Genomic DNA, 56,573 nt, shown 5'->3' on the forward strand with positions numbered 1-56,573 from the left:
GAACACGGAAGTTAAGCTCTCTAGCGCCGATGGTAGTTGGGACCTTGTCCCTGTGAGAGTAGGACGTCGCCAAGCAACTAAACACGAGTCAAATGACTCGTGTTTTTTCGTGTTTTCTTTTATAATCCATAGTAATAAAAAATGTATTTAAATAATTATTATTTTGATTAAATACAGGGGAATGTGGCTAGGATAGTAAATAAGCAAAACAGTTGCAAATTTTATTAATACGTATATAATTAAAGTCAAAGATAGTCAAAGTCAATAAAGGTGGCGGATAAATGAGAAATATATCTGATATCATTGAGCAATATCTAAAGCAAGTTATTGACTTAAGTAATAATAATGTGATTGAAATCAAGAGAAATGAGATTGCGGATCGATTCGAGTGCGTACCATCTCAAATCAATTATGTAATCAATACCCGTTTTACGTTAGAAAGAGGATTTGTAGTAGAAAGTAAACGTGGTGGAGGAGGTTACATTCGCATTATAAAAGTCAAACTGCATGACGATATAGACATTATTGATCAAATGCTTCATATGATTGATCATAGCGTTGCGCAAGGAAATGCAGAGAGTATGATTATACGTTTAATAGAAGAGGGAATCATAACGAATCGTGAAGCTAAACTTATGTTAAGCGTACTAGATCGTTCTGTATTATCAATGGATGTTCCTTCTCGAGATGAACTTAGGGCTCGAATATTATGCGCAATGTTAAGAACACTGAAATATAAATAAATACAGCTTTTGTAAAAGAATAATAACTAAAAGATAAGGCAGTTAAATATTGTAGAAGTTTTGAAAAAAGAACACGCACTTTTGTAAACGAATAAAGGAAAGTGAACAGTCTAGTAATGTATGAAAAGTACTATGAGATAGATCGTTCCTGTTGTAAAGGTGGGGATAGTGATGACTTGTCAAAACTGTAATATAAGACCAGCAACTTTACATTATACAAAAGTAATTAACGAAAAGAAGGCGGAAGTTCATCTTTGTGAGCAATGTGCAGAACAAAGTGGCTATACGTCTTTCTTTCAATCATCGCAGTCTAACTTTTCATTCCATGATTTATTTGCTGGGTTATTACACGGTGAATCAACAATGTTTGAAGAAGGAAAAAGCGGATTTTCGAACACAAATATATTGAGGTGTCCAGATTGTAAAATGACATATGAGCAACTTACAAAGGTAGGACGCTTTGGATGTGCTTCTTGTTACGATACATTTAAGGAACATTTAAAGCCATTATTAAAACGTCTTCACGGCGGGCATACAGATCATTGTGGAAAAATTCCGGAGCGTATAGAAGGAAATATTCACTTAAAGAAAGAATTAGATGAACTAAAACTCATTCTGAAACAATACGTACAGAAAGAGGAATTTGAGAAAGCTGCTGAAGTAAGGGATAAAATTAGAAACCTTGAAAATCAGCTTAGTGAGCATAGAGAGGGGGAATAGTTCTATGTCACTGGACAAAATTATGAATGAAGCGATTAGTCCATGGATGAAGGGGGATGGCCCTGATTCTGATATTGTTTTAAGTAGTCGAATTCGTTTGGCTCGTAATTTTAAAAAATATCAATTCTCTACTATGCAAAACGAAGAAGAAGCTAAACAGATTCAAGAATTATTTAAAAAGGAATTTATAAATAAAACAGTAGAACCTTTTGGAGAGTTTGAACTATTAAAAATGAATGAATTAACGCCTCTTCAAAGGAGAGTATTAGTTGAAAAGCATTTAATTAGTCCCAACCTTGCAGGAACAGAATATGGAGCGTGTCTATTGTCAGAAAACGAACATATTAGTGTTATGCTGAATGAAGAAGACCATATTCGGATTCAGTGCTTATTTTCAGGATTGCAGTTATCAGAGGCCCTTCAAAGTGCCAATCAAATAGATAATTGGATTGAGAAAGAGGTTGAATATGCTTTTGATGAATCACTTGGATATATTACGAGCTGCCCTACTAACGTTGGTACAGGACTTAGGGCTTCCGTAATGATCCATTTACCGGGGCTCGTTTTAACGAAAAGAATTAGCCGTATTATACAAGTAATTCAAAAATTAGGGTTAGTAGTAAGAGGAATATACGGTGAAGGTAGCGAAGCGTTAGGTAATATATTTCAAGTGTCAAACCAAATGACGCTAGGAAAATCTGAAGAAGATATTATTGCAGATTTAAAGAGTGTTATTCAACAAATCATACAGCAAGAAAAGATGGCTAGAGAATTAATTGTACAAAATTCAAGTATTGAGCTTGAAGATAAAGTTTATCGCTCTTATGGCATACTAGCTAACAGTCGTTTAATTCAATCTGCGGAAGCAGCCAATTGCTTATCAGATTTACGACTTGGTATTGATTTAGGATATATAAAAGGTATATCGAGGAATATTTTGACTGAGCTAATGGTTCTTACACAACCAGGCATTTTACAACAATATGCGGGAGGACCTTTAGGGCCAGAAGAAAGAGATTATCGAAGAGCAACCTTAATCCGTGAGCGATTACGTATTGAAAAAAACTAAGCGCAAGTAGGAGGCGATTTCTATGATGTTTGGAAGATTTACAGAAAGAGCACAGAAAGTATTAGCTTTATCTCAAGAGGAAGCGATTCGTATTGGGCATAACAATATTGGAACAGAACATATTTTACTTGGGCTTGTACGCGAAGGTGAAGGAATTGCAGCAAAAGCGTTGATTGCTCTTGGATTAAGCCCGGAGAAAGTTCAAAAAGAGGTAGAAGCGTTAATTGGACGCGGAACAGAAGCTTCTCAAACCGTACATTATACACCGCGTGCTAAAAAGGTTATTGAGCTGTCTATGGATGAAGCTCGTAAATTAGGTCATTCTTACGTTGGAACAGAACATATTTTACTTGGTTTAATCCGCGAGGGTGAAGGGGTAGCAGCACGTGTTTTAAATAACTTAGGTGTTAGCTTAAATAAGGCAAGACAACAAGTATTGCAACTTCTTGGAAGTAATGAAGCAAGTTCAGGTCATCAAGGTGGTTCTTCAACAAATGCAAATACACCAACACTTGATAGCTTAGCACGTGATTTAACAGTTGTTGCACGTGAAAATCGTTTAGATCCTGTTATTGGACGTGGTAAAGAAATTCAACGTGTAATTGAGGTTTTAAGCCGTAGAACAAAAAACAATCCTGTATTAATTGGGGAGCCTGGTGTAGGTAAAACGGCAATTGCAGAAGGATTAGCACAACAAATCGTAAATAATGAAGTTCCTGAAACTTTAAGAGATAAGCGTGTTATGACACTAGATATGGGTACAGTGGTAGCCGGAACGAAATACCGTGGTGAATTTGAAGACCGTTTAAAGAAAGTAATGGATGAAATCCGCCAAGCAGGAAATATCATTCTATTTATTGATGAACTTCATACATTAATTGGTGCAGGTGGAGCAGAAGGTGCTATTGACGCATCGAACATTTTAAAACCATCTTTAGCTCGTGGGGAATTACAATGTATTGGGGCGACAACGTTAGATGAATATCGCAAATATATTGAAAAAGATGCAGCTTTAGAGAGACGTTTCCAACCAATTCACGTTGATGAGCCAAGTTTAGATGAATCAACTCAAATTTTGAAAGGTTTACGCGATCGTTATGAGGCACATCACCGCGTATCTATTACAGATGATGCAATTGATGCAGCTGTAAAGCTTTCAGATCGTTATATTACAGATCGTTTCTTACCAGATAAAGCAATTGATTTAATTGATGAAGCTGCTTCAAAGGTTCGCTTACGCTCTTATACAACACCACCAAATCTAAAAGAGCTTGAAGTGAAGCTTGAGGAAATTAGAAAAGAAAAAGATGCAGCTGTACAAAGTCAAGAGTTTGAAAAAGCTGCTTCCTTACGTGATATGGAACAACGTTTACGTGAGAAGTTAGAAGATACGAAGCGTCAATGGAAAGAGCAACAAGGAAAAGAAAACTCAGAAGTGACAGTAGAAGATATTGCAAATGTTGTTTCTACGTGGACTCGTATCCCAGTTTCTAAACTTGCACAAACAGAGACTGATAAATTATTAAACTTAGAATCCATCCTTCACGATCGTGTTATTGGTCAAGATGAAGCGGTAGTAGCTGTAGCAAAAGCTGTTCGCCGTGCTAGAGCAGGGTTGAAAGATCCGAAACGTCCGATTGGCTCGTTTATTTTCTTAGGACCAACAGGTGTAGGTAAAACGGAGTTAGCAAGAGCGTTAGCAGAATCTATGTTCGGTGATGAAGATGCAATGATTCGCATCGATATGTCTGAGTACATGGAGAAACATTCTACTTCTCGTTTAGTTGGATCTCCTCCAGGGTATGTTGGATATGAAGAAGGTGGACAATTAACAGAAAAAGTTCGCCGTAAGCCATATTCAGTTGTCCTATTAGACGAGGTAGAGAAAGCTCATCCTGATGTGTTTAACATTTTACTACAAGTATTAGAAGATGGTCGCTTAACAGATTCGAAAGGGCGTACAGTTGATTTCCGCAATACAATTGTTATTATGACATCTAACGTTGGTGCAGAGGCGTTAAAACGTAATAAGCATCTTGGATTTAACGTACAAGATGAGGGCCGCGATTATTCGGATATGAAAGGTAAAGTAATGGATGAGCTGAAAAAAGCCTTCCGTCCAGAATTCTTAAACCGTATTGATGAAATTATCGTGTTCCATATGCTTGAGAAAAAACATATTCAAGAGATTGTAACACTTATGGTAAATCAGTTAGTAAATCGCTTAAAAGAGCAAGAAATTGAATTGCAATTAACAGAAGGAGCAATTTCGGCCATTGCTGATAAAGGGTTTGACCGAGAGTACGGTGCTCGTCCGCTTCGTAGAGCAATTCAGAAACATGTAGAAGATAGACTATCGGAAGAACTTTTAAAAGGTGCTATTGAGAAAGGACAAAAAGTTATCTTTGATGTTGAAGGAGAATCATTTGTCATTCATAGTGCTGAAAAGGTAAAATAAGTATAGACAAACTAAGAGGGCTACGAGATAGCCCTCTTTCTTGTACGACAAGGATAAATTGTTTATAGATGAAAGTGAAGTGAGATATAAAACGATATGGCTAAAAAGAAAACAAAATTCACATGTCAAGAGTGTGGGTATCAGTCACCAAAATATATGGGGAAATGTCCTGGATGTGGTCAATGGAATACGCTTGTTGAAGAGATGGAACCGGTTGTATCATCAAGGCGCCTTAATTATGCCAATGCAATTCAAACAGAAGTAACAAAACCAAGACGTCTAACAGAAGTGGAAACAAAGTCTGAGGCGCGTATTGAAACAAAATTTCAAGAATTTAACCGTGTACTTGGTGGCGGGATTGTAGATGGATCCTTAGTACTGATTGGTGGAGACCCCGGGATTGGAAAATCAACGTTACTATTACAAATATCATCGCAATTAGCAGATTCTTCATATGATGTCCTATATATATCGGGTGAAGAATCAGCAAAACAGATTAAACTGCGTGCGGATCGTTTACATGTAAATGGTAGTAATCTATTTGTTGTATCAGAGACGGATTTACAGCGAATTGCAACACATATTGAAGAGGTGAACCCAGCCTTTGTTGTTATTGATTCTATTCAAACAATACATCTACCTGAAGTAACATCAGCGCCGGGAAGTGTGGCACAAGTTCGTGAATGTACAGCGGAATTAATGAAACTTGCAAAAACGAAAGGAATCCCTATTTTTATCGTTGGACATGTGACAAAAGAGGGGGCGATTGCAGGACCTCGTATGTTAGAACATATGGTCGATGCAGTTCTTTATTTTGAAGGAGACCGTCATCATACATACCGTATTTTGCGAGCAGTAAAGAATCGCTTTGGTTCTACGAATGAAATGGGTATTTTTGAAATGAAAGAACTTGGTCTTGCAGAAGTATTAAACCCTTCTGAGATTTTCCTTGAGGAAAGACCAGTTGGGGTTGCGGGATCAACAGTGGTTGCCTCAATGGAAGGAACAAGACCAGTTTTAGTAGAAATACAAGCATTAATTTCCCCTACTAGTTTTGGAAACCCTCGAAGAATGGCAACGGGAATTGATCATAACCGTGTATCGCTTATTATGGCAGTGCTAGAAAAAAGAACAGGCTTATTATTGCAAAATCAGGATGCATATTTAAAAGTAGCAGGTGGTTTGAAGTTAGATGAACCAGCAATTGATTTAGCTGTCGCTTTAAGTATAGCTTCAAGTTTTAGAGATAAATCTACGGCACCAACCGATGCAGTAATAGGAGAAGTAGGATTAACTGGAGAAATAAGAAGAGTATCAAGAATTGAACAACGTGTACAAGAAGCGGCTAAATTAGGATTTCAACGCGCTATTATTCCTAGAAAAAATTTGGGAGGATGGACAATTCCAGATGGGATTGAGGTAGTTGGTGTATCTAATTTAGGAGAAGCACTTCGTTTGACATTAGGAGGCTAGGCTATGGAAGAAAACAAGCAACGTGTCAAAAGTATGATTAATATTTTACAACTTGTGGCCCCGGGAACACCACTGCGCGAAGGGATAGATAATGTACTTCGCGCACAAACAGGGGGATTAATTGTTCTTGGATATAATGAGCAGATTAAAAGTATTGTTGATGGAGGTTTTCATATTAATTGTGCATTCTCTCCAGCTAGTTTATATGAATTAGCAAAAATGGATGGGGCACTTATTTTAAATGAAACTGGAAGTAAAATTTTGATTTCGAACGCACAGTTAGTTCCAGAGTCATCTATTGACTCTATTGAGACAGGTATGCGCCACCGAACGGCGGAGCGTGTAGCAAAGCAGACAGGCAGCCTTGTTGTGGCTATTTCACAAAGACGTAACGTAATTACGCTATATCAAGGGAATTTACGTTATACACTAAAAGATATAGGCGTTATTTTAACAAAGGCGAATCAAGCTATCCAAACGTTAGAAAAATATAAGGCTGTATGGAATGATGGGATTACGAATTTGGGCATTCTAGAATTTGAAGAGGTTGTTACAATGTCCGAGGTAGTCCATGTTTTACATAGTGTTGAAATGGTACTACGTATTAAAAATGAAATATTGAGCTATATTCATGAATTGGGAACAGAAGGTAGGTTAATTCGTTTACAACTTACGGAACTATTAGCCGACTTAGAAGCAGAGGCAGCGCTATTAATTAAAGATTACTATCAAGAAAAAACACAAGACCATCATCAAATTTTGAAAAAGTTACAAGAACTTGCGAATACACAACTTCTAGAGGACAGTGATTTAGTTAAATTGCTCGGATACCCGGGACAAACGAGTTTAGAAGAAAGTGTGACGCCGAGAGGATACCGAATCACAAGCAAAATTTCGCGTGTTCCACCACTTATCATTGAAAATTTAATTAATCGATTTAAAACTTTGCAAGGTGTTTGTCGTGCAACTATTAATGAATTAGATGATGTGGAAGGAATTGGGGAAGTCAGGGCGAAGAAAATACGAGAAGGTCTAAAAAGAATTCAAGAGCATCTCTATATGAGTAGACACAATTAAGAATATTACATTGATTCTATAATATAACGACACTAGAACATTTTTGGTATATGATATGATATATTGGTAAATAAAACTATTTATAAAAAAACACGTCCGCTTTTGCATTCGGCGTTTTGATTAGCGAAACAATGGTTAATAATGAGTAGGAGGTGGTTGGATGTTAAAACGGATTGTACAGCTCTTCTTTTTAGTAATCGGGGGAGCGTTAGGGATTTACTTAATCCCAAAAGTTATTAATGTATTAGACATCGGTGCTGTTCCATTATTGGAAGGATCGTATGTTCGTGCAATTATTGGTGCAATTATTTTATTTTTAACAACATTTTGGCTTGTAGATTATATTGTTCAACTTATTAAGCATATTGAAGAGGCTCTTGTAAAAGCGCCTGTAGCAGATGTTTTGTTTGGTACATTAGGTTTAATCTCTGGGCTTATTGTTGCGTATTTAATTTTAATACCAATTCGTGAATTTACAATTCCAGTTATTAGTACAGTGTTGCAAGTGTTCTTTACTCTTTTACTAGGATATTTAGGATTCCAAGTAGGGTTTAAAAAGAGGAATGAATTGCTAGGATTATTTACATTACCACAACGTGGGAAAAAGAAAAATAATAATAGTGAGAATGAAGAACCAGAAAATGAGGTAGAAGAATCTTTAGCGCATTGGAAAATTCTCGATACAAGTGTAATTATCGATGGACGTATTGCTGATATTTGCCAAACAAAGTTTTTAGAAGGAACAATTGTCATTCCACAATTCGTGTTAGAAGAACTTCAGCACATTGCCGATTCTTCTGATGCTTTAAAACGTAATCGTGGTCGTAGAGGATTAGATATTTTAAATCGTATTCAAAAAGAGATGCCGATTCCGGTAGAAATTTATGAAGGCGATTTCGACGATATTCAAGAAGTGGATAGCAAACTTGTAAAGTTAGCGAAAATCACTGGTGGAACGGTAGTAACGAATGACTTCAACTTAAACAAAGTCTCTGAATTACAAGGGGTAACGGTGTTAAACATTAACGATTTAGCTAATGCAATTAAACCTGTTGTACTCCCAGGTGAAGAACTAAGTGTTTATGTTGTAAAAGATGGAAAAGAACAAAATCAAGGTGTAGCATATTTAGATGACGGCACGATGATTGTAGTAGAAGATGGTAGAGAATATGTAGGCTCACAACTCGATGTACTCGTTACGAGTGTGTTACAAACGTCGGCTGGGCGCATGATTTTTGCCAAACGTAAATTATTAGAAAAAGCATTATAAGTAGAGGATTATTAATATGTATACATTAATTATTCCGGCAGCTGGTCAAGGAAAGCGGATGGGTGCTGGCAAAAATAAGTTGTTCTTACTTATTAATGAAGTACCGATTATTGTGCATACGTTACGTGCTTTCGAACAGGATAAAGCATGTAAAAATATTATTATGGCAATTAACGAAGAAGAGCGTCCGTATTTTGAAGAGTTAATGCAGAAGTATCCGGTTGCAAAGCCAGTACAATTTATTCAAGGTGGAGCTGAAAGACAAGATAGTGTATATAATGCGATTCAGCATACGAGTGATGTTGAGTATGTTCTTGTACATGACGGTGCGCGCCCGTTCGTAACGAATAAAGTGATCCAAGATGTATTAACTGCAGCAGAAAAATATGGAGCTTCCATTTGTGCGGTGCCAGTGAAAGATACTGTTAAGAAAGTAGAGCAGGGTGTTGTTGTAGAAACAGTAGAAAGATCTCAGCTGACAGCTGTACAAACACCGCAAGGGTTCTCTGTTTCTCTTTTGTTAGAAGCTCATAGAAGTGCGAAGCAGAGTTGTTTCCTTGGTACAGATGATGCAAGTCTCGTAGAACGTATCGGGAAGCAAGTAGGTGTAGTAGAGGGGAGTTACTATAATATTAAAGTGACGACTCCAGAGGATTTACTAATTGCTGAAAGTTTTCTTCACGTTCAAAAGAAATGATAGCAATGATTATAGCGAAGAGAAGCTCGGCAAAGGCCGGGCTTTTCTTTATAAGGATAGCGATATAATATAGAATCATAAAGCTCAGTAGTTTAGCTCGAGGAGGATGTAAAAAATGTTTCGAATTGGACAAGGTTTTGATGTGCATGAATTCGCGGAAGGTAGACCGTTAATTATTGGCGGAATTACAATTCCACATGAGAAAGGATTAATCGGTCACTCTGATGCAGATGTATTGTTACATACAATCGCGGATGCGTGTTTAGGTGCAATTGCAGCAGGAGATATTGGAAAACATTTTCCTGATACAGACCCCGCCTTTAAAGATGCTGATTCAGCTATATTATTGCAAAAGGTTTGGGGATTTGTGCGTGAACAAGGTTATGAATTAGGGAATTTAGATTGTACAATTATTGCTCAAAAGCCAAAAATGGCACCACATATTGAAAGTATGCGTAAACGCATTAGTGAACTATTAGAAACGTCTATTGATAATATCAATGTAAAGGCAACAACAACAGAAAAACTAGGATTTACAGGTAGAGAAGAAGGAATTGCTTCTCAAGCAGTTGTTTTATTACAGAAAAAATAATGGTTTTTAATTCGTAAGATGGATAATCACATTTTTTTGGTGTACAATTATAGAATGTGTTGACATTAAGAATGGAAGGTGTACCAATTATGGAAAAGCAAGTGAGAGTGCGCTATGCGCCAAGTCCAACAGGACACTTACATATCGGAAATGCGCGTACGGCATTATTTAATTATTTATTTGCTCGTCATCAAGATGGTAAGTTTATTATTCGTATTGAAGATACTGATGTAAAACGTAATGTTGCTGGTGGAGAAGAAAGCCAATTAAAATACTTGAAATGGCTCGGTATGGACTGGGATGAAGGTGTTGATGTTGGTGGTGAATTTGGACCATATCGTCAAACAGAGCGTTTAGATATTTATAAAAAGTTATATGAAGATTTATTAGAGCGTGGTTTAGCTTACAAATGTTATATGACAGAAGAAGAGCTAGAAGCAGAACGCGAAGGGCAAATCGCTCGTGGTGAAACACCTCGTTATGCAGGTAACCATCGTGATTTAACTGAAGCGCAAGTGAAAGAATTTGAAGCTGAGGGACGTATTCCAAGTATTCGTTTCCGTGTACCAGCTGACCGTGATTACACATTTAAAGATATTGTAAAAGATGAAGTTGCATTCCATTCAAATGATTTCGGTGATTTCGTTATCGTGAAAAAAGATGGGATTCCAACTTATAACTTTGCAGTAGCAGTAGATGATCACTTAATGGAAATTACACACGTACTTCGTGGTGATGACCATATTTCAAACACGCCAAAACAAATGATGATTTATGAAGCTTTCGGTTGGGATATTCCTCAATTCGGTCATATGACTTTAATTGTAAATGAAAGCCGTAAAAAATTAAGTAAGCGTGATGAATCTATTATTCAATTTATCGAGCAATATAAAGAACTTGGATATCTTCCAGAAGCAATCTTTAACTTCATTGCACTACTAGGTTGGTCGCCAGTAGGAGAAGAAGAAATCTTCTCTCAAGAAGAGTTTATCAAAATGTTCGATGCAGCTCGTTTATCAAAATCACCTGCATTATTTGATTCTCAAAAACTGAAATGGATGAACAACCAATATATGAAAAAGCAAGATTTAGATACGGTGGTAGAATTAAGCTTACCGCATTTAGTGAAAGCTGGACGTATAGGTGAAACTTTAAGTGAACAAGAACAAGCTTGGATTCGTGATGTAATTGCGTTATATCATGAACAAATGAGCTTTGGAGCTGAAATTGTAGAGCTTTCTGAAATGTTCTTCAAAGATCATGTTGATTATGAAGAAGAAGGACAAGAAGTATTAAAAGGTGAACAAGTACCAGAAGTACTTCGTGCATTTGCTGGTCAAGTAGAAGCACTAGAAGCTATGGAACCGGCAGCAGTTAAGGCGGCTATTAAAGCAGTTCAAAAGGAAACAGGTCATAAAGGTAAAAACCTATTTATGCCAATCCGTGTTGCAACTACTGGTCAAACACACGGCCCGGAGCTTCCTAATGCTATTGCACTTCTTGGAAAAGAAAAAGTTTTAAATCGTCTTCAAAAAGTAATTGGTTAACATTTTCTAGGTTTAGAAATATAATAAGTATACTTAAAACCTAATAAGGAAAAGCGACGAGAAGGAGAAGTAGAAAATCAGGCTTTTTACAGAGAGAACCACCTTAGGCTGGAAGTGGTTTATAAGCGGGTTTTTGAAATGCCCCTTCGAGTCTTCTGCTGAACAGCAAATTGTTTTGCGAAACGTCTTAGGACGTAAAGTAAGCAGAAGCGGTGTACACCGTTATCAGAGATGAGTTTGAGGCTTTTTTTAGCCTAAACAGAGTGGAACCGCGCTTATAAGGCGTCTCTGTCAATATGACAGAGGCGTCTTTTTTTATACCGTAAAATTGGGTATGAGTATAAGTTTTATCCACGTGTATAAAGATTTAGGGGGATAAGTAGGGAGTTAGTTCACTCGAAAAAGCAGCCCATAAAGGGGAGGGAACGTCGATGTTTAAGAGGCTTCGGGAAGATATTGAAGTCGTTTTTGAACAGGATCCAGCGGCAAGAAGTTATTTCGAAGTCATTTTGACTTACTCTGGATTACATGCAGTTTGGGCCCATCGAATTGCACATGCTTTTTATAAAAAGAATTTCTTCTTTATTGCACGTTGGATCTCACAAGTTAGTCGTTTCTTTACTGGCATTGAGATTCATCCAGGAGCAACAATTGGTCGTCGTTTTTTCATTGACCATGGAATGGGAGTTGTAATTGGAGAAACGTGCGAAATTGGTGACAATGTAACGATCTATCAAGGAGTTACATTAGGTGGTACGGGTAAAGAAAAGGGAAAGAGGCACCCTACAATTCAGGATAATGTATTAATTGCAACAGGTGCTAAAGTACTAGGCTCTATTACAGTTGGAGAGAATTCTAAAATTGGAGCAGGTTCTGTCGTATTAAAAGAAGTCCCTGCACATTCTACAGTTGTAGGTATACCTGGCCGAGTCGTTATTCAAAATGGCGTAAAGATTGGTCAAGAATTGAATCATTCCGACCTTCCAGACCCAATTTTTGATAAATTAAAGGTCATGGAAGTAGAACTTGATAAATTGAAAAAACAACTTGAAGTAAAGGTAGAAAGGAAGGATAAAAATGACTATTCACATTTATAATACGTTAACACGTCAAAAGGAAGAGTTTATTCCATTAGAAGAAAATAAGGTAAAGATGTATGTATGCGGACCTACAGTTTATAACTATATTCACATCGGGAACGCAAGACCACCTATGGTATTTGATACAGTGCGCCGTTATTTAGAATATAAAGGATACGATGTGCAGTATGTATCTAACTTTACTGACGTAGATGATAAATTAATTAAAGCCGCAAATGAGTTAGGCGAAGATGTGCCGACAATTGCGGACCGTTTCGTGGAAGCGTACTTTGAAGATGTAACGGCATTAGGTTGCAAACATGCAACAGTTCATCCGCGTGTAACAGAAAATATGGATATTATTATTGAATTTATTCAAGAACTTGTGAATAAAGGATATGCATATGAATCAGAAGGGGATGTGTACTTTAGAACGAAGGAATTCGAAGGGTACGGTAAGTTATCACATCAACCGATCGCGGACTTACGTCACGGTGCGCGTATTGAAGTAGGAGAAAAGAAACAAGACCCTCTTGATTTTGCACTATGGAAAGCTGCGAAAGAAGGAGAAATCTTCTGGGAAAGCCCTTGGGGTCAAGGTCGTCCAGGCTGGCATATCGAATGCTCGGCAATGGCACGTAAATACTTAGGGGATACAATTGATATTCACGCCGGTGGTCAAGACTTGGCATTTCCTCATCATGAGAATGAAATCGCGCAGTCTGAGGCGCTAACAGGAAAAACATTTGCACGTTATTGGATGCACAATGGATATATTAATATTAATAATGAAAAAATGTCTAAGTCACTTGGGAACTTCATTTTAGTTCACGATATCATTAAGCAATATGATCCGCAGTTAATTAGATTCTTTATGCTATCAGTACATTATCGTCACCCAATTAATTTCAGTGAAGAGTTATTACGAAGCACAAATAACGGACTGGAAAGAATTAAAACAGCTTACGGTAATTTGAAACACCGTATGGAAAGTAGTACGGATTTAACAGATCATAATGAGAAATGGTTAGCTGATCTGGAAAAATTCCAAACTGCATTTGAAGAAGCGATGAATGATGATTTCAATACTGCTAATGCAATCACTGAGTTATATAATGTAGCAAATCATGCAAATCAATATTTACTGGAAGAACATACGTCTACAGTGGTAATTCAAGCATACGTAAAACAACTTGAAACATTATTTGATATTTTAGGGTTAGAATTAGCACAAGAAGAGTTACTAGATGAAGAAATTGAGGCGCTTATTCAAAAACGTATTGAAGCTCGTAAAAATCGTGATTTTGCATTATCAGATCAAATTCGCGATGATTTAAAAGACCGTAATATTATTTTAGAAGATACCGCTCAAGGTACAAGATGGAAAAGAGGATAAGAATGATTGATGCAAAGCAATTAAACAGCTTAGCGTTAGCATATATGGGTGATGCGGTATATGAACAATATATCCGCTATCACCTACTTCAAAAAGGGAAGGTTCGTCCTAATCAGTTGCATCGATTAGGGACAAGCTTTGTTTCGGCAAAAGCACAGGCGAAAGTTGTTTATCATTTATTAGAGACAGCATTTTTAACTGAGGAAGAAGAGGCAGTACTAAGAAGAGGGCGTAATGCAAATTCAGGTACTGTTCCGAAAAATACAGATGTACAAACATATCGACATAGTACAGCCTTTGAAGCGTTAATTGGCTATCATCACTTATTAAATAATCGTGAAAGATTAGACGAAATTGTATATAAGGCAATTGCTGTTCTAGAAGAAAAGGAAGGGGGCACATCATCATGAGTAGTGAATATATTATCGGACGTAACCCTGTAATTGAAGCGTTACGATCAGGGAGAGATATTAATAAAATTTGGATCGCAGAAGGTGCTGCCAAAGGACAAGTGCAAATTGTACTGGCACTAGCGAAAGAAAATAAAATTATTTTGCAACATGCACCAAAAAAGAAGTTAGATCAATTAGTTGAGGGGAACCATCAAGGTGTAATTGCTCAAGTGGCCGCATATCAATATGCTGAGCTAGAAGATCTATTCAAAGTAGCAGAGAAGCGTAACGAAGATCCGTTCTTCTTAATTTTAGATGAAATTGAAGACCCGCATAACCTCGGTTCTATTATGCGTACTGCGGATGCGACAGGAGCTCATGGAATTATAATTCCGAAAAGAAGAGCTGTGGGACTTACTGCATCAGTTGCGAAAGCATCTACTGGGGCAATTGAATATATTCCTGTTGCACGCGTAACGAATTTATCTCGTACAATCGATGAATTAAAAGAACGTGGACTTTGGATTGCTGGTACAGATGCAAAAGGGAAAACGGATTATCGTAATTTAGATGGGAAAATGCCAATTGGATTAGTAATTGGAAGTGAAGGAAAAGGTATGAGTCGTATTATTGGTGAAAAATGTGATTTCTTAATTACTTTACCGATGGTTGGTAAAGTTACATCCTTAAATGCTTCAGTGGCCGCGAGTTTGTTAATGTATGAGGTATATCGTAAACGTAACGAAATTGGTAAATAAAAAATGAACGATATTTTAATCGTTGACGGTTACAACATTATTGGAGCTTGGGGAGACTTGAAGAAACTACGGGATGTAGATTTGCAGTCATCAAGAGATGCACTGATTGATAAGATGGCGGATTACCAAGGTTACACAGGGACAAAGGTAATGATAGTTTTTGATGCGTATACAGTCCACGGTATTGAAAAAAAGATGAAACAATCGCGTGTGGAAGTTATATTCACGAGGAAGAATCAAACGGCAGATGAAAAGATAGAGCAACTTGCGATTGAACTTAGAAATATAAATACGCAAATATATGTTGCGACTTCTGATTATACGGAACAATGGGTTATATTTGCTCAAGGTGCGCTCCGGAAATCTGCGCGGGAATTAGAGTTGGAAGTACAAGCGATGGAGCAACAAGTAAGAAGGCGTACACAAGACGCAAAAGAAAAGCAACCCGCCATGCGAAAGATATTTAGTAAAGATATTACAGAAAAGTTAGAAAAATTAAGAAGAGGAGAGCGTTGAAGCATTGACGCTCTTTGTCTTTTTACTGTATAATATTTCTAAATAAATAGCGGTCGGAGGGATCAAGGTGGAAGCAGGCTTCGTAAGTGTAGGCGACGTTACATTTCGTGATTTAGAAGATGAGGCAATCGTTGAGTTAGTTCGAAAAGGTAATACTGACGCTCTAGAATATTTGATTCACAAATATAAGAACTTTGTTCGCGCGAAATCGAGATCTTATTTCTTAGTGGGTGCCGATCGAGAAGATATTGTTCAAGAAGGTATGATTGGATTGTTTAAAGCGATTCGTGATTATAAGGAGGACAAGCTGTCTTCGTTCAAAGCATTTGCTGAACTGTGTATCACTCGACAAATTATTACCGCTATTAAAACAGCAACCAGGCAAAAGCATATTCCGTTAAATTCATATGTGTCTTTAGATAAACCGATTTATGACGAGGAATCTGATCGGACATTATTAGATGTTATTTCGGAAGCGAAGGTAACTGATCCTGAAGAAATGATTATAAGTCAGGAAGAATATACAGACATAGAATCTAAAATATCTGAATTATTAAGCGATTTAGAAAGAAAGGTGCTTTCTTTATATCTAGACGGCCGTTCTTATCAAGAGATTTCGGAACAGTTAAATAGACATGTGAAATCTATTGATAACGCTTTACAGAGGGTGAAGCGGAAATTAGAACGATATATGGAAATGAGAGAGAGTACCACTTTAAATTCATAACAAGTACTACAGGTGTAAAAAATCACCTGTTTTCTTTTTGTAGGGAGTACAAAAGGCATGACATTGACATTGTCTTTTATTGTATGATACATTTTTAGGGACATAATGTTACAAGGTTGGTGTAACTAATGAGGAAAAAAGTTGTACTCTCATGTGAAGAGTGTAAAAATCGAAACTACTCTACGATGAAAGATACGAGCTCAGTAGAGCGACTTGAAATAAAGAAATTTTGTAAAACATGCAATCAGCATACAGTTCACAAGGAAACAAAATAAATAATTGAAATAATACACTGGAGGTCCCGTAGATGCGTTTAACGAACTTTTTCGGCGATGTAGGTCGCGAAATGAAAAAAGTAAGTTGGCCTAAAAAAGATGAATTACTCCGTTCAACAGCGACTGTTATCGCTACAGTTGTCTTCTTTGCGATTTTCTTCGCAGTTGTTGATATGGGCATTTCTTCTTTAATTCGGTTAATTCTTGGTTAATTCTTGAATAAGAAGCACTTATCCATGATATAATGTTATTTATAAGAACTGTGTAAAAGCCCGGTGAACGGGTTTTTTCATTTGCGCAAAAAAATGTACGTCAGGGAGGGAAGGACGCTCGTCCTAAATGAATGGAAAAAAGTTGGTATGTTGTCCATACTTATTCTGGATATGAAAATAAAGTAAAAGCAAACCTAGAGAAACGTGTAGAATCAATGGGTATGCAAGATAAAATTTTCCGTGTTGTTGTCCCGGAAGAAGTAGAAGTAGAAATGAAAAATGGTAAAGAAAAATTAATGAAAAGAAAAGTGTTCCCAGGTTATGTATTAGTAGAATTAATCATGACTGATGACTCTTGGTATGTTGTACGTAACACGCCAGGTGTAACTGGGTTCGTTGGTTCTTCTGGTTCTGGATCTAAACCATCACCTCTATTAGAAGAGGAAGTTGTTACCATTATGAAACATATGGGAATGGACAACGAGGTGGTTGATTTCGACTTTGAACTTCATGAGACAGTACGTGTAAATGAGGGACCATTCGCAGATTATACAGGTGCTATCGAAGAAATTGATGTGGAGAAGAAGAAGGTTAGCGTGCTTGTGGACATGTTTGGTCGCGAGACTCCAGTTGAACTTGACTTCCATCAAATTGAAAAATTATAAAATGAAACTTGAAATGAATTGTAAAAAGTGATAATATCTTTTAAGTCAGTACGTCTTCGTTATCGGAGACGTTTTTTGAAAGATTTTATCCTTAGAGATAAAATATGACGTGGGAGGGCAAATCACTGTCCAATTGACCACATCACGGACTTAAGGAGGTGTGTCTCGTGGCTAAAAAGGTAATTAAAATGGTAAAGCTTCAAATTCCTGCAGGTAAAGCTAACCCAGCTCCACCAGTTGGTCCAGCATTAGGACAAGCAGGTGTTAACATCATGGGCTTCTGTAAAGAGTTTAACGCTCGTACAGCAGATCAAGCTGGTCTTATCATCCCTGTTGAAATTACGGTATTTGAGGACCGTTCATTCACTTTCATTACTAAAACTCCTCCTGCTGCTGTTCTTCTTAAGAAAGTAGCTGGTATTGAGTCTGGTTCTGGTGAACCAAACCGTAATAAAGTGGCAACTGTTAAGCGTGATAAAGTACGCGAAATCGCTGAAACTAAAATGCCTGACCTAAACGCTGCTAGCGTAGAAGCTGCAATGCGTATGGTTGAAGGTACTGCACGCAGTATGGGCATCGTTATCGAAGACTAATTCGATTTGTTTTTTAAAAAAGGTTGCGGGTCTGGAATTCCAATTCGCAACCTTTATTATCGTAAATGATTATCGTTTTTAAATAAATGGGTGGCGCGCATCCTCAGGTTATACCTGAAAATAAGCGTAAACGTGGGAGGTTATTCCGCTAAAACCACATTCGAGGAGGAAATAAAAATGGCTAAAAGAGGTAAAAAGTACGTAGAAGCTGCAAAGCTTGTTGATCGTGCAGCTGCTTACTCTGCAACAGAAGCAGTAGAATTAGTAAAGAAAACAAACACAGCTAAATTTGATGCAACTGTAGAAGCTGCATTCCGTTTAGGTGTTGACCCTAAGAAAGCTGACCAACAAATCCGTGGTGCAGTTGTTCTTCCACACGGTACTGGTAAAGTACAACGTGTATTAGTGTTCGCTAAAGGTGAAAAAGCTAAAGAAGCTGAAGCTGCTGGAGCTGACTTCGTAGGCGATGCTGATTACATCGGTAAAATCCAACAAGGTTGGTTCGATTTCGATGTAGTAGTAGCAACTCCTGACATGATGGGTGAAGTTGGTAAACTTGGTCGCGTATTAGGACCTAAAGGTTTAATGCCAAACCCTAAAACTGGAACAGTTACTTTCGATGTAACTAAAGCTGTTAACGAAATCAAAGCTGGTAAAGTTGAATACCGCGTTGATAAAGCTGGTAACATCCACGTTCCAATCGGTAAAGTATCTTTCGAAGATGCTAAATTAGTAGAAAACTTCAGAACAATCGCTGACACTTTACAAAAAGTTAAGCCAGCTGCTGCAAAAGGTACTTACATGAAGAACGTAACAGTTGCTTCTACAATGGGACCTGGCGTACGTGTAGACGTTTCTACATTAGCGTAAATTTTGGAAGTTGACTTCATAAAGAAGTTTTAATATAATCATTTATGTTGTGAATTTAATTAGTGTACCGTAGACAGTAGGTGTCAATAGACTTAATTTCCTACCTAGGTGTTAATATACGAAGCGGAATTTTTTCTGTGACTATATGCCTCCATGTCTACAAGTTGGGCATGGAGGTTTTTAGTGCACTTTCGGTACATCTTCTATATAATCTACAGGAGGTGTAATAACATGAGCAAAGTAATCGAAACTAAACAACAAGTTGTAACTGAAATCGCGGACAAACTTCGCGCTAGTAAATCTACAATCGTTGTTGACTACCGTGGTTTAACAGTTTCTGAAGCAACAGAATTACGTAAGCAATTACGTGAAGCTGGCGTTGAGTTCAAAGTTTACAAAAACTCTCTAACTCGTCGTGCTGCAGAATCTGCTGAAATGGCTGAGTTAAATGAATTCTTAACAGGACCAAACGCAATCGCGTTCAGTAACGAGGATGTAGTTGCTCCTGCGAAAGTATTAAACGACTTCGCTAAAGATCATGAAGCTTTAGAAATTAAAGCAGGCGTAATCGAAGGTAAACTTGTAACACTTGATGAGGTTAAAGCTATCGCTACTCTTCCATCACGTGAAGGCTTACTTTCTATGCTTCTTAGCGTTCTTCAAGCTCCAATCCGTAACCTTGCACTTGCTACTAAAGCAGTTGCAGACCAAAAGGAAGAGCAAGGCGCTTAATTTTTTAAAAGATAATTACGTATTATCGATAAAACAATACAAACCTATTTAAGGGAGGATATTTACAATGACTAAAGAACAAATCATTGAAGCAGTTAAATCTATGACTGTATTAGAACTTAACGACTTAGTAAAAGCTATCGAGGAAGAATTCGGCGTAACTGCTGCTGCTCCTGTAGCTGTTGCTGGTGGCGCTGGAGAAGCTGCTGCTGAGAAAACTGAATTTGATGTGGAACTAACTAGCGCTGGTGCACAAAAAATCAAAGTTATCAAAGTTGTTCGTGAAATCACTGGTCTTGGCTTAAAAGAAGCTAAAGAATTAGTTGACAACACTCCAAAAGTAATCAAAGAAGCTGCTGCTAAAGAAGAAGCTGAAGAAATCAAAGCTAAACTTGAAGAAGTTGGCGCTGCTGTAGAAGTTAAGTAATTAACTTTTGATGCTTTAAAAAAAGCTCGCTCTCATGCGAGCTTTTTTTTTAACTGTAAAGAAAAGAGGTGGCCATATGGCAGACCATTATTTTTCTAACGACCCTTCTAGTAAAAGTGATCGTAAGCGATGGGAATTTACGCTTCGTGGATCTCAATTTACTTTCTTATCTGACCGTGGGGTGTTCTCGAAAAACGAAGTGGACTTTGGTTCTCGTCTTTTAATTGAAGCGTTTCAAGTGCCAGATATTAAAGGTGACATATTAGACGTAGGTTGTGGGTATGGACCAATTGGTTTATCGTTGGCGAAAGAGTTTCAAGACCGTAAAGTTCACATGGTGGATGTGAATGAAAGGGCACTTGAGCTTGCGAAAGAAAATGCCGCTAACAATAGAATTGGAAATGTGCACATTTTTCAAAGTAGCGTCTATGAAAATGTAGATGGTATGTATGCTGCTATTCTATCTAATCCTCCAATTCGTGCAGGTAAAGATATCGTGCATGAGATTTTAGAAAAAGCTGTAGAACATTTAGTTCCAGGTGGGGAGTTGTGGATTGTTATTCAAAAGAAACAAGGTGCACCATCTGCGCTGAAGAAACTAGAAGAAGTATTTTCTGAAGTCGAAGTTGTAGAAAAGAAAAAAGGATATTATATCATAAAATCAAAAAAACGTTGACGGTTATTTTTGGCTATGTTAACATTATACAATGCCAATATATGATTTTCTGCGTTGAGAAAGATGTATATTTTTGTTTCTCTTGGAAAAGATAGTAAAATCAGCAGATTATGAAACAGAATGATGGTTTTCTTATAGAAGCCATTTTTCTTTTTTGAACAGGTAGAAAGACTCAACGTATTTATCTTTAAGAGAAAAAGACTACGCTAAATAGCAGTAGTTGTATTTATTTGTGATTTTGCACAAATTTTTTTGTGCATTTATAATACTCATGATTTGAGGGGTGAAGCAGTTGACAGGTCAACTAGTTCAATACGGACGCCACCGCCAACGAAGAAGTTATGCCCGTATTAGTGAAGTATTAGAGTTACCAAATCTTATCGAAATTCAAACCTCTTCTTATCAGTGGTTTCTTGATGAGGGTTTGCGAGAAATGTTCCAAGACATTTCTCCGATTGAAGACTTTACGGGAAATCTATCGCTTGAATTTATCGACTACAGCTTAGGTGAACCTAAATACTCTGTAGACGAATGCAAAGAGCGTGATGTGACGTATGCAGCACCACTTCGTGTAAAAGTGCGTCTAATCAACAAGGAAACTGGTGAAGTAAAAGAACAAGATGTGTTCATGGGAGATTTCCCACTCATGACAGAGACTGGAACATTCGTAATTAACGGTGCAGAACGTGTTATCGTTTCCCAGTTAGTTCGCTCTCCAAGCGTATACTATAGTGGCAAAGTGGATAAAAACGGAAAACGTGGTTTTACTGCTACTGTAATTCCAAACCGCGGAGCTTGGTTAGAGTATGAGACAGATGCTAAGGATGTTGTATATGTGCGTATTGACCGTACGCGTAAACTTCCTGTAACTGTTTTGTTACGCGCATTAGGGTTTGGCTCTGATCAAGAAATCACCGAGCTTTTAGGTGATAACGAATACTTAAGCAACACATTGGAAAAAGACAACACAGATAGCACAGAAAAAGCATTGCTTGAAATTTATGAGCGTCTACGTCCTGGTGAACCACCAACAGTAGAAAATGCTAAGAGCTTACTTGTGTCTCGTTTCTTTGATCCAAAGCGCTACGATTTAGCAAATGTAGGTCGCTACAAGATCAACAAAAAGTTACACATTAAAAACAGATTGTTTAATCAACGTTTAGCTGAAACATTAGTGGATCCAGAAACTGGTGAAATTTTAGCGGCAGAAGGAACAATCTTAGATCGTCGTACACTTGATCGCATTTTACCTTACTTAGAGAAAAACATTGGATTCAAAACAGCGAAACCAATGGGTGGAGTGGTAGAAGGCGATGTTGAGCTGCAATCTATTAAGATTTATGCTCCTGAGTCAGAAGGCGAGCGCGTAATTAACGTAATTGGTAATGCAAATATTACTCGCGATGTAAAACACATCACACCAGGTGATATCCTTGCTTCTATCAGTTACTTCTTCAACCTACTATATAAAGTAGGGGATACAGATGATATCGACCACTTAGGAAACCGTCGTCTGCGTTCTGTTGGAGAACTATTACAAAATCAATTCCGTATCGGTCTTTCTCGTATGGAACGTGTTGTTCGTGAGAGAATGTCGATCCAAGATACAAATGCAATTACACCACAGGCATTAATTAATATTCGTCCTGTTATTGCATCTATTAAAGAGTTCTTCGGAAGTTCTCAGTTATCTCAGTTCATGGACCAAACAAATCCGTTAGCAGAGTTAACTCACAAACGAAGATTATCTGCATTAGGACCTGGTGGTTTAACGCGTGAGCGCGCAGGCTTTGAAGTACGTGACGTTCACTACTCTCACTATGGTCGTATGTGTCCGATTGAAACACCAGAGGGACCAAACATCGGTTTGATTAACTCATTATCTTCGTTCGCGAAAGTAAATGAGTTTGGTTTCATTGAAACACCATACCGTCGTGTTGACCCAGAAACTGGTCTTGTAACAGGGCATGTTGATTATTTAACAGCAGATGAAGAAGATAATTATGTTGTAGCCCAAGCGAATATGAAATTATCTGAAGAAGGAGAATTCCTTGATGAAGATATCGTAGCTCGTTTCCGCGGTGAAAACATTGTCACAAATAAAGAACGCATCGACTACATGGATGTATCACCAAAACAAGTAGTGTCGGCAGCGACAGCTTGTATTCCGTTCTTAGAAAACGATGACTCTAACCGCGCACTTATGGGAGCGAACATGCAACGTCAGGCGGTTCCGTTAATGAATCCGGAATCTCCGATTGTAGGTACAGGTATGGAGTACGTATCAGCAAAAGACTCAGGTGCTGCAGTAATCTGTAAACACCCTGGTGTTGTTGAACGCGTAGAAGCACGTGAAGTTTGGGTACGTCGCTATGTAGAAGTTGACGGTCAAACAGTAAAAGGCGACTTAGATCGCTACAAAATGCAAAAATTCATTCGTTCTAACCAAGGAACTTGCTACAACCAACGTCCAATCGTAAGTGTTGGAAATGAAGTTGTAAAAGGTGAAATCCTTGCGGATGGTCCTTCTATGGAATTAGGTGAACTAGCACTTGGACGTAACGTGCTTGTTGGCTTCATGACTTGGGACGGTTATAACTACGAGGATGCGATCATTATGAGTGAGCGCCTTGTAAAAGATGATGTGTACACTTCTATTCATATTGAAGAATATGAGTCAGAAGCTCGTGATACGAAGCTTGGACCAGAAGAAATCACACGTGATATTCCAAACGTTGGGGAAGATGCATTACGCAACCTTGACGAGCGCGGTATCATTCGCGTTGGTGCGGAAGTAAAAGATGGAGATTTACTTGTTGGTAAAGTAACACCTAAAGGTGTAACAGAATTAACAGCTGAAGAACGTCTATTACATGCTATCTTTGGAGAAAAAGCGCGTGAAGTACGTGATACATCACTACGTGTACCACACGGTGGTGGCGGTATTATCTTAGACGTAAAAGTATTCAACCGTGAAGATGGCGACGAATTGCCACCAGGCGTGAATCAACTTGTGCGTGCATATATCGTTCAAAAACGTAAAATTTCTGAAGGTGACAAGATGGCCGGACGTCACGGTAACAAAGGTGTTATCTCTCGTATTTTACCAGAAGAAGATATGCCTTACTTACCAGACGGTACGCCAATCGATATCATGTTAAACCCATTAGGGGTACCATCTCGTATGAATATCGGTCAGGTATTAGAGCTTCATCTTGGTATGGCAGCAAGATACCTTGGCATTCACATTGCAACACCAGTATTCGATGGTGCTCGTGAGGAAGATGTTTGGGGCACAATTGAAGAAGCTGGTATGGCAAATGACGCGAAAACAATCCTGTATGACGGACGTACTGGTGAACCATTCGATAACCGTGTATCTGTTGGTGTCATGTATATGATCAAACTTGCGCACATGGTTGACGATAAACTTCATGCTCGTTCTACTGGACCATACTCACTTGTAACGCAGCAGCCTCTTGGAGGTAAAGCTCAGTTCGGTGGACAGCGTTTCGGTGAGATGGAGGTTTGGGCACTTGAAGCTTATGGTGCTGCTTATACTCTTCAAGAAATCTTAACAGTGAAGTCTGATGATGTTGTTGGACGTGTTAAGACGTATGAAGCAATTGTTAAAGGCGAAAATGTTCCAGAGCCAGGCGTTCCTGAATCATTCAAAGTATTGATTAAAGAGCTGCAAAGTTTAGGTATGGACGTTAAAATGATGTCTAGCGACGATACAGAAATTGAAATGCGTGATACGGAAGATGACGATGATCATCAATCAGCAGACAAATTGAATGTCGAAGTTGAGACAACTAAGGAATAATTGGGATAACCTGTAGACTAAAAGGGAGGTAGGCCCCTTGATAGATGTAAATAACTTTGAATATATGAAGATTGGACTTGCTTCACCTGACAAGATTCGTTCTTGGTCATACGGTGAAGTTAAGAAACCAGAAACAATTAACTATCGTACGTTAAAGCCTGAAAAAGATGGCTTGTTCTGTGAGCGCATTTTCGGACCACAAAAGGACTGGGAATGTCATTGCGGAAAATACAAACGTGTACGTTATAAAGGTGTAGTTTGTGATCGATGTGGCGTTGAAGTAACGCGTGCGAAAGTGCGTCGTGAACGTATGGGTCATATCGAATTAGCTGCTCCTGTATCTCATATTTGGTATTTCAAAGGTATCCCGAGCCGCATGGGACTTGTCTTAGACATGTCCCCTCGCGCGCTTGAAGAAGTAATTTATTTCGCTTCTTATGTTGTAACAGAAAGTGGAGATACACCACTTGATAAGAAGCAATTACTTTCTGAAAAAGAATACCGTGCATATCGTGATCGATATGGTAGCACATTCCAAGCTGCTATGGGTGCAGAAGCGATTAAAAAGCTATTACAAGACATCGATTTAGATAAAGAAGTAGACTTCTTAAAAGAAGAATTAAAAACAGCACAAGGACAACGCCGTACTCGTGCTATTAAACGTCTAGAAGTATTAGAAGCATTCCGTAACTCTGGAAATGAGCCATCTTGGATGATCTTAGATGTTCTACCAGTAATCCCACCAGAACTACGCCCAATGGTACAGTTAGATGGTGGACGTTTTGCTACGTCTGACTTAAACGACTTATACCGTCGTGTAATTAACCGTAATAACCGTTTAAAACGTCTATTGGACTTAGGTGCACCAAGCATTATCGTTCAGAACGAAAAACGTATGTTACAAGAAGCTGTAGACGCATTAATCGATAATGGTCGTCGTGGCCGTCCAGTTACTGGACCAGGTAACCGTCCATTAAAATCACTATCTCACATGCTTAAAGGTAAACAAGGACGCTTCCGTCAAAACTTATTAGGTAAACGTGTTGACTACTCTGGTCGTTCTGTAATCGTTGTAGGACCGAACTTAAAGATGTACCAATGTGGATTACCAAAAGAGATGGCGCTTGAACTGTTCAAACCTTTCGTAATGAAAGAGTTAGTTGAAAAAGGATTAGCACACAACATTAAGAGTGCGAAACGTAAAATCGAGCGTGTACAACCTGAAGTTTGGGACGTTTTAGAATCTGTGATTAAAGAACATCCAGTACTTCTAAACCGCGCACCAACACTTCACCGTCTTGGTATTCAGGCGTTTGAACCTACATTAGTAGAAGGTCGCGCAATCCGTCTTCACCCACTTGTATGTACTGCATACAACGCGGACTTTGACGGTGACCAAATGGCCGTTCACGTACCTTTATCATCAGAAGCACAAGCAGAAGCTCGTCTTCTTATGTTAGCGGCACAAAACATCTTGAACCCGAAAGACGGTAAACCAGTTGTTACTCCATCTCAGGATATGGTATTAGGTAACTACTACTTAACACTTGAGCGTGAAGGCGCAATCGGTGAAGGTATGGTCTTCAAAGATGCGAACGAGGCATTACTTGCATACCAAAATGGATATGTACATCTTCATACACGTGTTGCAGTAGCTGCAAGCGCAGTAAACAACGCAACATTTACTGAAGAGCAAAAGAGTATGCTTCTATTAACAACAGTTGGTAAATTAATATTTAACGAAATCTTACCAGAGTCGTTCCCTTATATTAATGAACCAACAAATTCAAACCTTGAAAAAGAAACACCAGCGAAATATTTCGTTGAAAAAGGTGCGAACATTAAAGAGATTATTGCTAGTCGCGAAGAAGTGGCGCCATTCAGCAAGAAAATCCTTGGTAACATCATTGCGGAAGTGTTTAAACGTTTCAAAATTACAGAAACGTCTCGCATGCTTGACCGTATGAAAAACTTAGGATTCAAGTACTCTACAAAAGCTGGTATTACAGTTGGGGTATCTGACATTCTTGTATTAGGTGAAAAAGATGAAATTCTCCACGAAGCACAAGCAAAAGTAGATAATGTAATTAAACAATTCCGTCGCGGTTTAATCACGGAAGAAGAACGTTACGATCGTGTTATCTCTATTTGGAGTAATGCAAAAGATGTTATCCAAGGAAAACTGATGAAATCCTTGAATAAACGCAACCCAATCTTCATGATGAGTGATTCCGGTGCCCGTGGTAACGCATCGAACTTTACTCAGCTTGCTGGTATGCGTGGTCTGATGGCCAATCCATCTGGTCGTATCATCGAACTTCCAATCAAATCAAGTTTCCGTGAAGGTTTAACAGTACTTGAGTACTTCATCTCTACGCATGGTGCGCGTAAAGGTCTTGCCGATACAGCACTGAAAACTGCCGATTCTGGTTACTTAACACGTCGTCTTGTTGACGTTGCACAAGATGTAATCGTTCGTGAAGATGATTGTGGAACAGATCGCGGTTTATTAATTGGTGCGATTAAAGAGGGTAATGAAGTTATCGAGTCATTATATGATCGTCTTGTTGGACGTTTTGCAAGAAAAACTGTAAAACATCCTGAAACAGGTGAAGTATTAGTTGCTGAAAATCAATTAATTACTGAAGATATTGCTCATATTGTTGAAAATTCGGGTGTTGAAACTGTAAACATTCGTTCAGCGTTCACGTGTAACACTCGCCACGGTGTATGTAAGAAGTGTTACGGTCGTAACTTAGCAACTGGAACAGACGTAGAGGTAGGGGAAGCGGTAGGTATTATCGCAGCTCAATCTATCGGTGAGCCAGGTACACAGTTAACGATGCGTACGTTCCATACAGGTGGGGTTGCCGGAGATGATATCACTCAAGGTTTACCTCGTATCCAAGAGATCTTCGAAGCTCGTAATCCGAAAGGTCAGGCAGTTATCAGTGAAATCGACGGTGTTATCGCAGCGATCAACGATGTTAAAGATCGCCAAGAAGTAGTTGTACAGGGTGAAGTTGAAACTCGTACGTATGCTATTCCTTACGGTGCTCGTCTGAAAGTAATTCCAGGACAGCAAATTAGCCACGGTAAAGAGTTAACAGAAGGTTCTATTGATCCGAAAGAATTACTAAAAGTAACGGACATTACGGCAGTTCAAGAATACTTATTACGTGAAGTTCAAAAAGTATACCGTATGCAAGGGGTAGAAATTGGTGACAAACACGTAGAAGTAATGGTACGCCAAATGTTACGTAAAGTTCGTGTAAGTGATGCAGGTGAAACAGATGTATTACCAGGAACATTACTAGATATCCATCAGTTTACTGATGCCAATGCGAAGGTGTTACTACAAGGTAAACAACCAGCAACAGCTAGACCTGTTCTACTTGGTATTACAAAAGCTTCACTTGAAACAGATTCATTCTTATCTGCAGCATCGTTCCAAGAAACAACTCGTGTCTTAACTGATGCAGCAATTAAGGGTAAACGTGATGAGCTTCTAGGATTGAAAGAAAATGTTATTATCGGTAAACTTGTTCCTGCTGGAACAGGCATGAATCGTTATCGCAAAGTGGATCTTGTTAAAACAACACAAGATGACATGAATGTAGAAAACGATGAAGTTTATGTGGAACAGTAAAATTTTCCGTCGTAAATTTTGTATAAAAACAGTTAATCCTAGTTGACATTGTATGAGTCAAAATGTTACTATAAGCAAGGTTGCTCCTGAACGATGCTTTGGAGGATATTTATATGTCTTATCAAAAAGTGTCAAATGCTGAAAATGTGGTCGTTGGTCATAAACGTACATTGGAAGCAATCAAAAATGGTATAGTTAAAGAAGTTGTCATTGCAGAAGATGCTGATATGCGGTTAACCCATGTTATCATTCGTACTGCATTGCAACATAACATACCCATAACAAAAGTTGAATCAGTTCGTAAACTTGGAAAAGTTGCGGGGATTCAAGTGGGAGCTTCAGCAATAGGAATAATAAGTTAAAACTGTTTTTGTGAGGAGAGAGCATTTGCTCTCCCTTGCAAAAACTTTGTTTTCAACTAATAATGAACCACCTGGATATGTGGTCATACAAACATGCGAAGGGAGGATAATCAAATGCCTACTATTAACCAATTAGTGAGAAATGGTCGTACTGATAAAGTATGGAAATCTAAATCACCTGCGTTAAACAAAGGTTTTAACTCTTTAAAGAAAAAATCAACTGATATCTCTGCACCTCAAAAACGTGGTGTATGTACTCGTGTTGGTACAATGACTCCAAAGAAACCAAACTCAGCGTTACGTAAATATGCTCGTGTTCGTTTAACAAATGGTATTGAGGTAACAGCATACATCCCAGGTATCGGTCACAACTTACAAGAGCACAGCGTAGTATTAATTCGCGGTGGTCGTGTAAAAGACTTACCAGGGGTACGTTACCACATCGTTCGTGGTGCGCTTGATACAGCTGGTGTTGACAAGCGTATGCAAGGCCGTTCTAAATACGGTACTAAAAAGCCAAAAGCGGCTAAGAAATAATAACTTTTTAATGAAAGGAGGAACTCAATATGCCTCGTAAAGGACCTGTTGCAAAACGTGACGTGTTACCAGATCCAATGTACAATTCAAAGCTAGTAACACGCCTTATCAACAAAATGATGGTTGACGGTAAAAAAGGTAAATCTCAAACAATTCTTTATAATGCGTTCGATATCGTAAGCGAACGTACTGGTAAAGAGCCAATGGAAGTATTCGAGCAAGCTCTTAAGAACATTATGCCTGTTCTTGAAGTACGCGCTCGTCGTGTTGGTGGTGCTAACTACCAAGTTCCAGTTGAGGTTCGTCCAGAACGCCGTACAACTTTAGGTCTTCGTTGGTTAGTAAACTACGCTCGTCTTCGTGGTGAAAAAACTATGGAAGAGCGTCTTGCTAACGAAATCTTAGATGCAGCTAACAACGCTGGTGCATCTGTTAAGAAACGTGAAGACACTCATAAAATGGCAGAAGCTAACAAAGCATTTGCTCATTACCGTTGGTAGGATACAACGTAAAATAAATGTAAGCATAGACCGCTTTATTTGTCGCTTATGGAAGTGTGGAGAGGGAGAATGCCTCTCCCTTTCAATGGCGCTCGTTTTACATAATGAGAGTACTGGACATACTGACATATGTAACAATATAAAGTGGCTTTTTTGCTACTTAAAATAAAAAATCCAATCCATATATGGAAGGAGCAAGACACCAAATGGGAAGAGAGTTCTCTTTAGAAAACACTCGTAATATTGGTATCATGGCTCACATCGATGCTGGTAAAACAACAGCAACTGAGCGTATTCTGTACTACACAGGACGTATTCATAAAATCGGTGAAACTCACGAAGGTGCATCTCAGATGGACTGGATGGAGCAAGAGCAAGAGCGTGGTATCACAATTACTTCTGCTGCAACTACAGCACAATGGAAAGGTCACCGTGTAAACATCATTGACACTCCAGGTCACGTAGACTTCACAGTAGAAGTAGAACGTTCTTTACGCGTACTTGATGGCGCGGTAGCAGTACTTGATGCACAATCTGGTGTTGAACCACAAACAGAAACTGTTTGGCGTCAGGCTACTACTTATGGCGTACCTCGTATCGTATTCGTTAACAAAATGGATAAGATTGGTGCGGACTTCTTATACTCTGTAGGAACAATCCACGATCGTTTACAAGCAAACGCACATCCAATTCAGTTACCAATCGGTGCTGAAGATGAGTTCAATGGTATCATTGACCTTGTTGAAGAATGTGCTTACATGTACGGTAACGATTTAGGAACAGACATTCAACGTGTTGAGATTCCTGAAGAGCACAAAGAACTAGCTGAAGAATACCGTGGAAAACTTATCGAAGCGGTAGCTGAGCTAGATGAAGAAATGATGATGAAGTACCTAGAAGGTGAAGAAATCACTGTAGAAGAGCTTAAAGCTGGTATCCGTAAGGCTACAACTTCTGTAGAATTCTTCCCAGTAATCTGTGGTTCTGCATTCAAAAACAAAGGTGTTCAAATTCTGTTAGACGCAGTTATCGACTACCTACCATCTCCATTAGACGTACCTGCTATTAAAGGTATCGTTCCTGATACAGATGAAGAAGTAGAACGTAAGTCTAGCGATGAAGAGCCTTTCTCAGCATTAGCATTCAAAATCATGACTGACCCTTATGTTGGTAAGTTAACGTTCTTCCGTGTGTACTCTGGTGTGTTAAACTCTGGATCATACGTGAAAAACTCAACTAAAGGTAAGCGTGAGCGTGTAGGTCGTATCCTACAAATGCACGCTAACAGCCGTGAAGAGATCTCAACAGTTTACGCTGGTGACATCGCTGCTGCTGTAGGTTTAAAAGATACTACTACTGGTGATACTCTTTGTGACGAGAAGAGCCTTGTTATCCTTGAGTCTATGGAATTCCCAGAGCCAGTTATCTCTGTAGCTATCGAACCAAAATCTAAAGCTGACCAAGATAAAATGGGTACAGCATTAGCTAAGCTTTCTGAAGAAGATCCAACATTCCGTGCTCACACTGACCAAGAAACTGGCCAAACAATCATCGCTGGTATGGGTGAACTTCACCTTGATATCATCGTTGACCGTATGCGCCGTGAGTTCAAAGTTGAAGCAAACGTTGGTGCTCCTCAGGTAGCATACCGTGAGACTTTCCGCTCTGCTGCGAAAGTTGAAGGTAAGTTCGCTCGTCAATCTGGTGGACGTGGACAATTCGGACACGTTTGGATTGAGTTTGAACCTAACGAAGAAGGTAAAGGATTCGAATTCGAAAACAAGATCGTCGGTGGTGTTGTTCCACGTGAATACATCCCAGCTGTAGGCGCAGGTCTTGAAGATGCACTTAAAAATGGTGTACTTGCTGGATATCCAGTAGTAGACATTAAAGCTGCATTAGTTGACGGATCTTACCATGATGTCGATTCATCTGAGATGGCGTTCAAAATCGCTGCATCTATGGCACTTAAAGCTGCGGTTTCTAAATGTAACCCAGTAATTCTTGAGCCAATGATGAAAGTTGAAGTTGTAATTCCTGAAGAGTACATGGGTGACATTATGGGTGACGTAACATCTCGTCGTGGACGTGTAGAAGGTATGGAAGCTCGCGGTAACGCTCAAGTTGTTCGCGCTATGGTTCCACTTTCTGAAATGTTCGGTTATGCAACGTCATTACGTTCTAACACTCAAGGACGCGGAACATTCTCTATGGTGTTTGACCACTATGAAGAAGTACCAAAGTCTGTTTCTGAAGAAATTATCAAAAAAAATAAAGGTGAATAATTGATTTTTATCGATTGTTCAAGTATAACTACTTATGTAAGCTTAGAAAGTGGGACGCAAGTTTCGCTTTCTAGACTAAATATAAAATAACCTATATAAACTAAGGAGGAATTTAGAATGGCTAAAGCTAAATTCGAACGTTCTAAACCCCATGTTAACATCGGTACAATCGGCCACGTTGACCATGGTAAAACTACATTAACTGCTGCGATCACTACAGTTCTTGCAAAAGCTGGTGGTGCTGAAGCACGCGGATACGATCAAATCGATGCTGCTCCAGAAGAAAGAGAGCGCGGTATCACAATCTCAACTGCACACGTTGAGTACGAAACTGAAACTCGTCACTATGCACACGTTGACTGCCCAGGTCACGCTGACTATGTTAAAAACATGATCACTGGTGCTGCTCAAATGGACGGCGGTATCTTAGTAGTATCTGCTGCTGATGGCCCAATGCCTCAAACTCGTGAGCACATCCTTCTTTCTCGTCAAGTAGGTGTACCTTACATCGTTGTATTCTTAAACAAATGCGACATGGTAGACGACGAAGAATTATTAGAATTAGTAGAAATGGAAGTTCGCGACCTATTATCTGAATACGGATTCCCAGGTGACGACATTCCTGTAATCAAAGGTTCTGCTCTTAAAGCTCTTCAAGGAGAAGCTGATTGGGAAGCAAAAATCATTGAATTAATGGCTGAAGTTGATGCTTACATCCCAACTCCAGAACGTGAAACTGACAAACCATTCTTAATGCCTGTAGAGGATGTATTCTCTATCACAGGTCGTGGTACAGTTGCTACTGGTCGTGTTGAGCGCGGTATCGTTAAAGTTGGTGACGTTGTAGAAATCATCGGTCTTGCTGAAGAAAATGCTTCTACAACTGTAACTGGTGTAGAAATGTTCCGTAAACTTCTTGACCAAGCTCAAGCTGGTGACAACATCGGTGCTTTACTTCGTGGGGTTGCTCGTGAAGACATCCAACGTGGACAAGTACTTGCAAAAAGCGGTTCTGTAAAAGCTCACGCTAAATTCAAAGCTGAAGTTTTCGTATTATCTAAAGAAGAAGGTGGACGTCACACTCCATTCTTCGCTAACTACCGTCCACAGTTCTACTTCCGTACAACTGACGTAACTGGTATCATCCAATTACCAGAAGGTACTGAAATGGTAATGCCTGGTGACAACGTAGAAATGACTATCGAACTTATTGCTCCAATCGCTATCGAAGAGGGAACTAAATTCTCTATTCGTGAAGGTGGACGTACAGTAGGTTACGGCGTAGTTGCTACTATCGTTGAGTAATCTTAACTGATATAAAAAACCCCGAGGGATTTTCCCTTGGGGTTTTTGTTTGCATTTATATAATGAACAAAATGATTGTTTCATGTTTTGACGAGTTTCTTCTATAATAATGTGAAATCATTAAAACTGAAATCCAGAAACTGTAAAATGAATTCTACTAGATGAAAACTTGAAATTCTTTAAAGTGCCATGTATAATAGCAAAAGTAGAGAAAAGCAGATGCAAACAAAAAGATGCTTGCATCTAGACGAATAACATTGTATAATAGACAATGTTGGTCTTTGACTGCGATGAAGTGGAAGGTTGCTGACACACCCGGCCGCTTTGCCATGGCATGGTGTGAGGAAATTTCCATGGAGAAGGTCTATTTTAGAAATAGGCGAACGAAGGAGGGAAAATAATGGCAAAAGAAAAAATTCGTATCCGTTTAAAAGCTTACGATCACCGTATTCTTGATCAGTCAGCTGAGAAAATTGTAGAAACAGCTAAGCGTTCTGGGGCAACAGTTTCTGGTCCGATCCCATTACCAACTGAAAAAACTGTTTACACAATTCTTCGTGCTGTTCATAAGTACAAAGATTCTCGTGAGCAATTCGAAATGCGCACGCACAAACGTCTAATCGACATCGTGAGTCCTACTCCACAAACAGTAGATTCATTAATGCGTTTAGACTTACCATCTGGTGTAGATATCGAAATCAAACTATAATTTATATAACTTAAAAATGTAGGAGGTGTAACTCATGACCAAAGGAATCTTAGGAAGAAAGATCGGTATGACTCAAGTATTTGCTGAGAACGGTGAGTTAATCCCAGTAACAGTTATCGCTGCTAATCCAAACGTTGTTCTTCAAAAGAAAACAACTGAAACTGATGGCTACAACGCAATTCAGTTAGGATTTGAAGATAAGCGTGAAAAGTTAACTAACAAACCTGAACAAGGCCACACTGCTAAAGCATCTACAACTCCTAAGCGCTTCATTCGCGAAATCCGCGATGCAGACGTGGACGGATTAGAGGTTGGTCAAGAGGTAAAAGTTGACGTATTCGCTACAGGTGAAATCGTTGATGTAACAGGAATTTCTAAAGGTAAAGGTTTCCAAGGTGTTATCAAACGCCACGGACAATCTCGCGGACCTATGTCTCATGGTTCTCGCTATCACCGTCGTCCAGGTTCAATGGGCCCAGTTGCTCCGAACCGTGTATTCAAAGGCAAAAAACTTGCTGGACGTATGGGTGGAGACCAAGTTACTATCCAAAACTTAGAAATCGTTCAAGTTGACACTGAGCGCAACTTATTACTAGTAAAAGGTAACGTTCCAGGTGCTAAGAAATCTCTTGTAGTTGTTCAAGGCGCTGTGAAGGTTAGCAAATAATTCACAATAGGAAGGAGGAATTCCAATGCCAAAAGTTACTGTATATAACCAAACTGGTTCACAGGTTGGTGAAATCGAATTAGCTGAAGCTATTTTCGGTATCGAACCAAATGAAGCTGTACTTTTCGAAGCTGTAATGATGCAACGTGCATCTTTACGTCAAGGTACACACAAAGTAAAAACTCGCTCTGAAGTTCGCGGTGGTGGTCGTAAACCATGGCGTCAAAAAGGAACTGGACGTGCTCGTCAAGGGTCTATCCGCTCTCCTCAATGGCGTGGTGGTGGTACGGTATTCGGACCTACACCAAGAAGCTATGCGTACAAACTTCCTAAGAAAGTTCGTCGTTTAGCAATCAAATCTGCATTAGCTACTAAAGTAGTTGAGAACAACATTGTAGTTCTTGAAGACCTAGTGTTAAATGCACCAAAAACAAAAGATATGCTAGCAGTACTTAAAGGATTAACTGTTGAGAAGAAAGCTCTTATCGTAACTGCTGATGCAAACGAATCTGTAGAGTTATCTGCTCGCAATATCCCTGGAGTAACAGTAATCACTGCTGATGGCGTAAACGTTTTAGACGTGCTTCATCATGATAAGCTAATCATGACAAAAGCGGCAGTGGAAAAAGTAGAGGAGGTGCTTGCATAATGAGAGATCCTCGTGATATCATTAAGCGCCCAGTTATCACTGAACGTTCTATGGAAATGATGGCTGAAAAAAAATACACGTTCGATGTGGACGTTAAATCTAATAAAACAGAAGTTAAAGATGCTCTAGAAGCGATCTTTGGTGTTAAAGTAGAAAAAGTGAACATCATGAACTACAAGCCGAAAGCAAAACGCGTTGGTCGTCACGCTGGTTTTACTAGCCGTCGTCGTAAAGCAATCGTTAAGCTAACTGCTGACAGCAAAGAAATCGAAATCTTCCAAGGCGTTTAATTCTTACTAAAGAAGGAGGGAAATTGAGATGGGAATTAAAAAGTATAATCCAACTACTAACGGTCGTCGTAACATGACTACGAATGATTTCGCTGAAATCACGACTGACAGACCCGAAAAGTCTTTACTTGCTCCTTTAAGCAAAAAGGCTGGTCGTAATAACCAAGGTAAAATCACTGTACGTCATCAAGGTGGCGGACATAAGCGTCAATACCGTATCATCGACTTCAAACGTAACAAAGATGGAATTCCAGGACGCGTTGCTACGATCGAATACGATCCAAACCGCTCTGCGAATATCGCATTAATTAACTACGTTGACGGTGAAAAACGTTACATTCTTGCTCCTAAGAACTTAGAAGTAGGTATGGAAATTATGTCTGGCGCTGAAGCTGACATTAAAATCGGTAACGCATTACCATTAATCAACATTCCAGTAGGTACTGTTGTTCATAACATCGAGCTTAAACCAGGTCGTGGTGGACAATTAGTTCGTTCTGCTGGTACATCTGCACAAGTACTTGGTAAAGAAGGTAAATACGTTCTTGTACGTTTAACTTCTGGTGAAGTGCGTCTTGTATTATCTGCTTGCCGTGCAACTGTAGGTCAAGTTGGTAACGAGTCACACGAACTTATCAAGATCGGTAAAGCTGGTCGCTCTCGCTGGTTAGGTAAGCGCCCAACTGTTCGTGGTTCTGTAATGAACCCAGTTGATCACCCACACGGTGGTGGTGAAGGACGTTCACCAATCGGACGTAAGTCTCCAATGTCTCCATGGGGTAAACCAACTCTTGGATTCAAAACTCGTAAGAAAAACAAAGCGTCTGACAAATTCATCGTTCGTCGTCGTAAAAAATAATGGGATTGTAGTACGGTTCACTTTGAGAACCGTACGGCAATCACGAAGGGAGGCACCAAAATGGCTCGTAGCTTGAAAAAAGGACCATTTGTCGATGATCATTTAATGAGTAAAATTGCAAAGCTAAATGAAACTGAGCAAAAGCAAGTTGTTAAAACTTGGTCTCGTCGTTCAACGATCTTCCCTCAGTTCATCGGTCACACAATCGCTGTATATGACGGTCGTAAACATGTACCTGTATATGTTACTGAAGACATGGTAGGCCACAAGTTAGGTGAATTCGCACCAACTCGTACGTATAAAGGTCATGATGCTGACGATAAGAAAACTAGAAGATAATGAGAGGAGGCACTTCAATGCAAGCTAAAGCAGTAGCGAGAACAGTTCGTATTGCTCCTCGTAAAGTTCGTTTAGTTGTAGACTTAATCCGAGGTAAGCAAGTGGGTGAAGCGATTGCTATCCTTAACCACACACCAAAAACTGCTTCTCCAGTTGTAGAAAAAGTTTTAAAATCTGCAATCGCAAATGCAGAGCACAATTATGAAATGGACATTAACAACCTAGTTGTTGAGAAAGTTTTCGTTGACGAAGGTCCAACGTTAAAACGTTTCCGTCCACGTGCAATGGGTCGTGCAAGCCAAATTAACAAACGCACAAGCCACATCACAGTTGTGGTATCAGAAAAGAAGGAGGGATAATCGATGGGTCAAAAGGTTAATCCAATTGGTCTTCGTGTCGGCGTTATCCGTGACTGGGAATCTCGTTGGTTCGCTGAGAAAGATTACGCTACATTATTACATGAAGACATCAAAATCCGTGAGTACATTAATGTACGCTTAAAAGATTCTGCTGTTGCTAAAGTAGAAATCGAACGTGCAGCAAATCGTGTAAATGTTACAATTCACACTGCAAAACCTGGTATGGTAATTGGTAAAGGTGGTACTGAAGTTGAAGCACTTCGTAAAGCTCTTAACCAATTAACAGGCAAGCGTGTACACATCAACATTTTAGAAGTTAAGAGAGCTGATCTTAACGCTAAATTAGTAGGCGAAAACATCGCTCGTCAATTAGAAAACCGTGTATCATTCCGTCGTGCACAAAAGCAAGTTATTCAACGTGCTATGCGTGCAGGTGCTAAAGGTATTAAAACACAGGTTTCTGGTCGTCTTGGCGGAGCTGATATCGCTCGTGCAGAATCTTACAGTGAAGGAACTGTTCCACTTCATACACTTCGCGCTGATATTGACTATGCAGCAGTTGAAGCTGATACAACATACGGTAAATTAGGCGTAAAAGTATGGATCTACCGTGGAGAAGTCCTTCCTACAAAAAAGAAAGCTTCTGAGGAAGGAGGAAAATAATATGTTAATGCCAAAACGCGTAAAATATCGTAGAGAGCATCGTGGTAAAATGCGTGGTCGTGCTAAAGGTGGAACTGAAGTAGCTTTCGGTGAATTCGGTTTACAAGCACAAGCTGCTTCATGGATTACAAACCGTCAAATCGAAGCTGCTCGTCGTGCAATGACTCGTTACATGAAACGTGGCGGTAAAGTATGGATTAAAATTTTCCCTTCTAAACCTTACACTGCAAAACCTCTAGAAGTACGTATGGGTTCCGGTAAAGGGGCACCAGAAGGCTGGGTAGCAGTAGTAAAACCTGGGAAAATTATGTTCGAAATCGCGGGTGTATCTGAAGAGGTAGCACGCGAAGCATTACGTCTTGCAGCTCACAAGTTACCTGTGAAATGTAAATTCGTAAAACGTGAAGAAAATGGTGGTGAATCTAATGAAAACTAATGATATTCGTGAATTAACCACTGCCGAAATCGAAACAAAAGTTAAAGCTTTAAAGGAAGAGTTGTTTAATCTTCGCTTCCAACTTGCTACAGGACAATTAGAGAATCCAACTCGCATTCGTGAAGTGCGTAAGGCAATTGCTCGTATGAAAACTGTAGTTCGTGAAAGAGAGATCGGAATTAATCGATAAATTGAGGGGAGGTTTGCATAGTGAGCGAACGTAACCAACGCAAAGTTTATACTGGTCGTGTAGTGTCTGACAAAATGGACAAAACGATTACAGTTTTAGTTGAAACTTACAAAACTCATTCCTTGTACGGAAAACGTGTTAAGTATTCTAAGAAGTACAAAGCCCATGATGAGCAAAACCAAGCGAAACTTGGCGATATCGTAAAAATCATGGAAACTCGCCCGCTTTCTGCTACTAAGCGTTTCCGTTTAGTTGAAATCGTTGAAGAAGCGGTTATTATCTAAATAGACGAATCGGAATTTTTAGTCCGAAGGGAGGTTTCATAACATGATCCAACAAGAATCTCGTTTGAAAGTTGCTGACAACTCTGGTGCACGTGAACTTTTAACAATTAAAGTATTAGGCGGCTCTGGTCGTAAATATGCTAACATTGGTGACATTATCGTTGCTACGGTAAAACAAGCAACACCAGGTGGCGTTGTTAAAAAAGGTGACGTTGTTAAAGCAGTAGTAGTACGTACGAAGAGCGGTGCTCGTCGTCCGGATGGTTCTTACATCAAATTTGATGAAAACGCAGCGGTTATCATTAAAGACGATAAGAGCCCACGTGGTACTCGTATCTTCGGACCAGTAGCTCGTGAATTACGTGATAGCAACTTCATGAAGATCGTTTCTTTAGCTCCAGAAGTTCTATAATTTAAGGTATTGCCTTGCTAAGGAGGTGCAGAATTAAGATGCATGTAAAAAAAGGTGATAAAGTACAGGTAATTACTGGTAAAGACAAAGGAAAACAAGGCGTTATCCTTGTGGCTTTCCCAAAGCAAAACCGTGTTATCGTTGAGGGTGTTAACATCGTTAAGAAGCACTCTAAGCCATCTCAATTAAATCCACAAGGTGGAATTATTACTAAAGAGGCACCTATTCACGTTTCTAACGTTATGATTTTAGATCCGAAAACAGGTGAACCTACTCGCGTAGGCTTCAAGGTAGAAGATGGTAAAAAAGTTCGTATTGCAAAAAAATCTGGTGAATTATTAGATAAATAATTTTCTTAAGAAAGGAGGTCACTTCATTGAATCGCCTTAAAGAGAAGTTCCAAAAGGAAATTACTCCTGCTCTAATGAGCAAGTTTAACTATAAATCTGTAATGCAGGTACCAAAAATCGAAAAGATCGTAATCAACACTGGTGTTGGTGACGCGGTATCTAACTCAAAAGCTTTAGACAACGCAGTAGAAGAATTAACACAAATCGCAGGTCAAAAACCTGTTGTAACTCGTGCTAAAAAATCAATCGCTGGTTTCCGTCTTCGTGAAGGTATGCCAATCGGTGCGAAAGTAACTTTACGCGGCGAGCAAATGTATGAGTTCTTCGATAAATTAGTATCAGTTTCTTTACCACGTGTACGTGATTTCCGTGGTGTTTCTAAGAAATCATTCGATGGTCGTGGAAACTATACATTAGGTGTTAAAGAGCAACTTATTTTCCCTGAGATTGATTATGATAAAGTAAGCAAAGTCCGCGGTATGGACATCGTAATCGTTACTACAGCGAACACTGATGAAGAAGCTCGTGAACTTTTAACACAATTCGGTATGCCATTCCAAAAATAATGGAAGCCAACGCTAAGTAGAGGAGGCGAAAACGTGGCTAAAAAATCTATGATTGCGAAACAAAAGCGTACTCCTAAGTTTAAAGTACAAGAGTATACACGTTGCGAACGCTGCGGTCGTCCGCATTCTGTATACCGCAAATTTAAACTTTGCCGTATTTGTTTCCGTGAACTTGCATATAAAGGTCAAATTCCTGGTGTTAAAAAAGCTAGTTGGTAAAACCCACAAATGGGAAGGAGGTAAAACACATGGTGATGACAGATCCAATTGCAGACATGCTTACTCGCATCCGTAATGCGAACATGGTACGTCATGAGAAATTAGAGGTTCCTGCTTCTAAAATCAAAAAAGAGATCGCTGAACTTTTAAAACGTGAAGGTTTCATTCGTGATGTAGAATACATCGAGGATAACAAACAAGGTATCCTTCGTATTTTCCTGAAATATGGTGCAAACAACGAACGTGTAATCACTGGATTAAAACGTATCAGTAAACCTGGCTTACGCGTTTACGCTAAAGCTGACGAAGTACCACGTGTACTTAACGGATTAGGTATCGCTCTTGTTTCTACATCTAAGGGAGTAATGACAGACAAAGACGCTCGTCAATTACAAACTGGTGGAGAAGTAGTAGCATACGTTTGGTAATATATATTTAAAACGAACGGAGGTGTGACCACATGTCTCGTATTGGTAAAAAGATTCTTGAAATCCCTGCAGGTGTTACTATTACAGTTGCAGAAGACAATACTGTAACAGTAAAAGGCCCTAAAGGTGAATTAACTCGTACTTTCAATGCTGATATGCTTATCAAAATTGAAGAGAATACATTAACAGTTGAGCGTCCATCTGAACAGAAGGAACACCGTGCATTACACGGTACAACTCGTGCTTTAATCGGAAACATGGTTGAAGGTGTAACTGAAGGTTTCGCACGCGGACTTGAATTAGTCGGTGTTGGTTACCGTGCTCAAAAACAAGGTGATAAACTTGTATTAAGCGTAGGTTATTCTCATCCAGTAGAAATGACTCCGGAAGCAGGTCTTGAAGTTGAAGTACCTGCACCAACTAAGATCGTAATCAAAGGTATCGACAAGCAACGTGTTGGCGAATTCGCTGCTAACATCCGCGCTGTACGTGCTCCTGAGCCTTACAAAGGTAAAGGTATTCGTTACGAAGGCGAAGTTGTTCGTCGTAAAGAAGGTAAAACTGCTAAGTAAACCCGTTAGGTGAGAGAAAGGAGTGACAAGAATGATCACTAAAGCTGATAAAAATGCGACTCGTAAGAAAAGACATGCGCGTGTACGTGCTAAACTTACTGGTACTGCAGAACGTCCACGTTTAAACGTGTTCCGTTCTAACCAACATATTTACGCTCAAGTTATTGATGATGTAAATGGTGTAACGTTAGTAAGTGCATCTACTCTTGATAAAGACCTTGCTCTTAACGGTACTAGCAATATTGAAGCTGCTACGAAAGTTGGAGAATCAGTTGCTAAGCGTGCTGTAGAGAAAGGCGTTAAAGAAGTAGTATTTGATCGCGGTGGTTACTTATACCATGGCCGTGTTAAAGCTCTAGCTGAAGCTGCTCGTGAGGCTGGATTACAATTTTAATGGTCAAAGGAGGGAAAATTGATGCATCGCATTGACCCAAGTAAATTAGAACTTGAAGAACGTGTAGTTACGATAAATCGTGTCGCGAAAGTTGTTAAGGGTGGTCGTCGTTTCCGCTTTGCTGCACTAGTTGTAGTTGGCGATAAAAACGGTCATGTTGGATTCGGTACTGGTAAAGCACAAGAGGTACCAGACGCAATCCGCAAAGCTATCGAAGACGCTAAGAAAAACTTAATCGCTGTACCATTAGTTGGTACAACAATTCCACACACAATCAACGGTCATTTTGGAGCTGGTGAAGTATTCTTAAAGCCTGCTGCTGAGGGTACTGGTGTTATTGCTGGTGGACCTGTTCGTGCGGTCCTTGAATTAGCAGGTGTACAAGATATTCTTTCGAAATCTCTTGGTTCTAACACACCAATCAACATGATTCGCGCTACTGTGAACGGATTAAGCGAACTTAAGCGCGCTGAAGATGTTGCAAAATTACGCGGTAAATCTGTAGAAGAGCTACTAGGTTAAGGAGGGAAAACAAATGGCGAAAAAGTTAGAAATTACCCTCACTCGTAGTGTAATTGGTCGTCCACAAGATCAACGTGCGACGGTAGAAGCTTTAGGTCTTAAAAAGTTGAATTCAACTGTAGTTAAGGAAGAAACTCCTGCTATTCTTGGTATGATCAACAAAGTTTCTCACCTTGTAACTGTAAAAGAAGCTTAAGGATAACTCATTAATATAAGGAGGTGCCTGGGAATGAAACTTCATGAATTAAAACCTGCAGAAGGTTCTCGTAAAGTACGTAACCGTGTCGGTCGTGGTATCGGTTCTGGTAACGGTAAAACTGCTGGTAAAGGTCATAAAGGACAAAACGCACGTTCTGGCGGCGGTGTTCGTCTTGGCTTCGAAGGTGGTCAAACTCCATTATTCCGTCGTTTACCAAAACGCGGCTTCACAAACATTAACCGTAAAGAGTTTGCTATTGTAAACTTATCAACGTTAAATCGTTTTGAAGATGGTACAGAAGTAACACCTGAATTATTGCTGGAAACTGGCGTTATCAGCAAATTAAACGACGGTGTTAAAATTCTTGCAAGCGGCGCAGTAGAGAAAAAACTAACTGTTAAAGCGCACAAGTTCTCTTCAAGTGCTAAAGAAGCAATTGAAGCAGCTGGCGGATCAGTTGAGGTGATCTAATGTTTCGTACAATCTCCAACTTTATGCGCGTTGCTGAGATAAGACGTAAAATATTATTCACTTTAGCGATGTTAATCGTATTCAGGATTGGCACGTTTATCCCCGTGCCATTTACAAATGGAGACGTACTGAAGGCACAAGATCAATTAAATGCTTTAGGTATTCTAAATACATTTGGCGGTGGAGCCTTGAAAAACTTCTCCATCTTTGCGATGGGAATCATGCCGTATATTACAGCATCCATCATCGTGCAATTATTGCAGATGGATGTTGTTCCTAAATTTTCGGAATGGGCGAAGCAAGGTGAAATGGGCCGTCGTAAACTAACGCAATTCACGCGTTATTTTACAATTGTTCTTGCGTTTATTCAGGGGTTTGGTATGTCAATCGGTTTTAACGGTATGGTAGGTGGACAATTAATTTTGAATCCTGGTTGGAGCACTTATTTATACATTGCTACGGTACTGACTGCTGGTACTGCATTTTTAATGTGGTTAGGTGAACAGATTACAGCTAAAGGTGTAGGTAATGGTATTTCCATTCTTATCTTTGGTGGTATTGCCGCAGCGATCCCAAGTGTTATATCTCAAGTGTATCAGCAACAGTTTCAAAATATCGGAGATCAATTGTTCATGAGTATCGTTAAAGTTGCATTGATTTTACTAGCTGTGCTAGCAGTTATTGTGGGTGTTATTTTCATTCAACAGGCTGTTAGGAAGATCCCAATTCAATATGCGAAGCGTGTAACAGGAGGAAATGGTGGTTATGCTGGAGCACAAAACACACATTTACCGCTTAAGGTAAATAGTGCTGGTGTTATTCCAGTAATTTTTGCTGTTTCATTCTTAATTACTCCTCCGACTATTGCACAGTTCTTCCCGAAACATGATGTATCGCAGTGGATTATTGCAAACTTTAACTATTCTCACCCAGTGGGAATGATCATATATGTTGCGCTCATTGTAGCCTTCACATATTTCTATGCGTTTGTTCAGGTTAATCCAGAGCAAATGTCAGAGAATCTAAACAAACAAGGTGGATATGTTCCAGGTATTCGTCCGGGTAAGAATACAGAACAATATCTAACAAAAATCTTGTATCGTTTGACCTTTGTAGGATCAATTTTCCTAGCAGCGATTGCAATCTTACCAGTTATCTTTACGAAGCTGGGAAATCTTCCTCCATCTGCACAGATCGGTGGAACGAGTATGTTAATCGTTGTCGGCGTTGCTTTAGAAACAATGAAGCAACTAGAAAGCCAACTGGTAAAACGCCATTACAAAGGGTTTATCAAGCAGTGAGTAAGTGGGAAGTATTGTCTTCCCTACATGCTCATGTACTCTGAGGGGGAACAAGGATGAACTTAATTTTAATGGGGCTTCCTGGTGCTGGTAAAGGTACACAAGCCGAACAGATTGTTGCCAAGTATAACATCCCTCACATCTCAACAGGAGATATGTTCCGTGCAGCTATGAAGGCTGAAACTGAAATGGGCTTACAAGCAAAATCCTTTATTGATAAAGGGGCACTTGTTCCAGATGAAGTTACAATCGGAATCGTTCGTGAACGTTTAAGTCAAGAAGACTGCGTAAGAGGCTTCTTATTAGACGGTTTCCCACGAACTGTTGCACAAGCATCAGCTCTTGAAGAGATTATGAAAGATCTTGGCAAAAAAATCGACTATGTTTTAAACATTAATGTGGATTCAGGATTGTTATTAAAACGCCTTACAGGCCGTCGCATTTGTAAAGAGTGCGGTGCGACTTACCACTTAGAATTCAATCCGCCAGCAAAAGCTGACGTGTGCGATAAATGTGGTGGCGAGTTATATCAACGCTCTGATGACAATGAAGAAACTGTAGCAAATCGCTTAGATGTAAATATTAAGCAAACTAAACCTTTGCTTGATTTCTACGAGGAGCTTGGTTACTTACAAAGCATTAATGGTGAGCAAGATATCAATAAAGTATTTGCTGATATCGATGTTCTCATCGGAGGCTTAGCGTAATGATAATCTGCAAAACTCCTCGCGAGATAGAAATCATGCGAGAAGCGGGCAGGATCGTTGCTTTGACTCATCAAGAGTTAAAACAGCACATTACTCCAGGAATTACAACGAAAGAGCTCGATCAAATAGCGGAAAAGACGATTCAAAAATATGGTGCTACGCCATCTTTTAAAGGATACAACGGATTTCCGGGGAGCATATGTGCTTCTGTAAATGAAGAGCTTGTACACGGAATTCCAGGGAAGCGCAAGCTCAAAGAGGGCGATATCATCAGTATCGATATTGGTGCGAAATACAATGGGTACCATGGAGATTCTGCATGGACGTATCCAGTTGGAAACATTTCTGAATCTGTTCAAAAGCTACTTGATGTCACAGAAAAATCGTTGTATCTTGGTCTAGAACAAGTAAAACCAGGCGAGAGATTATCAAATATCTCACATGCGGTTCAAACCCATGCTGAAGAGAACGGATTCTCGATCGTTAGGGAGTATGTTGGTCACGGAATCGGGCAAGACTTACATGAGGACCCTCAAATCCCGCACTATGGTCCACCAAATAGAGGCCCTAGATTAAAGCCGGGAATGGTCATCTGTGTTGAGCCGATGGTGAATCAAGGAAGACGATATGTAAAAACACTATCTGATGACTGGACAGTGGTAACGGTAGATGGTAAATGGTGTGCCCATTTTGAGCACACGATTGCTCTTACAGAAGCAGGATACGAAATCCTTACCACTTTATAAGTAGCTGGCTCTCCGGGATTTCAGAGCAGTGTAAAATGTTACTGATTTGAAGAAGGGAGAACTATTGAATGGCTAAAGATGATGTAATTGAAGTCGAAGGTACCGTTCTTGAAACGTTGCCAAATGCTATGTTCAAAGTAGAATTAGAGAATGGGCATGTCGTATTGGCTCACGTTTCTGGTAAAATCCGTATGAACTTCATTCGTATTTTACCAGGAGACAAAGTTACGGTAGAATTATCTCCGTACGATTTAAATCGTGGTCGTATTACGTACCGTTTTAAATAATATAGCACTCCGTAATCTTTAAGGAGGTTCGAGACATGAAAGTAAGACCGTCAGTTAAACCAATCTGCGAAAAATGTAAAGTTATTCGTAGACGTGGAAAAGTAATGGTTATTTGTGAAAACCCTAAACATAAACAAAAACAAGGTTAATCAGAAGGAGGTGCATTCAGAATGGCACGTATCGCAGGTGTAGATATTCCTCGTGACAAACGCGTTGTTATTTCTTTAACTTACGTATTCGGCATTGGTCGCACAACTGCTGAAAAAATTCTTGCTGAAGCTGGTGTTTCTGAAGAAACACGAGTTCGTGATTTAACGGAAGACGAATTAGGACGTATCCGTGATATCATCGATCGTATTAAAGTTGAGGGAGACCTTCGTCGTGAAGTATCTCTTAACATCAAACGTCTAATGGAGATCGGTTCTTACCGTGGTCTTCGTCACCGTCGTGGTTTACCAGTTCGTGGTCAAAACTCTAAAAACAATGCTCGTACACGTAAAGGTCCACGTCGTACAGTAGCAAATAAAAAGAAATAATAAGTAAAGGAGGTTGAACTAACAATGGCACGTAAAACAAACACTCGTAAAAAACGTGTGAAAAAGAATATTGAAGCTGGTGTAGCTCATATTCGTTCTACTTTCAACAACACAATCGTAACACTTACAGATACTCACGGTAACGCACTTTCTTGGTCTAGTGCTGGTGCACTTGGTTTCCGTGGATCTCGTAAATCTACTCCATTCGCTGCGCAAATGGCTGCTGAAACTGCTGCTAAAGCTGCAATGGAACACGGTTTAAAAACTTTAGAGGTTACTGTTAAAGGTCCTGGTGCTGGTCGTGAAGCTGCAATTCGTGCTCTTCAAGCTGCAGGTTTAGAAGTAACAGCAATTAGAGATGTTACTCCAGTTCCTCATAATGGATGTCGTCCACCAAAACGTCGTCGTGTGTAATTTTTCTGTATAGAATTTTCCCTTTTGTCTATAATGGATATGATGCATTATCGAGAAATTTCGTACAGAAACATCGCTTGTTGTGCACAATCGGGAACTGCCTAAGGGGGACTTTCGGTTAGACAGAGGTTATACCTTTGTTTAACCGGGGTTTCGACGTTTTGAAGGAGGGTTTAGTTAATGATTGAAATCGAAAAGCCGAAAATCGAAACGGTTGAACTTAACGAAGATGCTAAATATGGTAAATTCGTAATTGAACCGCTTGAGCGTGGATATGGTACTACGTTGGGTAACTCCTTACGTCGTATTCTTTTATCTTCACTCCCTGGTGCCGCTGTTACTGCTATCCAAATCGATGGCGTATTACATGAATTTTCAACAGTTGAGGGCGTAGTAGAAGACGTTACAACGATCATCTTAAACTTGAAAAAGTTAGCTCTTAAAATCTACTCTGAAGAAGAGAAGACGTTGGAAATTGATGTGCAGGGCGAAGGTATTGTCACAGCTGCTGATATTACTCACGATAGTGATGTAGAAATCTTAAATCCAGATTTACACATTGCAACGTTAGCAAAAGATGCGCATTTCCGCGTGCGTTTAACTGCAAAGCGTGGCCGTGGGTATACGCCAGCTGATGCAAATAAAAGCGAAGATCAACCAATAGGAGTAATTCCTATTGATTCTATTTATACTCCAGTATCACGTGTGACTTACCAAGTGGAAAAGACACGTGTCGGACAAGTGGCTAATTATGATAAGCTTACGCTTGATGTATGGACGGATGGAAGCATCGGGCCAAAAGAAGCTATCTCTTTAGGTGCCAAAATCTTAACTGAGCATTTAAATATCTTTGTTGGTTTAACTGATGAAGCACAAAATGCTGAGATTATGGTCGAGAAGGAAGAAGATCAAAAAGAGAAAGTTCTTGAGATGACTATCGAAGAACTAGACCTTTCTGTTCGTTCTTATAATTGCCTAAAACGTGCAGGAATTAATACTGTACAAGAGCTTGCGAACAAAACAGAAGAAGATATGATGAAAGTTCGTAACTTAGGACGTAAATCCTTAGAAGAAGTTAAACATAAACTTGAGGAATTAGGTTTAGGTTTACGTAAAGACGACTGAGGATTTAAACCCATCAACAAAGGAGGGAACTACGAATGGCATACAGAAAATTAGGCCGTACAAGTGCGCAACGTAAAGCTATGTTACGTGACTTAGCTACTGATTTAATTATCAACGAGCGCATCCAAACGACAGAAACTCGTGCAAAAGAACTTCGTTCTGTAGTGGAAAAAATGATCACTTTAGGTAAACGCGGAGATCTTCATGCTCGTCGTCAAGCAGCAGCTTTCATTCGCAATGAAGTAGCTAACGCTGAGACTGGTCAAGATGCACTTCAAAAACTATTCGCTGATGTAGCTCCACGCTATGCTGAGCGCCAAGGCGGATACACTCGTATTGCAAAAATTGGTCCACGTCGCGGAGACGCAGCACCAATGGTAATTATCGAGTTAGTATAATGATAATTAAAAGGGCAGGACAGTTCTTTTCAAGAAACTGGTCATGGCCCTTTTTTTTAAATATAAAAATAGGCTTACTTGGCGAAGGAAAGGGTGCCTTGTATTGAAAAAAGAGAAACTTCGGACAGAAAATATATCATTTCAATATCCTGGTGCAGCCACTTATGCATTAAAAGATGTTTCATTCTCCTTATATGAAGGAGAATGGGTATCTGTTATTGGACAAAACGGTTCTGGGAAGTCTACACTTGCAAAATTATTGAATGGTTTGTTTTTGCCGGGAGCAGGGACAATTACAGTAAATGATACAATGGTTTTGTCAGAGGAAACGGTATGGGATGTTCGAAAACAAATTGGGATGGTATTTCAAAATCCAGATAATCAATTTGTTGGAACAACAGTGCAAGATGACGTTGTCTTTGGTTTAGAGAATATCGGAATGCCGAGAGAACAAATGGTAGAAAGATTAGATCAGGCCTTACGACTAGTCCGTATGGAAGATTTTCTTAATGATGAGCCACATTCGTTATCTGGTGGGCAAAAGCAGCGAGTAGCAATAGCAGGCGTTTTAGCACTTCAGCCGTCTATTTTGATATTAGATGAAGCAACGTCAATGCTAGACCCTCAAGGGAGACGTGAAGTGGTAGAAACGGTTAGACAACTTGTTAATGAAAAAGGTATTACCGTGTTATCAATTACGCACGATTTAGAAGAAGCGGCACAGTCAGACCGTGTCATTATTTTAAATAAGGGAGAGATATTAGAGGAAGGGACTCCAGAACAAATTTTCAAGTCCTCTCATATGCTCCAAGAAATTGGATTAGATGTACCATTTTCAGTGAAAATAGCAGAATTATTAAAAAGAAATGAAATTCTCTTGCAAAATACGCATCTTACAATGGAAAGCTTGGTGAACGAACTTTGGAGATTACATTCCAAAAAGTAGAACATCGTTATCAATATAAAACTCCATTTGAAAGACGCGCACTTTATGATGTAGACGTGTCGTTTCCAAGTGGGGGCTATTATGCCATTATCGGTCATACTGGTTCAGGTAAGTCGACGATGATTCAACATTTAAATGGTTTATTGCAGCCGACAAATGGCACAGTTCAAATTGGTGAACATTTCATTTCGGCAGGAAAGAAAGAAAAAAAGCTAAAGCCACTACGTAAAAAGGTAGGTGTTGTCTTTCAATTCCCAGAACATCAGTTGTTTGAAGAGACTGTGGAGAAAGATATTTGCTTCGGACCTACTAATTTTGGTGTATCTGTAGAAGAAGCGAAGCAAAAGGCAAGAGAGGCAATTCAACTTGTAGGGTTAGAACCAGAACTGTTAGTACGTTCACCATTTGAGTTAAGTGGTGGGCAAATGAGGCGTGTTGCGATAGCAGGCGTATTAGCGATGGAACCCGAAGTGCTCGTATTAGATGAACCTACAGCAGGACTAGATCCAAAAGGGCAAAATGAACTTATGGAGATGTTTTATAAGCTACATAAGGAGAAAGGCCTTACAGTTATCCTTGTAACGCATAATATGGAGGATGCTGCTAAATATGCCGAGCAGATTGTAGTCATGCATAAAGGAACGGTCTTTTTGCAAGGAAGTGCAGAGGAAGTATTTTCACATGCTGATGAACTAGAGAAAATTGGTGTGGATCTTCCTATGTCTTTAAAGTATAAACGTGCAATTGAAGAGAAGTTTGGCATTTCAATCCCAAAGGCTACCTTATCTTTAGAGGATCTTACTCATGAAGTTGTGCAGGTGTTACGAAAAGGTGGTCATGAATCATGCAGCAGTTGATTATTGGAAGATATATTCCAGGGAATTCTCTTATTCATCAACTTGATCCACGTACGAAGCTGCTGATTGTCTTTTTATATGTATTTGTTGTTTTCTTAGCAAATAATGCGATTTCATATGGATTTTTATTTTTATATGCACTCATTGCTTTATTTTTTGCAAAAGTGCCGATTCGTTATGTACTTTCGGGCTTAAAACCAATTCTATGGATTTTTCTTTTTACATTTTTCCTGCATATTTTAACAAATAAAGAAGGGGAAGTACTATTCCAGCTTGGTTGGTTTTCGATACATGAAAAAGGATTAGAGCAAGGAATATACATTTCTATACGATTCTTCGTTATTATTTTAATGACGACATTATTAACGTTAACGACGACACCCATTGAGATTACAGATGGTTTGGAGACGTTATTAAAGCCGTTGAAGCGTATAAAAGTTCCTGTTCATGAAATCGCATTAATGATGTCAATTTCTCTTCGTTTTATCCCGACATTAATGGATGAAACGAGTAAAATAATGAAGGCACAATCGTCACGTGGTATTGATTTTGCAGGGGGACCGATAAAAGATAGGATGAAAGCTATCATTTCACTACTCGTTCCTCTATTTATCAGTGCTTTTAAGCGTGCAGAAGACTTAGCAATTGCTATGGAAGCCCGTGGATATCAAAGTGGCGAAGGACGTACTAAATTTAGGCAACTACGCTGGAAAACAAGCGATACTGTAACGATTATAAGCTTACTTTGTTTAGCTTGTATTTTGGCATGGGTGCGATCGTAATGGAGAATAAAGAAATGGATAGAATAAAATGTACGGTTGCATATGATGGCATGCATTTTTGTGGTTATCAAATTCAACCGCAGCATCGTACTGTTCAACAAGAAATAGAGAAAGCTTTACAGAAATTGCATAAAGGGGAACTTGTTCGTGTTCAGGCATCGGGCAGAACAGATTCTACTGTTCATGCTAAAGGACAAGTGATACACTTTGATACACCGTTGTCTCTTGAAGAGTGGCAATGGAGCAATGCATTAAACACTATGTTACCAGATGATATTGTTATCACACAGGTAGAGAAAAAAACAGAAGAATTTCACGCACGTTACGGTGTCGAGAGAAAAGAATATCGTTATCGTGTATTATTATCAAAGACTGCGGATGTATTCCGTAGAAATTACGTATATCAATATCCATATCCGCTCGAAATAAATGCTATAAGAAAAGCGATCCCTTATTTTATTGGAACGCATGATTTCACTTCTTTTTGTTCGGCAAAAACTGACAAAAAAGATAAAGTGAGAACAATTTATGAAATCGAGCTAATTGAGCAGGACGACGAATTAATTTTTCGTTTTGTAGGTAATGGATTTTTATATAATATGGTCAGGATTATTGTTGGTACGTTACTGAGCGTAGGGCAAGGAAAGCTTGATCCGGATAGCATTCCAGAGATTTTAGCGAAACAAAATCGTCAGTTTGCTGGAAAGATGGCTCCTGGTCATGGGCTTTATTTATGGCAGGTAAACTATAACAACTAATCCTGGTGTAACATTTGCTTGACATTAGAAACTCAAAAGTATATCATAACATATGGTATTGTTTCTAAAACCACGATTAGCCCCGGAAGGAAATCGTGTTTAAGATAAACAATAGATTTTTTCTATGGAAAAGATAACGAGGAGGGAAACACATGCGTACGACTTTTATGGCAAAAGCTAACGAAGTTGAGCGTAAATGGTATGTGGTTGATGCTGAAGGTCAAACTTTAGGTCGCCTTGCTAGTGAAGTAGCATCCATTTTACGTGGTAAAAACAAACCTACATTTACACCACACGTTGACACGGGTGATCATGTAATTATTATTAACGCTGAGAAAATTCATTTAACAGGTAATAAATTAAACGATAAAATTTACTACCGTCACACTAACCACCCAGGTGGACTTAAACAAAGAACAGCTCTTGAAATGCGTACAAACTACCCTGTACAAATGTTAGAGCTTGCAATTAAAGGCATGCTTCCAAAAGGACGCTTAGGCCGTCAAGTTTCTAAGAAACTAAACGTGTATGCTGGAGCAGAGCATCCACACCAAGCACAAAAACCAGAAGTTTACGAACTTCGCGGATAATCAATTAAAGGAGGGCTTACTTTGGCACAGGTTCAATACTATGGCACTGGACGTCGTAAGAGTTCAGTAGCGCGCGTACGCCTAGTTCCAGGCGAAGGACGCGTTATCATTAACGGTCGTGATTTTGAAAACTATATCCCATTTGCTGCATTACGTGAAGTAGTGAAACAACCTCTAGTTGCAACAGAAACTTTAGGTAACTACGATGTACTTGTAAACGTAAATGGTGGTGGATACACTGGTCAAGCTGGTGCTATTCGTCACGGTATTTCTCGCGCTTTATTAAAAGCTGATCCAGAATACCGTCTAACACTAAAACGTGCAGGTCTATTAACTCGTGACGCACGTATGAAAGAGCGTAAAAAATACGGTCTTAAAGGCGCACGTCGTGCACCTCAGTTCTCAAAACGTTAATTTTTGCGAACTACAAACCCCAACCATTTTGGTTGGGGTTTTTTATGTTTCATTCCTCTTTTGAAATTTTTGTAGTTTGGAATATTTTAGTGCTATCCTCTCGCGTATGCTTCTTCTTTAGAAGTTTAGACTAATACGTATTAGGGAGGTTTATAAGTACTATGAATGTCATTGTCAGCTTACAAGAAAAACAAAAAGAAAAGCAGTTGAAATATGAGCGGAAGATGCTGCGGGAATTATCATTAAAAACATTACGTTCAAATATTAGAGATGCCTTTCAGATGCAGGAACTTCATCGTCAGTATGAAGATTACTGCATTGAATTAGGGATAGAATCGTATTTATTAGGAGCGAGATATAGTAAATTTGGTTATTATGGCGAATCGTTCTTTGATGTGAAATATAGGGCCTTAGAAGAAGAGCAACAATTAACGGAAACACTATTTCAATTTTTAACGAGCATGACTATGCGGGAGATTAAGTTACAAGATGAGGAATTACTTTTTGAATCTTGCCAGCAGTTTATCGGCTTATGGTGGCAGGAAGGATATGAAAAAGGTGAAAGAAGATATCGATTAAAGCTTCATTAAGACAAGCATAAACTTTCCTCTTGTCCCATATAAGTAATTAGAGGGACTAGCTGGAGGAGGAAAGGTATGAAGAGAATTCGAATTATCTCTTTTGCACTCGCTGCGGTTATTTTGTTTTTTTTAGTCAAACAAGAATTTCAAATTACAAAATCGTGGCGAGCTTGGAATTTACCCTTATCAGGGAAAGTAATCGTATTAGATGCTGGGCATGGTGGACCAGACGGAGGGGCTGTTGGTGGCAAGGATATTGTAGAAAAAGATATTACGCTTGAGATTACAAAGAAGGTGCAAGATTATTTACAAGAGCAAGGTGCACTAGTTATTTTAACGCGTGAGGGAGATTATGATTTAGCCCAGAAAGATACAAAGTCATATAGTAGACGTAAAGCAGAAGATTTAAAAAAACGTGTAGAGATTATTAATAAACCCGATGTAGATTTTTTTGCAAGTATCCATTTAAATGCTTTAACTAGTAGTGGATCAAAGGGCGCACAAACGTTCTATTACCGTTCTTCAATTGAAAATGAACGTGCTGCGAAATTTATACAAGCTGAGTTGAGAACGAGTTTAGAGAATACAAATCGTTCTGCTAAAACAATTTCTCATGTGTATTTATTAAAGTATGCGAAAAACCCAGGTGCTTTAATTGAAGCTGGCTTTTTATCGAATGTAAATGAAAGGTATATGTTAAATTCGGAGAAATATCAGCAAAAGGTAGCAGCTGCTGTATATCGTGGTATATTACGTTATTTCACGGAAAAAGGAAATCCTCCAGAATAAGGAGGATTTTTTTGCGTTTCTCTCGTTAACGAAGTTTTCCGAAAATATGTTATACTGGAAATGTAAACGCATTTATTTCAAAAGTAAAGAGAGATATATTTAATTAACATTATGTTATTTTTCATACAGGGGGCTGGGCTAATTATGGTAACGAAAGAGCAAGTAGTGGAAGCGTTAGAAGGGATTGTAGATCCGTTTTTACATAAAACGTTAAAAGAAACAGGGGCAATTAAAGAGGTAACAGTCAAGCCTGAGAAGGAACATGTAAGTGTTAAAATTGCAATCGTAAAAACTGGTACCGCGGAACAAATGCAATTGCAATCTGGAATTGTAAAGTTAGTAAAAGAACTAGGAGCAGCAACAGTAGGGCTTCGCTTTGCAGAATTTACAGAAGAGGAATTAGCTCAGTTTGCACCAGAACAAGAAGAAGAGCAAACTGAATCTTTATTGTCACCAAATTCCAAAACGATATTTTTAGCAGTGGCGAGTGGAAAAGGTGGAGTAGGGAAATCAACAGTTTCTGTTAACCTTGCTATTGCTTTAGCTCGTCTAGGGAAAAAAGTTGGTATCATTGATGCCGATATTTATGGTTTTAGCGTACCTGATATGATGGGGATAGAAAAACGCCCTGTAGTAAGAGGAGATAAAATCATTCCAGTGGAGCGTCTAGGTGTAAAGGTAATATCAATGGGGTTCTTTGTAGAAGATAATGCACCGGTTATTTGGAGAGGACCTATGCTTGGGAAAATGTTAAATCATTTCTTTACAGAAGTAGAATGGGGCGATTTAGATTATTTAGTTTTAGATTTACCACCAGGTACAGGTGATGTTGCGCTAGACTTACATTCGATGCTACCAGCTTGTAAAGAGATTATTGTCACAACACCGCATCCAACAGCGGCATTTGTAGCAGCACGTGCTGGAGCAATGGCTTTACGTACAGAACATAGTATTCTTGGTGTTGTTGAGAATATGGCTTATTTTGAAAGTAAAACAACTGGCGAAAAAGAATATGTGTTTGGAAGAGGTGGAGGAGATAAATTAGCTACAGAACTTCAAACAGAAGTACTTGGCCGAATCCCGCTTCAACAACCTGATTGGAATAAAGAAGATTTTGCGCCGTCAGTATATGAAGATACGCACACGACAGGTCTTATTTACCGCACAATAGCTGAAGCGGTAATTGATAAAACAACTGTTGCGCAAAAATAAAATAATAATGAGTGGATGATACATATATTGTCCACTCATTATTATCGTTATTATTTTTACTGCTGTTCCTTTTTACCTTCTTGGGAACCACCTTCACCGCCGGCTTCCTTTTTATCAGAACCACTTTTTTCGGCTTTTTGGACACCTTTACTAATAATATCAATCATCTTAGCTTGGAAGAGTGGGCTTTCAGCAGTTTCTGTTAATACTTGTTGTAAATATTGACGGTATTCTTTGCTCTTCATCGTTTGTAACATCATTTTTTCTACTTCAGGGTTTTTCATGATTTCTATAACGCCTGCTTGGTATTCAGGGTCTTTTAGTAATGTTTTCATTAAAGCTGTTTGTTCTTTTCCCATACTTTTAGCGAATTTCGATGAGAACTCAGGGTCTTTAAAGAGCTTTTCCCAGAATTGTTGCCCTTTATCGGATACCATTGCATCTTCAATCGTTTTCTTTACTACTGTTTCATCTAGTATGAGTGCTTGTTTCATTTTTTCATCAGTTAACACATCTTGAATGGCTTTCTTACCTTGATCGGTTTTTAAAATATCAACAATCATTTTCTTCGTTTGATCATAATCAAGTTCGGACTTTGCTTCTTTTTCTTGTGCACATGCTACAAGTACAAGAAATAGAAAAGAAGAAGTCAAAACGAGCAGCATCCGTTTCATAAGTTGGAACTCCTTTCAGCACAGTTCTCTCTTTTTAATATAAATATCTTTAAGGAATTTATACATGAACATGGCTAGCTTTTTGAAATTGTCATTGATACAATTTAATTAGAAATATAAGGATAATGGGGGATGTGTTGTGAATAGCCGCAAGTGGGTACGACTATTTTTTACGACGTTGTTTCTTGGTGGGGTTAGTACAGTCATTATTGGATTTGTTTTAGAGTGGGACAAGTACGCTAAATTTTTTCAAAATTTCGACGGAAAGGAAATTTTGGCAGTTTCCTTCTGGTTGATGGGTGTAGGATTTATTTTTAGTGTGATAAGTCAAATGGGGTTCTTTGCTTATTTAACAATCCACCGTTTTGGACTAGGAATGTTCCGATCATCTTCTTTATGGAATATAGTCCAGCTCTTCTTTATTGCATTCGTTTTATTTGATTTTGTGTA

At 39.1% G+C, this 56,573-nt stretch carries 72 protein-coding genes and 2 other annotated features (1 of these 74 running past the window's edge); of the genes, 71 read left to right on the forward strand and 1 reads right to left on the reverse strand.

The genetic code is table 11. The features are described 5' to 3' along the window. Positions 1-281 precede the first annotated feature (281 nt). The 70 genes from ctsR to FH036_RS25390 all read left to right on the forward strand — a co-directional run bounded on the left by ctsR (position 282) and on the right by FH036_RS25390 (position 55,449). The gene (ctsR, locus tag FH036_RS25040; protein WP_001244563.1) at positions 282-743 is read left to right on the forward strand and encodes a transcriptional regulator CtsR; all 462 of its coding nucleotides are present in this window, start codon (positions 282-284) and stop codon (positions 741-743) included. Positions 744-914: 171 nt separating this feature from the next. Then, on the forward strand, positions 915-1,463 hold the full coding sequence (gene mcsA, locus FH036_RS25045; protein WP_000128394.1) for a protein-arginine kinase activator protein McsA: 549 nt from the start codon (positions 915-917) through the stop codon (positions 1,461-1,463). A gap of 4 nt (positions 1,464-1,467) precedes the next feature. After that, entirely contained in the window at positions 1,468-2,532 is a 1,065-nt protein-coding gene (gene mcsB, locus FH036_RS25050) for a protein-arginine kinase McsB (protein WP_000050825.1), read from the forward strand. 22 nt (positions 2,533-2,554) lie between these two features. Next, positions 2,555-4,990 carry an ATP-dependent protease ATP-binding subunit ClpC gene (gene clpC, locus FH036_RS25055; protein ID WP_000971177.1) on the forward strand — a complete coding sequence of 812 codons (2,436 nt, stop codon included), beginning with the start codon at positions 2,555-2,557 and terminating at the stop codon, positions 4,988-4,990. Positions 4,991-5,086: 96 nt separating this feature from the next. After that, positions 5,087-6,463, forward strand: coding sequence for a DNA repair protein RadA (gene radA, locus FH036_RS25060; RefSeq protein ID WP_001085212.1), 1,377 nt, complete (start codon positions 5,087-5,089; stop codon positions 6,461-6,463). A gap of 3 nt (positions 6,464-6,466) precedes the next feature. After that, complete coding sequence (gene disA / locus FH036_RS25065; RefSeq protein ID WP_000392171.1) at positions 6,467-7,540, forward strand: DNA integrity scanning diadenylate cyclase DisA; 1,074 nt, start codon at positions 6,467-6,469, stop codon at positions 7,538-7,540. A 160-nt stretch (positions 7,541-7,700) separates the two neighbouring features. Next, positions 7,701-8,810 (forward strand): PIN/TRAM domain-containing protein, encoded by a 1,110-nt coding sequence (locus FH036_RS25070; RefSeq protein ID WP_000919684.1) that lies wholly within the window; start codon positions 7,701-7,703, stop codon positions 8,808-8,810. A gap of 16 nt (positions 8,811-8,826) precedes the next feature. Then, on the forward strand, positions 8,827-9,507 hold the full coding sequence (ispD, locus tag FH036_RS25075; protein WP_000288305.1) for a 2-C-methyl-D-erythritol 4-phosphate cytidylyltransferase: 681 nt from the start codon (positions 8,827-8,829) through the stop codon (positions 9,505-9,507). Positions 9,508-9,622: 115 nt separating this feature from the next. Then, positions 9,623-10,099: a 2-C-methyl-D-erythritol 2,4-cyclodiphosphate synthase gene (ispF, locus tag FH036_RS25080; protein WP_000488383.1), complete on the forward strand. Its 477-nt coding sequence runs from the start codon at positions 9,623-9,625 to the stop codon at positions 10,097-10,099. Positions 10,100-10,188: 89 nt separating this feature from the next. Beyond that, positions 10,189-11,646 (forward strand): glutamate--tRNA ligase, encoded by a 1,458-nt coding sequence (gltX, locus tag FH036_RS25085; protein WP_044790591.1) that lies wholly within the window; start codon positions 10,189-10,191, stop codon positions 11,644-11,646. A 47-nt stretch (positions 11,647-11,693) separates the two neighbouring features. Continuing rightward, positions 11,694-11,939, forward strand: a binding site (T-box leader). A gap of 138 nt (positions 11,940-12,077) precedes the next feature. Beyond that, positions 12,078-12,743, forward strand: coding sequence for a serine O-acetyltransferase (gene cysE, locus FH036_RS25090; RefSeq protein WP_000476500.1), 666 nt, complete (start codon positions 12,078-12,080; stop codon positions 12,741-12,743). Continuing rightward, positions 12,724-14,121 carry a cysteine--tRNA ligase gene (cysS, locus tag FH036_RS25095; RefSeq protein WP_000152260.1) on the forward strand — a complete coding sequence of 466 codons (1,398 nt, stop codon included), beginning with the start codon at positions 12,724-12,726 and terminating at the stop codon, positions 14,119-14,121. The genes cysE and cysS overlap by 20 nt, the downstream gene beginning before the upstream one ends. Before the next feature lie 2 nt (positions 14,122-14,123). Continuing rightward, positions 14,124-14,531, forward strand: coding sequence for a Mini-ribonuclease 3 (locus tag FH036_RS25100; RefSeq protein ID WP_000564261.1), 408 nt, complete (start codon positions 14,124-14,126; stop codon positions 14,529-14,531). After that, positions 14,528-15,271: a 23S rRNA (guanosine(2251)-2'-O)-methyltransferase RlmB gene (rlmB, locus tag FH036_RS25105; RefSeq protein WP_000093759.1), complete on the forward strand. Its 744-nt coding sequence runs from the start codon at positions 14,528-14,530 to the stop codon at positions 15,269-15,271. Before FH036_RS25100 ends, rlmB begins: the two co-directional genes overlap by 4 nt. A gap of 3 nt (positions 15,272-15,274) precedes the next feature. After that, positions 15,275-15,787, forward strand: a complete 513-nt coding sequence (locus tag FH036_RS25110; RefSeq protein ID WP_000997882.1) for an NYN domain-containing protein — start codon at positions 15,275-15,277, stop codon at positions 15,785-15,787. Positions 15,788-15,854: 67 nt separating this feature from the next. Continuing rightward, positions 15,855-16,514: an RNA polymerase factor sigma-70 gene (locus tag FH036_RS25115; RefSeq protein ID WP_000387198.1), complete on the forward strand. Its 660-nt coding sequence runs from the start codon at positions 15,855-15,857 to the stop codon at positions 16,512-16,514. A gap of 128 nt (positions 16,515-16,642) precedes the next feature. Beyond that, positions 16,643-16,789 carry a 50S ribosomal protein L33 gene (rpmG, locus tag FH036_RS25120; protein ID WP_002070160.1) on the forward strand — a complete coding sequence of 49 codons (147 nt, stop codon included), beginning with the start codon at positions 16,643-16,645 and terminating at the stop codon, positions 16,787-16,789. 32 nt (positions 16,790-16,821) lie between these two features. Continuing rightward, positions 16,822-17,001, forward strand: coding sequence for a preprotein translocase subunit SecE (gene secE, locus FH036_RS25125; RefSeq protein WP_001241321.1), 180 nt, complete (start codon positions 16,822-16,824; stop codon positions 16,999-17,001). A 131-nt stretch (positions 17,002-17,132) separates the two neighbouring features. Continuing rightward, positions 17,133-17,666: a transcription termination/antitermination protein NusG gene (gene nusG / locus FH036_RS25130; RefSeq protein ID WP_000415794.1), complete on the forward strand. Its 534-nt coding sequence runs from the start codon at positions 17,133-17,135 to the stop codon at positions 17,664-17,666. A 167-nt stretch (positions 17,667-17,833) separates the two neighbouring features. Next, complete coding sequence (rplK, locus tag FH036_RS25135) at positions 17,834-18,259, forward strand: 50S ribosomal protein L11 (protein ID WP_001085872.1); 426 nt, start codon at positions 17,834-17,836, stop codon at positions 18,257-18,259. 177 nt (positions 18,260-18,436) lie between these two features. After that, complete coding sequence (gene rplA / locus FH036_RS25140) at positions 18,437-19,129, forward strand: 50S ribosomal protein L1 (RefSeq protein WP_002020168.1); 693 nt, start codon at positions 18,437-18,439, stop codon at positions 19,127-19,129. 49 nt (positions 19,130-19,178) lie between these two features. Next, positions 19,179-19,321 (forward strand) — a sequence feature (ribosomal protein L10 leader region). Between the two features lie 39 nt (positions 19,322-19,360). After that, complete coding sequence (rplJ, locus tag FH036_RS25145) at positions 19,361-19,861, forward strand: 50S ribosomal protein L10 (RefSeq protein WP_000048716.1); 501 nt, start codon at positions 19,361-19,363, stop codon at positions 19,859-19,861. A 67-nt stretch (positions 19,862-19,928) separates the two neighbouring features. Further along, positions 19,929-20,288: a 50S ribosomal protein L7/L12 gene (gene rplL / locus FH036_RS25150; protein ID WP_000159736.1), complete on the forward strand. Its 360-nt coding sequence runs from the start codon at positions 19,929-19,931 to the stop codon at positions 20,286-20,288. Positions 20,289-20,364: 76 nt separating this feature from the next. Next, complete coding sequence (locus FH036_RS25155) at positions 20,365-20,964, forward strand: class I SAM-dependent methyltransferase (RefSeq protein WP_000763282.1); 600 nt, start codon at positions 20,365-20,367, stop codon at positions 20,962-20,964. Between the two features lie 292 nt (positions 20,965-21,256). Then, positions 21,257-24,790, forward strand: coding sequence for a DNA-directed RNA polymerase subunit beta (gene rpoB / locus FH036_RS25160; protein WP_000147555.1), 3,534 nt, complete (start codon positions 21,257-21,259; stop codon positions 24,788-24,790). Between the two features lie 37 nt (positions 24,791-24,827). Then, positions 24,828-28,439 carry a DNA-directed RNA polymerase subunit beta' gene (rpoC, locus tag FH036_RS25165; protein WP_000567938.1) on the forward strand — a complete coding sequence of 1,204 codons (3,612 nt, stop codon included), beginning with the start codon at positions 24,828-24,830 and terminating at the stop codon, positions 28,437-28,439. A gap of 113 nt (positions 28,440-28,552) precedes the next feature. After that, positions 28,553-28,801 (forward strand): 50S ribosomal protein L7ae-like protein, encoded by a 249-nt coding sequence (locus FH036_RS25170; RefSeq protein ID WP_000121830.1) that lies wholly within the window; start codon positions 28,553-28,555, stop codon positions 28,799-28,801. 114 nt (positions 28,802-28,915) lie between these two features. Beyond that, positions 28,916-29,338 carry a 30S ribosomal protein S12 gene (rpsL, locus tag FH036_RS25175; protein WP_001142340.1) on the forward strand — a complete coding sequence of 141 codons (423 nt, stop codon included), beginning with the start codon at positions 28,916-28,918 and terminating at the stop codon, positions 29,336-29,338. Between the two features lie 29 nt (positions 29,339-29,367). Then, positions 29,368-29,838, forward strand: a complete 471-nt coding sequence (rpsG, locus tag FH036_RS25180) for a 30S ribosomal protein S7 (protein WP_001137493.1) — start codon at positions 29,368-29,370, stop codon at positions 29,836-29,838. A 206-nt stretch (positions 29,839-30,044) separates the two neighbouring features. Then, positions 30,045-32,123, forward strand: coding sequence for an elongation factor G (gene fusA, locus FH036_RS25185; RefSeq protein WP_000532231.1), 2,079 nt, complete (start codon positions 30,045-30,047; stop codon positions 32,121-32,123). A 117-nt stretch (positions 32,124-32,240) separates the two neighbouring features. Continuing rightward, positions 32,241-33,428, forward strand: a complete 1,188-nt coding sequence (tuf, locus tag FH036_RS25190) for an elongation factor Tu (protein WP_001029615.1) — start codon at positions 32,241-32,243, stop codon at positions 33,426-33,428. Between the two features lie 400 nt (positions 33,429-33,828). Then, on the forward strand, positions 33,829-34,137 hold the full coding sequence (rpsJ, locus tag FH036_RS25200; RefSeq protein ID WP_001040596.1) for a 30S ribosomal protein S10: 309 nt from the start codon (positions 33,829-33,831) through the stop codon (positions 34,135-34,137). A 34-nt stretch (positions 34,138-34,171) separates the two neighbouring features. After that, entirely contained in the window at positions 34,172-34,804 is a 633-nt protein-coding gene (rplC, locus tag FH036_RS25205; protein WP_000160207.1) for a 50S ribosomal protein L3, read from the forward strand. Positions 34,805-34,829: 25 nt separating this feature from the next. Continuing rightward, positions 34,830-35,453: a 50S ribosomal protein L4 gene (gene rplD, locus FH036_RS25210; RefSeq protein WP_001127258.1), complete on the forward strand. Its 624-nt coding sequence runs from the start codon at positions 34,830-34,832 to the stop codon at positions 35,451-35,453. Continuing rightward, positions 35,453-35,743 carry a 50S ribosomal protein L23 gene (rplW, locus tag FH036_RS25215; RefSeq protein WP_001205558.1) on the forward strand — a complete coding sequence of 97 codons (291 nt, stop codon included), beginning with the start codon at positions 35,453-35,455 and terminating at the stop codon, positions 35,741-35,743. The genes rplD and rplW overlap by 1 nt, the downstream gene beginning before the upstream one ends. Before the next feature lie 28 nt (positions 35,744-35,771). Then, positions 35,772-36,602 (forward strand): 50S ribosomal protein L2, encoded by an 831-nt coding sequence (gene rplB, locus FH036_RS25220; protein ID WP_000511580.1) that lies wholly within the window; start codon positions 35,772-35,774, stop codon positions 36,600-36,602. A gap of 60 nt (positions 36,603-36,662) precedes the next feature. Next, positions 36,663-36,941: a 30S ribosomal protein S19 gene (gene rpsS / locus FH036_RS25225; protein WP_000124453.1), complete on the forward strand. Its 279-nt coding sequence runs from the start codon at positions 36,663-36,665 to the stop codon at positions 36,939-36,941. Between the two features lie 17 nt (positions 36,942-36,958). Next, a complete protein-coding gene (gene rplV, locus FH036_RS25230; RefSeq protein WP_001148024.1) occupies positions 36,959-37,300 on the forward strand; it encodes a 50S ribosomal protein L22 in 342 nt (113 codons plus the stop codon). Positions 37,301-37,303: 3 nt separating this feature from the next. Next, the gene (rpsC, locus tag FH036_RS25235; RefSeq protein WP_000529956.1) at positions 37,304-37,963 is read left to right on the forward strand and encodes a 30S ribosomal protein S3; all 660 of its coding nucleotides are present in this window, start codon (positions 37,304-37,306) and stop codon (positions 37,961-37,963) included. 1 nt (position 37,964) lies between these two features. Further along, a complete protein-coding gene (gene rplP / locus FH036_RS25240) occupies positions 37,965-38,399 on the forward strand; it encodes a 50S ribosomal protein L16 (RefSeq protein ID WP_000928971.1) in 435 nt (144 codons plus the stop codon). Then, positions 38,389-38,589: a 50S ribosomal protein L29 gene (gene rpmC / locus FH036_RS25245; RefSeq protein WP_000855718.1), complete on the forward strand. Its 201-nt coding sequence runs from the start codon at positions 38,389-38,391 to the stop codon at positions 38,587-38,589. The genes rplP and rpmC overlap by 11 nt, the downstream gene beginning before the upstream one ends. Positions 38,590-38,609: 20 nt before the next feature. Beyond that, entirely contained in the window at positions 38,610-38,873 is a 264-nt protein-coding gene (rpsQ, locus tag FH036_RS25250) for a 30S ribosomal protein S17 (protein ID WP_000004106.1), read from the forward strand. 43 nt (positions 38,874-38,916) lie between these two features. Next, positions 38,917-39,285 carry a 50S ribosomal protein L14 gene (gene rplN / locus FH036_RS25255; RefSeq protein ID WP_000615912.1) on the forward strand — a complete coding sequence of 123 codons (369 nt, stop codon included), beginning with the start codon at positions 38,917-38,919 and terminating at the stop codon, positions 39,283-39,285. 38 nt (positions 39,286-39,323) lie between these two features. After that, a complete protein-coding gene (rplX, locus tag FH036_RS25260; protein WP_000558200.1) occupies positions 39,324-39,635 on the forward strand; it encodes a 50S ribosomal protein L24 in 312 nt (103 codons plus the stop codon). 26 nt (positions 39,636-39,661) lie between these two features. Then, the gene (gene rplE, locus FH036_RS25265) at positions 39,662-40,201 is read left to right on the forward strand and encodes a 50S ribosomal protein L5 (protein WP_001080827.1); all 540 of its coding nucleotides are present in this window, start codon (positions 39,662-39,664) and stop codon (positions 40,199-40,201) included. A gap of 33 nt (positions 40,202-40,234) precedes the next feature. Then, the gene (gene rpsN, locus FH036_RS25270; protein ID WP_001085700.1) at positions 40,235-40,420 is read left to right on the forward strand and encodes a 30S ribosomal protein S14; all 186 of its coding nucleotides are present in this window, start codon (positions 40,235-40,237) and stop codon (positions 40,418-40,420) included. Between the two features lie 29 nt (positions 40,421-40,449). Then, on the forward strand, positions 40,450-40,848 hold the full coding sequence (gene rpsH, locus FH036_RS25275; RefSeq protein ID WP_000245511.1) for a 30S ribosomal protein S8: 399 nt from the start codon (positions 40,450-40,452) through the stop codon (positions 40,846-40,848). 32 nt (positions 40,849-40,880) lie between these two features. Beyond that, positions 40,881-41,420 (forward strand): 50S ribosomal protein L6, encoded by a 540-nt coding sequence (gene rplF / locus FH036_RS25280; RefSeq protein WP_000086558.1) that lies wholly within the window; start codon positions 40,881-40,883, stop codon positions 41,418-41,420. Between the two features lie 31 nt (positions 41,421-41,451). Next, the gene (gene rplR / locus FH036_RS25285; protein WP_000628816.1) at positions 41,452-41,814 is read left to right on the forward strand and encodes a 50S ribosomal protein L18; all 363 of its coding nucleotides are present in this window, start codon (positions 41,452-41,454) and stop codon (positions 41,812-41,814) included. Positions 41,815-41,835: 21 nt separating this feature from the next. Then, on the forward strand, positions 41,836-42,336 hold the full coding sequence (gene rpsE / locus FH036_RS25290) for a 30S ribosomal protein S5 (RefSeq protein WP_000554646.1): 501 nt from the start codon (positions 41,836-41,838) through the stop codon (positions 42,334-42,336). Between the two features lie 13 nt (positions 42,337-42,349). Continuing rightward, positions 42,350-42,532 carry a 50S ribosomal protein L30 gene (rpmD, locus tag FH036_RS25295; protein WP_001085234.1) on the forward strand — a complete coding sequence of 61 codons (183 nt, stop codon included), beginning with the start codon at positions 42,350-42,352 and terminating at the stop codon, positions 42,530-42,532. 33 nt (positions 42,533-42,565) lie between these two features. Beyond that, on the forward strand, positions 42,566-43,006 hold the full coding sequence (rplO, locus tag FH036_RS25300; RefSeq protein ID WP_000766080.1) for a 50S ribosomal protein L15: 441 nt from the start codon (positions 42,566-42,568) through the stop codon (positions 43,004-43,006). Continuing rightward, complete coding sequence (gene secY, locus FH036_RS25305) at positions 43,006-44,307, forward strand: preprotein translocase subunit SecY (protein WP_000490114.1); 1,302 nt, start codon at positions 43,006-43,008, stop codon at positions 44,305-44,307. The genes rplO and secY overlap by 1 nt, the downstream gene beginning before the upstream one ends. Before the next feature lie 56 nt (positions 44,308-44,363). Next, positions 44,364-45,014: an adenylate kinase gene (locus FH036_RS25310; protein WP_001048996.1), complete on the forward strand. Its 651-nt coding sequence runs from the start codon at positions 44,364-44,366 to the stop codon at positions 45,012-45,014. Further along, a complete protein-coding gene (map, locus tag FH036_RS25315; RefSeq protein WP_000582539.1) occupies positions 45,014-45,760 on the forward strand; it encodes a type I methionyl aminopeptidase in 747 nt (248 codons plus the stop codon). The genes FH036_RS25310 and map overlap by 1 nt, the downstream gene beginning before the upstream one ends. A gap of 68 nt (positions 45,761-45,828) precedes the next feature. Further along, positions 45,829-46,047, forward strand: a complete 219-nt coding sequence (gene infA / locus FH036_RS25320; protein WP_001029884.1) for a translation initiation factor IF-1 — start codon at positions 45,829-45,831, stop codon at positions 46,045-46,047. Between the two features lie 35 nt (positions 46,048-46,082). Beyond that, the gene (rpmJ, locus tag FH036_RS25325; RefSeq protein WP_000868344.1) at positions 46,083-46,196 is read left to right on the forward strand and encodes a 50S ribosomal protein L36; all 114 of its coding nucleotides are present in this window, start codon (positions 46,083-46,085) and stop codon (positions 46,194-46,196) included. 21 nt (positions 46,197-46,217) lie between these two features. Further along, positions 46,218-46,583, forward strand: coding sequence for a 30S ribosomal protein S13 (gene rpsM, locus FH036_RS25330; protein WP_000090789.1), 366 nt, complete (start codon positions 46,218-46,220; stop codon positions 46,581-46,583). Between the two features lie 24 nt (positions 46,584-46,607). Next, entirely contained in the window at positions 46,608-46,997 is a 390-nt protein-coding gene (gene rpsK, locus FH036_RS25335) for a 30S ribosomal protein S11 (RefSeq protein ID WP_000101799.1), read from the forward strand. Between the two features lie 180 nt (positions 46,998-47,177). Then, a complete protein-coding gene (locus FH036_RS25340; RefSeq protein ID WP_000569643.1) occupies positions 47,178-48,122 on the forward strand; it encodes a DNA-directed RNA polymerase subunit alpha in 945 nt (314 codons plus the stop codon). Positions 48,123-48,157: 35 nt separating this feature from the next. Beyond that, positions 48,158-48,520: a 50S ribosomal protein L17 gene (rplQ, locus tag FH036_RS25345; RefSeq protein WP_000331490.1), complete on the forward strand. Its 363-nt coding sequence runs from the start codon at positions 48,158-48,160 to the stop codon at positions 48,518-48,520. Between the two features lie 103 nt (positions 48,521-48,623). Beyond that, complete coding sequence (locus FH036_RS25350; protein WP_044790588.1) at positions 48,624-49,466, forward strand: energy-coupling factor ABC transporter ATP-binding protein; 843 nt, start codon at positions 48,624-48,626, stop codon at positions 49,464-49,466. Continuing rightward, on the forward strand, positions 49,442-50,323 hold the full coding sequence (locus FH036_RS25355; protein ID WP_000406520.1) for an energy-coupling factor ABC transporter ATP-binding protein: 882 nt from the start codon (positions 49,442-49,444) through the stop codon (positions 50,321-50,323). The genes FH036_RS25350 and FH036_RS25355 overlap by 25 nt, the downstream gene beginning before the upstream one ends. Beyond that, the gene (locus tag FH036_RS25360; protein ID WP_001186536.1) at positions 50,311-51,105 is read left to right on the forward strand and encodes an energy-coupling factor transporter transmembrane component T family protein; all 795 of its coding nucleotides are present in this window, start codon (positions 50,311-50,313) and stop codon (positions 51,103-51,105) included. The genes FH036_RS25355 and FH036_RS25360 overlap by 13 nt, the downstream gene beginning before the upstream one ends. 14 nt (positions 51,106-51,119) lie before the next feature. Next, entirely contained in the window at positions 51,120-51,863 is a 744-nt protein-coding gene (gene truA / locus FH036_RS25365) for a tRNA pseudouridine(38-40) synthase TruA (RefSeq protein WP_002163776.1), read from the forward strand. 152 nt (positions 51,864-52,015) lie between these two features. Continuing rightward, positions 52,016-52,453 carry a 50S ribosomal protein L13 gene (gene rplM, locus FH036_RS25370; protein WP_001260793.1) on the forward strand — a complete coding sequence of 146 codons (438 nt, stop codon included), beginning with the start codon at positions 52,016-52,018 and terminating at the stop codon, positions 52,451-52,453. Positions 52,454-52,474: 21 nt separating this feature from the next. Then, positions 52,475-52,867 (forward strand): 30S ribosomal protein S9, encoded by a 393-nt coding sequence (gene rpsI, locus FH036_RS25375; protein ID WP_000079986.1) that lies wholly within the window; start codon positions 52,475-52,477, stop codon positions 52,865-52,867. Positions 52,868-53,028: 161 nt separating this feature from the next. After that, positions 53,029-53,457 carry a YbaK family protein gene (locus FH036_RS25380; protein ID WP_001101006.1) on the forward strand — a complete coding sequence of 143 codons (429 nt, stop codon included), beginning with the start codon at positions 53,029-53,031 and terminating at the stop codon, positions 53,455-53,457. A gap of 66 nt (positions 53,458-53,523) precedes the next feature. Next, the gene (cwlD, locus tag FH036_RS25385) at positions 53,524-54,237 is read left to right on the forward strand and encodes an N-acetylmuramoyl-L-alanine amidase CwlD (RefSeq protein WP_000822435.1); all 714 of its coding nucleotides are present in this window, start codon (positions 53,524-53,526) and stop codon (positions 54,235-54,237) included. A 144-nt stretch (positions 54,238-54,381) separates the two neighbouring features. Further along, a complete protein-coding gene (locus FH036_RS25390) occupies positions 54,382-55,449 on the forward strand; it encodes an Mrp/NBP35 family ATP-binding protein (protein ID WP_000256606.1) in 1,068 nt (355 codons plus the stop codon). Positions 55,450-55,505: 56 nt separating this feature from the next. Here FH036_RS25390 and gerD read toward each other — a convergent pair whose 3' ends face one another. Next, positions 55,506-56,123: a spore germination protein GerD gene (gerD, locus tag FH036_RS25395; RefSeq protein WP_000827519.1), complete on the reverse strand. Its 618-nt coding sequence runs from the start codon at positions 56,121-56,123 to the stop codon at positions 55,506-55,508. 139 nt (positions 56,124-56,262) lie between these two features. Here gerD and kbaA point away from each other — a divergent pair, with 139 nt between their 5' ends. Continuing rightward, positions 56,263-56,573 carry the 5' portion of a KinB signaling pathway activation protein KbaA gene (gene kbaA / locus FH036_RS25400; RefSeq protein WP_070805071.1) on the forward strand. The gene runs 301 nt beyond the window's last position, so the window shows 311 of its 612 coding nt (coding positions 1-311); the start codon lies at positions 56,263-56,265; its stop codon lies beyond the right edge, outside the window.

This window comes from Bacillus sp. CD3-5 (assembly GCF_006349665.1).
GTDB classification, from domain to species: domain Bacteria; phylum Bacillota; class Bacilli; order Bacillales; family Bacillaceae_G; genus Bacillus_A; species Bacillus_A paranthracis.

Coding starts and splice junctions, on each gene's coding strand:
- rplA (WP_002020168.1), top strand. CDS start 18,437: ATGGCTAAAAGAGGTAAAAAGTACGTAGAAGCTGCAAAGCTTGTTGAT.
- radA (WP_001085212.1), top strand. CDS start 5,087: ATGGCTAAAAAGAAAACAAAATTCACATGTCAAGAGTGTGGGTATCAG.
- FH036_RS25170 (WP_000121830.1), top strand. CDS start 28,553: ATGTCTTATCAAAAAGTGTCAAATGCTGAAAATGTGGTCGTTGGTCAT.
- rplJ (WP_000048716.1), top strand. CDS start 19,361: ATGAGCAAAGTAATCGAAACTAAACAACAAGTTGTAACTGAAATCGCG.
- FH036_RS25155 (WP_000763282.1), top strand. CDS start 20,365: ATGGCAGACCATTATTTTTCTAACGACCCTTCTAGTAAAAGTGATCGT.
- rplM (WP_001260793.1), top strand. CDS start 52,016: ATGCGTACGACTTTTATGGCAAAAGCTAACGAAGTTGAGCGTAAATGG.
- rplX (WP_000558200.1), top strand. CDS start 39,324: ATGCATGTAAAAAAAGGTGATAAAGTACAGGTAATTACTGGTAAAGAC.
- rpmC (WP_000855718.1), top strand. CDS start 38,389: ATGAAAACTAATGATATTCGTGAATTAACCACTGCCGAAATCGAAACA.
- rpsE (WP_000554646.1), top strand. CDS start 41,836: ATGCATCGCATTGACCCAAGTAAATTAGAACTTGAAGAACGTGTAGTT.
- rplC (WP_000160207.1), top strand. CDS start 34,172: ATGACCAAAGGAATCTTAGGAAGAAAGATCGGTATGACTCAAGTATTT.
- map (WP_000582539.1), top strand. CDS start 45,014: ATGATAATCTGCAAAACTCCTCGCGAGATAGAAATCATGCGAGAAGCG.
- rplL (WP_000159736.1), top strand. CDS start 19,929: ATGACTAAAGAACAAATCATTGAAGCAGTTAAATCTATGACTGTATTA.
- fusA (WP_000532231.1), top strand. CDS start 30,045: ATGGGAAGAGAGTTCTCTTTAGAAAACACTCGTAATATTGGTATCATG.
- rpsS (WP_000124453.1), top strand. CDS start 36,663: ATGGCTCGTAGCTTGAAAAAAGGACCATTTGTCGATGATCATTTAATG.
- rplR (WP_000628816.1), top strand. CDS start 41,452: ATGATCACTAAAGCTGATAAAAATGCGACTCGTAAGAAAAGACATGCG.
- rlmB (WP_000093759.1), top strand. CDS start 14,528: ATGAGTAGTGAATATATTATCGGACGTAACCCTGTAATTGAAGCGTTA.
- rplD (WP_001127258.1), top strand. CDS start 34,830: ATGCCAAAAGTTACTGTATATAACCAAACTGGTTCACAGGTTGGTGAA.
- FH036_RS25390 (WP_000256606.1), top strand. CDS start 54,382: ATGGTAACGAAAGAGCAAGTAGTGGAAGCGTTAGAAGGGATTGTAGAT.
- tuf (WP_001029615.1), top strand. CDS start 32,241: ATGGCTAAAGCTAAATTCGAACGTTCTAAACCCCATGTTAACATCGGT.
- gltX (WP_044790591.1), top strand. CDS start 10,189: ATGGAAAAGCAAGTGAGAGTGCGCTATGCGCCAAGTCCAACAGGACAC.
- rpsL (WP_001142340.1), top strand. CDS start 28,916: ATGCCTACTATTAACCAATTAGTGAGAAATGGTCGTACTGATAAAGTA.
- cwlD (WP_000822435.1), top strand. CDS start 53,524: ATGAAGAGAATTCGAATTATCTCTTTTGCACTCGCTGCGGTTATTTTG.
- rpmD (WP_001085234.1), top strand. CDS start 42,350: ATGGCGAAAAAGTTAGAAATTACCCTCACTCGTAGTGTAATTGGTCGT.
- mcsB (WP_000050825.1), top strand. CDS start 1,468: ATGTCACTGGACAAAATTATGAATGAAGCGATTAGTCCATGGATGAAG.
- rpsG (WP_001137493.1), top strand. CDS start 29,368: ATGCCTCGTAAAGGACCTGTTGCAAAACGTGACGTGTTACCAGATCCA.
- truA (WP_002163776.1), top strand. CDS start 51,120: ATGGATAGAATAAAATGTACGGTTGCATATGATGGCATGCATTTTTGT.
- rplB (WP_000511580.1), top strand. CDS start 35,772: ATGGGAATTAAAAAGTATAATCCAACTACTAACGGTCGTCGTAACATG.
- clpC (WP_000971177.1), top strand. CDS start 2,555: ATGATGTTTGGAAGATTTACAGAAAGAGCACAGAAAGTATTAGCTTTA.
- ispF (WP_000488383.1), top strand. CDS start 9,623: ATGTTTCGAATTGGACAAGGTTTTGATGTGCATGAATTCGCGGAAGGT.
- rpsJ (WP_001040596.1), top strand. CDS start 33,829: ATGGCAAAAGAAAAAATTCGTATCCGTTTAAAAGCTTACGATCACCGT.
- rpsK (WP_000101799.1), top strand. CDS start 46,608: ATGGCACGTAAAACAAACACTCGTAAAAAACGTGTGAAAAAGAATATT.
- rpmJ (WP_000868344.1), top strand. CDS start 46,083: ATGAAAGTAAGACCGTCAGTTAAACCAATCTGCGAAAAATGTAAAGTT.
- FH036_RS25380 (WP_001101006.1), top strand. CDS start 53,029: ATGAATGTCATTGTCAGCTTACAAGAAAAACAAAAAGAAAAGCAGTTG.
- FH036_RS25100 (WP_000564261.1), top strand. CDS start 14,124: ATGATTGATGCAAAGCAATTAAACAGCTTAGCGTTAGCATATATGGGT.
- mcsA (WP_000128394.1), top strand. CDS start 915: ATGACTTGTCAAAACTGTAATATAAGACCAGCAACTTTACATTATACA.
- rpsM (WP_000090789.1), top strand. CDS start 46,218: ATGGCACGTATCGCAGGTGTAGATATTCCTCGTGACAAACGCGTTGTT.
- ispD (WP_000288305.1), top strand. CDS start 8,827: ATGTATACATTAATTATTCCGGCAGCTGGTCAAGGAAAGCGGATGGGT.
- disA (WP_000392171.1), top strand. CDS start 6,467: ATGGAAGAAAACAAGCAACGTGTCAAAAGTATGATTAATATTTTACAA.
- FH036_RS25360 (WP_001186536.1), top strand. CDS start 50,311: ATGCAGCAGTTGATTATTGGAAGATATATTCCAGGGAATTCTCTTATT.
- FH036_RS25340 (WP_000569643.1), top strand. CDS start 47,178: ATGATTGAAATCGAAAAGCCGAAAATCGAAACGGTTGAACTTAACGAA.
- secE (WP_001241321.1), top strand. CDS start 16,822: ATGCGTTTAACGAACTTTTTCGGCGATGTAGGTCGCGAAATGAAAAAA.
- FH036_RS25110 (WP_000997882.1), top strand. CDS start 15,275: ATGAACGATATTTTAATCGTTGACGGTTACAACATTATTGGAGCTTGG.
- rplQ (WP_000331490.1), top strand. CDS start 48,158: ATGGCATACAGAAAATTAGGCCGTACAAGTGCGCAACGTAAAGCTATG.
- cysE (WP_000476500.1), top strand. CDS start 12,078: ATGTTTAAGAGGCTTCGGGAAGATATTGAAGTCGTTTTTGAACAGGAT.
- infA (WP_001029884.1), top strand. CDS start 45,829: ATGGCTAAAGATGATGTAATTGAAGTCGAAGGTACCGTTCTTGAAACG.
- rplV (WP_001148024.1), top strand. CDS start 36,959: ATGCAAGCTAAAGCAGTAGCGAGAACAGTTCGTATTGCTCCTCGTAAA.
- rpsH (WP_000245511.1), top strand. CDS start 40,450: ATGGTGATGACAGATCCAATTGCAGACATGCTTACTCGCATCCGTAAT.
- rpsC (WP_000529956.1), top strand. CDS start 37,304: ATGGGTCAAAAGGTTAATCCAATTGGTCTTCGTGTCGGCGTTATCCGT.
- rplP (WP_000928971.1), top strand. CDS start 37,965: ATGTTAATGCCAAAACGCGTAAAATATCGTAGAGAGCATCGTGGTAAA.
- FH036_RS25070 (WP_000919684.1), top strand. CDS start 7,701: ATGTTAAAACGGATTGTACAGCTCTTCTTTTTAGTAATCGGGGGAGCG.
- gerD (WP_000827519.1), bottom strand. CDS start 56,123: ATGAAACGGATGCTGCTCGTTTTGACTTCTTCTTTTCTATTTCTTGTA.
- rplO (WP_000766080.1), top strand. CDS start 42,566: ATGAAACTTCATGAATTAAAACCTGCAGAAGGTTCTCGTAAAGTACGT.
- rplW (WP_001205558.1), top strand. CDS start 35,453: ATGAGAGATCCTCGTGATATCATTAAGCGCCCAGTTATCACTGAACGT.
- nusG (WP_000415794.1), top strand. CDS start 17,133: ATGGAAAAAAGTTGGTATGTTGTCCATACTTATTCTGGATATGAAAAT.
- cysS (WP_000152260.1), top strand. CDS start 12,724: ATGACTATTCACATTTATAATACGTTAACACGTCAAAAGGAAGAGTTT.
- rplF (WP_000086558.1), top strand. CDS start 40,881: ATGTCTCGTATTGGTAAAAAGATTCTTGAAATCCCTGCAGGTGTTACT.
- rpmG (WP_002070160.1), top strand. CDS start 16,643: ATGAGGAAAAAAGTTGTACTCTCATGTGAAGAGTGTAAAAATCGAAAC.
- ctsR (WP_001244563.1), top strand. CDS start 282: ATGAGAAATATATCTGATATCATTGAGCAATATCTAAAGCAAGTTATT.
- secY (WP_000490114.1), top strand. CDS start 43,006: ATGTTTCGTACAATCTCCAACTTTATGCGCGTTGCTGAGATAAGACGT.
- rplN (WP_000615912.1), top strand. CDS start 38,917: ATGATCCAACAAGAATCTCGTTTGAAAGTTGCTGACAACTCTGGTGCA.
- FH036_RS25310 (WP_001048996.1), top strand. CDS start 44,364: ATGAACTTAATTTTAATGGGGCTTCCTGGTGCTGGTAAAGGTACACAA.